The 53,532-nt window shown below is 65.0% G+C and carries 51 protein-coding genes; 25 read left to right on the top strand and 26 right to left on the bottom strand.

Annotated features, from left to right (window positions below; translation table 11 throughout):
- Nucleotides 1-228 precede the first annotated feature (228 nt).
- The 6 genes from ACU8YE_RS16425 to ACU8YE_RS16450 all read left to right on the top strand — a co-directional run bounded on the left by ACU8YE_RS16425 (nucleotide 229) and on the right by ACU8YE_RS16450 (nucleotide 7,191).
- Nucleotides 229-1,011: a DUF4397 domain-containing protein gene (locus tag ACU8YE_RS16425; protein WP_260801110.1), complete on the top strand. Its 783-nt coding sequence runs from the start codon at nucleotides 229-231 to the stop codon at nucleotides 1,009-1,011.
- Nucleotides 1,012-1,101: 90 nt separating this feature from the next.
- A complete protein-coding gene (locus tag ACU8YE_RS16430; RefSeq protein ID WP_446929180.1) occupies nucleotides 1,102-3,519 on the top strand; it encodes a PAS domain-containing protein in 2,418 nt (805 codons plus the stop codon).
- Nucleotides 3,520-3,613: 94 nt separating this feature from the next.
- Nucleotides 3,614-4,840 carry an AI-2E family transporter gene (locus tag ACU8YE_RS16435; protein ID WP_232038821.1) on the top strand — a complete coding sequence of 409 codons (1,227 nt, stop codon included), beginning with the start codon at nucleotides 3,614-3,616 and terminating at the stop codon, nucleotides 4,838-4,840.
- A 225-nt stretch (nucleotides 4,841-5,065) separates the two neighbouring features.
- Nucleotides 5,066-5,497 (top strand): hypothetical protein, encoded by a 432-nt coding sequence (locus ACU8YE_RS16440; RefSeq protein ID WP_446929181.1) that lies wholly within the window; start codon nucleotides 5,066-5,068, stop codon nucleotides 5,495-5,497.
- A 7-nt stretch (nucleotides 5,498-5,504) separates the two neighbouring features.
- Nucleotides 5,505-6,677 (top strand): glycosyltransferase family 4 protein, encoded by a 1,173-nt coding sequence (locus ACU8YE_RS16445; protein WP_446929202.1) that lies wholly within the window; start codon nucleotides 5,505-5,507, stop codon nucleotides 6,675-6,677.
- Nucleotides 6,655-7,191, top strand: coding sequence for a phosphatase PAP2 family protein (locus tag ACU8YE_RS16450; protein WP_260801105.1), 537 nt, complete (start codon nucleotides 6,655-6,657; stop codon nucleotides 7,189-7,191). The genes ACU8YE_RS16445 and ACU8YE_RS16450 overlap by 23 nt, the downstream gene beginning before the upstream one ends.
- 9 nt (nucleotides 7,192-7,200) lie before the next feature.
- Here the strand turns inward: ACU8YE_RS16450 and ACU8YE_RS16455 are convergent, their stop codons facing one another.
- From ACU8YE_RS16455 to ACU8YE_RS16465, 3 genes are read right to left on the bottom strand one after another with little or no spacing between them, the layout of a single operon-like run.
- Entirely contained in the window at nucleotides 7,201-7,995 is a 795-nt protein-coding gene (locus ACU8YE_RS16455) for a DUF2334 domain-containing protein (protein WP_316879711.1), read from the bottom strand.
- Nucleotides 7,996-8,016: 21 nt separating this feature from the next.
- Entirely contained in the window at nucleotides 8,017-9,234 is a 1,218-nt protein-coding gene (locus tag ACU8YE_RS16460) for a glycosyltransferase (RefSeq protein WP_446929182.1), read from the bottom strand.
- Between the two features lie 25 nt (nucleotides 9,235-9,259).
- A complete protein-coding gene (locus ACU8YE_RS16465) occupies nucleotides 9,260-10,762 on the bottom strand; it encodes an RNA polymerase factor sigma-54 (RefSeq protein ID WP_232038826.1) in 1,503 nt (500 codons plus the stop codon).
- A gap of 323 nt (nucleotides 10,763-11,085) precedes the next feature.
- Between ACU8YE_RS16465 and ACU8YE_RS16470 the strand changes: the two genes are divergently transcribed.
- Nucleotides 11,086-11,493: a hypothetical protein gene (locus tag ACU8YE_RS16470; protein ID WP_446929183.1), complete on the top strand. Its 408-nt coding sequence runs from the start codon at nucleotides 11,086-11,088 to the stop codon at nucleotides 11,491-11,493.
- A gap of 233 nt (nucleotides 11,494-11,726) precedes the next feature.
- Here the strand turns inward: ACU8YE_RS16470 and ACU8YE_RS16475 are convergent, their stop codons facing one another.
- Nucleotides 11,727-12,830, bottom strand: coding sequence for a sigma-54 interaction domain-containing protein (locus ACU8YE_RS16475; RefSeq protein ID WP_446929184.1), 1,104 nt, complete (start codon nucleotides 12,828-12,830; stop codon nucleotides 11,727-11,729).
- A gap of 539 nt (nucleotides 12,831-13,369) precedes the next feature.
- Here ACU8YE_RS16475 and ACU8YE_RS16480 point away from each other — a divergent pair.
- The 4 genes from ACU8YE_RS16480 (at nucleotide 13,370) to ACU8YE_RS16495 (ending at nucleotide 16,537) form a co-directional block, all read left to right on the top strand.
- Nucleotides 13,370-14,776: a sigma-54-dependent transcriptional regulator gene (locus tag ACU8YE_RS16480; protein WP_045205627.1), complete on the top strand. Its 1,407-nt coding sequence runs from the start codon at nucleotides 13,370-13,372 to the stop codon at nucleotides 14,774-14,776.
- A 90-nt stretch (nucleotides 14,777-14,866) separates the two neighbouring features.
- A complete protein-coding gene (locus ACU8YE_RS16485) occupies nucleotides 14,867-15,034 on the top strand; it encodes a DUF1328 domain-containing protein (RefSeq protein WP_004632450.1) in 168 nt (55 codons plus the stop codon).
- 69 nt (nucleotides 15,035-15,103) lie between these two features.
- Nucleotides 15,104-15,409: a hypothetical protein gene (locus ACU8YE_RS16490; RefSeq protein ID WP_045205628.1), complete on the top strand. Its 306-nt coding sequence runs from the start codon at nucleotides 15,104-15,106 to the stop codon at nucleotides 15,407-15,409.
- Nucleotides 15,410-15,529: 120 nt separating this feature from the next.
- On the top strand, nucleotides 15,530-16,537 hold the full coding sequence (locus ACU8YE_RS16495; RefSeq protein ID WP_446929185.1) for a YihY/virulence factor BrkB family protein: 1,008 nt from the start codon (nucleotides 15,530-15,532) through the stop codon (nucleotides 16,535-16,537).
- Between the two features lie 16 nt (nucleotides 16,538-16,553).
- On the opposite strand, the gene ACU8YE_RS16500 is transcribed toward ACU8YE_RS16495, so the two are convergent.
- A complete protein-coding gene (locus tag ACU8YE_RS16500; protein ID WP_232038830.1) occupies nucleotides 16,554-16,880 on the bottom strand; it encodes a hypothetical protein in 327 nt (108 codons plus the stop codon).
- Between the two features lie 137 nt (nucleotides 16,881-17,017).
- The gene (locus ACU8YE_RS16505) at nucleotides 17,018-17,245 is read right to left on the bottom strand and encodes a hypothetical protein (protein ID WP_232038831.1); all 228 of its coding nucleotides are present in this window, start codon (nucleotides 17,243-17,245) and stop codon (nucleotides 17,018-17,020) included.
- A gap of 361 nt (nucleotides 17,246-17,606) precedes the next feature.
- On the opposite strand from ACU8YE_RS16505, the gene ACU8YE_RS16510 reads away from it, so the two are divergent.
- A complete protein-coding gene (locus ACU8YE_RS16510) occupies nucleotides 17,607-19,202 on the top strand; it encodes a peptide chain release factor 3 (protein ID WP_232038832.1) in 1,596 nt (531 codons plus the stop codon).
- 51 nt (nucleotides 19,203-19,253) lie between these two features.
- Here the strand turns inward: ACU8YE_RS16510 and mdcH are convergent, their stop codons facing one another.
- From mdcH to mdcA, 9 genes are all read right to left on the bottom strand, one after another.
- Nucleotides 19,254-20,189: a malonate decarboxylase subunit epsilon gene (mdcH, locus tag ACU8YE_RS16515; RefSeq protein WP_446929186.1), complete on the bottom strand. Its 936-nt coding sequence runs from the start codon at nucleotides 20,187-20,189 to the stop codon at nucleotides 19,254-19,256.
- Nucleotides 20,186-20,821, bottom strand: coding sequence for a malonate decarboxylase holo-ACP synthase (locus tag ACU8YE_RS16520; RefSeq protein ID WP_446929187.1), 636 nt, complete (start codon nucleotides 20,819-20,821; stop codon nucleotides 20,186-20,188). Before ACU8YE_RS16520 ends, mdcH begins: the two co-directional genes overlap by 4 nt.
- On the bottom strand, nucleotides 20,818-21,582 hold the full coding sequence (gene madM / locus ACU8YE_RS16525) for a malonate transporter subunit MadM (protein WP_012430902.1): 765 nt from the start codon (nucleotides 21,580-21,582) through the stop codon (nucleotides 20,818-20,820). The genes ACU8YE_RS16520 and madM overlap by 4 nt, the downstream gene beginning before the upstream one ends.
- A gap of 11 nt (nucleotides 21,583-21,593) precedes the next feature.
- Nucleotides 21,594-22,001 carry a malonate transporter subunit MadL gene (gene madL, locus ACU8YE_RS16530; RefSeq protein ID WP_433868398.1) on the bottom strand — a complete coding sequence of 136 codons (408 nt, stop codon included), beginning with the start codon at nucleotides 21,999-22,001 and terminating at the stop codon, nucleotides 21,594-21,596.
- 350 nt (nucleotides 22,002-22,351) lie between these two features.
- Entirely contained in the window at nucleotides 22,352-23,182 is an 831-nt protein-coding gene (mdcE, locus tag ACU8YE_RS16535; protein WP_446929188.1) for a biotin-independent malonate decarboxylase subunit gamma, read from the bottom strand.
- A complete protein-coding gene (locus ACU8YE_RS16540; protein WP_446929189.1) occupies nucleotides 23,179-24,024 on the bottom strand; it encodes a biotin-independent malonate decarboxylase subunit beta in 846 nt (281 codons plus the stop codon). Before ACU8YE_RS16540 ends, mdcE begins: the two co-directional genes overlap by 4 nt.
- Nucleotides 24,025-24,033: 9 nt before the next feature.
- On the bottom strand, nucleotides 24,034-24,339 hold the full coding sequence (locus tag ACU8YE_RS16545) for a malonate decarboxylase subunit delta (RefSeq protein ID WP_260801093.1): 306 nt from the start codon (nucleotides 24,337-24,339) through the stop codon (nucleotides 24,034-24,036).
- Nucleotides 24,326-25,255 carry a triphosphoribosyl-dephospho-CoA synthase gene (locus tag ACU8YE_RS16550; RefSeq protein ID WP_446929190.1) on the bottom strand — a complete coding sequence of 310 codons (930 nt, stop codon included), beginning with the start codon at nucleotides 25,253-25,255 and terminating at the stop codon, nucleotides 24,326-24,328. The genes ACU8YE_RS16545 and ACU8YE_RS16550 overlap by 14 nt, the downstream gene beginning before the upstream one ends.
- The gene (gene mdcA, locus ACU8YE_RS16555; RefSeq protein WP_446929191.1) at nucleotides 25,255-26,943 is read right to left on the bottom strand and encodes a malonate decarboxylase subunit alpha; all 1,689 of its coding nucleotides are present in this window, start codon (nucleotides 26,941-26,943) and stop codon (nucleotides 25,255-25,257) included. Before mdcA ends, ACU8YE_RS16550 begins: the two co-directional genes overlap by 1 nt.
- A gap of 165 nt (nucleotides 26,944-27,108) precedes the next feature.
- Here mdcA and ACU8YE_RS16560 point away from each other — a divergent pair, with 165 nt between their 5' ends.
- Nucleotides 27,109-28,014 (top strand): LysR substrate-binding domain-containing protein, encoded by a 906-nt coding sequence (locus ACU8YE_RS16560; protein ID WP_316869261.1) that lies wholly within the window; start codon nucleotides 27,109-27,111, stop codon nucleotides 28,012-28,014.
- Between the two features lie 557 nt (nucleotides 28,015-28,571).
- On the opposite strand, the gene ACU8YE_RS16565 is transcribed toward ACU8YE_RS16560, so the two are convergent.
- A complete protein-coding gene (locus ACU8YE_RS16565; protein ID WP_446929192.1) occupies nucleotides 28,572-29,450 on the bottom strand; it encodes a PhzF family phenazine biosynthesis protein in 879 nt (292 codons plus the stop codon).
- Nucleotides 29,451-29,621: 171 nt separating this feature from the next.
- Nucleotides 29,622-30,203, bottom strand: a complete 582-nt coding sequence (locus ACU8YE_RS16570; protein ID WP_446929203.1) for a J domain-containing protein — start codon at nucleotides 30,201-30,203, stop codon at nucleotides 29,622-29,624.
- Nucleotides 30,204-30,339: 136 nt separating this feature from the next.
- On the opposite strand from ACU8YE_RS16570, the gene ACU8YE_RS16575 reads away from it, so the two are divergent.
- Together ACU8YE_RS16575 and ACU8YE_RS16580 are read left to right on the top strand one after the other, a co-directional pair.
- A complete protein-coding gene (locus ACU8YE_RS16575; RefSeq protein ID WP_232038846.1) occupies nucleotides 30,340-30,684 on the top strand; it encodes an ArsR/SmtB family transcription factor in 345 nt (114 codons plus the stop codon).
- On the top strand, nucleotides 30,674-31,192 hold the full coding sequence (locus ACU8YE_RS16580) for an SRPBCC family protein (RefSeq protein ID WP_446929193.1): 519 nt from the start codon (nucleotides 30,674-30,676) through the stop codon (nucleotides 31,190-31,192). Before ACU8YE_RS16575 ends, ACU8YE_RS16580 begins: the two co-directional genes overlap by 11 nt.
- A gap of 67 nt (nucleotides 31,193-31,259) precedes the next feature.
- Here the strand turns inward: ACU8YE_RS16580 and ACU8YE_RS16585 are convergent, their stop codons facing one another.
- Entirely contained in the window at nucleotides 31,260-31,637 is a 378-nt protein-coding gene (locus tag ACU8YE_RS16585) for a cytochrome c oxidase subunit II (RefSeq protein ID WP_322017939.1), read from the bottom strand.
- Nucleotide 31,638: 1 nt separating this feature from the next.
- Complete coding sequence (locus ACU8YE_RS16590) at nucleotides 31,639-32,601, bottom strand: metallophosphoesterase family protein (protein WP_446929194.1); 963 nt, start codon at nucleotides 32,599-32,601, stop codon at nucleotides 31,639-31,641.
- Between the two features lie 197 nt (nucleotides 32,602-32,798).
- Between ACU8YE_RS16590 and ACU8YE_RS16595 the strand changes: the two genes are divergently transcribed.
- The 9 genes from ACU8YE_RS16595 (at nucleotide 32,799) to ACU8YE_RS16635 (ending at nucleotide 43,264) form a co-directional block, all read left to right on the top strand.
- Nucleotides 32,799-33,434 (top strand): RNA polymerase sigma factor, encoded by a 636-nt coding sequence (locus ACU8YE_RS16595; protein WP_232038851.1) that lies wholly within the window; start codon nucleotides 32,799-32,801, stop codon nucleotides 33,432-33,434.
- On the top strand, nucleotides 33,424-34,245 hold the full coding sequence (locus ACU8YE_RS16600) for a zf-HC2 domain-containing protein (RefSeq protein ID WP_440818768.1): 822 nt from the start codon (nucleotides 33,424-33,426) through the stop codon (nucleotides 34,243-34,245). The genes ACU8YE_RS16595 and ACU8YE_RS16600 overlap by 11 nt, the downstream gene beginning before the upstream one ends.
- A 229-nt stretch (nucleotides 34,246-34,474) precedes the next feature.
- Nucleotides 34,475-36,151, top strand: a complete 1,677-nt coding sequence (locus ACU8YE_RS16605; RefSeq protein ID WP_440475939.1) for a methyl-accepting chemotaxis protein — start codon at nucleotides 34,475-34,477, stop codon at nucleotides 36,149-36,151.
- Nucleotides 36,152-36,199: 48 nt separating this feature from the next.
- Nucleotides 36,200-36,664 carry a chemotaxis protein CheW gene (locus tag ACU8YE_RS16610; protein WP_446929195.1) on the top strand — a complete coding sequence of 155 codons (465 nt, stop codon included), beginning with the start codon at nucleotides 36,200-36,202 and terminating at the stop codon, nucleotides 36,662-36,664.
- Nucleotides 36,665-36,669: 5 nt separating this feature from the next.
- Entirely contained in the window at nucleotides 36,670-38,085 is a 1,416-nt protein-coding gene (locus tag ACU8YE_RS16615; protein WP_440475938.1) for a CheR family methyltransferase, read from the top strand.
- The gene (locus ACU8YE_RS16620; protein ID WP_316879745.1) at nucleotides 38,066-38,767 is read left to right on the top strand and encodes a chemotaxis protein CheW; all 702 of its coding nucleotides are present in this window, start codon (nucleotides 38,066-38,068) and stop codon (nucleotides 38,765-38,767) included. The genes ACU8YE_RS16615 and ACU8YE_RS16620 overlap by 20 nt, the downstream gene beginning before the upstream one ends.
- Entirely contained in the window at nucleotides 38,764-41,094 is a 2,331-nt protein-coding gene (locus ACU8YE_RS16625) for a response regulator (protein ID WP_446929196.1), read from the top strand. The genes ACU8YE_RS16620 and ACU8YE_RS16625 overlap by 4 nt, the downstream gene beginning before the upstream one ends.
- Complete coding sequence (cheB, locus tag ACU8YE_RS16630) at nucleotides 41,091-42,098, top strand: chemotaxis-specific protein-glutamate methyltransferase CheB (RefSeq protein ID WP_446929197.1); 1,008 nt, start codon at nucleotides 41,091-41,093, stop codon at nucleotides 42,096-42,098. Before ACU8YE_RS16625 ends, cheB begins: the two co-directional genes overlap by 4 nt.
- A 110-nt stretch (nucleotides 42,099-42,208) precedes the next feature.
- Nucleotides 42,209-43,264, top strand: coding sequence for a diguanylate cyclase domain-containing protein (locus tag ACU8YE_RS16635; RefSeq protein WP_446929204.1), 1,056 nt, complete (start codon nucleotides 42,209-42,211; stop codon nucleotides 43,262-43,264).
- Between the two features lie 51 nt (nucleotides 43,265-43,315).
- Here the strand turns inward: ACU8YE_RS16635 and ACU8YE_RS16640 are convergent, their stop codons facing one another.
- From ACU8YE_RS16640 to ACU8YE_RS16655, 4 genes are all read right to left on the bottom strand, one after another.
- Nucleotides 43,316-45,985, bottom strand: a complete 2,670-nt coding sequence (locus ACU8YE_RS16640; RefSeq protein WP_446929198.1) for a bifunctional diguanylate cyclase/phosphodiesterase — start codon at nucleotides 45,983-45,985, stop codon at nucleotides 43,316-43,318.
- Nucleotides 45,986-46,240: 255 nt separating this feature from the next.
- On the bottom strand, nucleotides 46,241-48,367 hold the full coding sequence (locus ACU8YE_RS16645) for a 3-hydroxyacyl-CoA dehydrogenase NAD-binding domain-containing protein (protein ID WP_446929199.1): 2,127 nt from the start codon (nucleotides 48,365-48,367) through the stop codon (nucleotides 46,241-46,243).
- A gap of 13 nt (nucleotides 48,368-48,380) precedes the next feature.
- Nucleotides 48,381-49,586 carry an acetyl-CoA C-acetyltransferase gene (locus ACU8YE_RS16650; RefSeq protein WP_260801071.1) on the bottom strand — a complete coding sequence of 402 codons (1,206 nt, stop codon included), beginning with the start codon at nucleotides 49,584-49,586 and terminating at the stop codon, nucleotides 48,381-48,383.
- A gap of 27 nt (nucleotides 49,587-49,613) precedes the next feature.
- A complete protein-coding gene (locus ACU8YE_RS16655; RefSeq protein ID WP_232038862.1) occupies nucleotides 49,614-50,756 on the bottom strand; it encodes an acyl-CoA dehydrogenase family protein in 1,143 nt (380 codons plus the stop codon).
- 87 nt (nucleotides 50,757-50,843) lie between these two features.
- On the opposite strand from ACU8YE_RS16655, the gene ACU8YE_RS16660 reads away from it, so the two are divergent.
- A complete protein-coding gene (locus ACU8YE_RS16660; protein WP_446929205.1) occupies nucleotides 50,844-51,863 on the top strand; it encodes a GlxA family transcriptional regulator in 1,020 nt (339 codons plus the stop codon).
- A 4-nt stretch (nucleotides 51,864-51,867) separates the two neighbouring features.
- Here ACU8YE_RS16660 and ACU8YE_RS16665 read toward each other — a convergent pair whose 3' ends face one another.
- From ACU8YE_RS16665 to ACU8YE_RS16675, 3 genes are read right to left on the bottom strand one after another with little or no spacing between them, the layout of a single operon-like run.
- Entirely contained in the window at nucleotides 51,868-52,002 is a 135-nt protein-coding gene (locus ACU8YE_RS16665) for a hypothetical protein (protein ID WP_004632518.1), read from the bottom strand.
- 48 nt (nucleotides 52,003-52,050) lie between these two features.
- Nucleotides 52,051-52,443, bottom strand: coding sequence for a tautomerase family protein (locus ACU8YE_RS16670; protein ID WP_322017947.1), 393 nt, complete (start codon nucleotides 52,441-52,443; stop codon nucleotides 52,051-52,053).
- Between the two features lie 55 nt (nucleotides 52,444-52,498).
- Complete coding sequence (locus ACU8YE_RS16675) at nucleotides 52,499-52,915, bottom strand: MarR family winged helix-turn-helix transcriptional regulator (RefSeq protein WP_232038865.1); 417 nt, start codon at nucleotides 52,913-52,915, stop codon at nucleotides 52,499-52,501.
- Between the last annotated feature and the right edge of the window lie 617 nt (nucleotides 52,916-53,532).

The raw sequence follows: 53,532 nt of genomic DNA on the forward strand, positions 1-53,532 counted from the left end.
CGCGAGACCTGATTGGAGTGGTCATTCAACTGCGATGGGCACGCGCCGTGCTCAATGCGGGAACGTCGCTTCGTATGTCGGACGCATCCGACAAAACGATCGGAACCGGTTCGATAGGCGCGCGGAATGTGCGCGTTTATCTTCGGCTCCACAAGTTGACAACAACGGACATGGGCGTGCGATGTATGCGGCCCGATTCATGAAAGGACTCTCCCTCCGAGGTGCAAGATGAAGATACAGATCAGGAAGATCGTCGCCGTGCTGGCGCTGGGTTCGTTGGGCGTGCTTGCCGGATGCGGCGGCGGTGACGACGACATCGGGCAGATCATCGGCACCAGTTCGCCGCAATACCGCACGGTGCACGCCAACCCGTTTATCGGCAACGTTGACTTTGGGGTGAACGGCACCACGAAGATCACCAATGTCGGCTTCAAGAACGTCAGCAACTATTTCGGCATCGACGCGACGGCCAGCACGGGCACGGTGTCGAACACGGGCAGCAGCACGCCGCTGGCCTCGACCGGCTTCACGCCCGCAAACGGCCACCGCTATACGGCGCTGGCCATCGTGGCCGCCAACGGTTCGGCGACGAGCCTGGCACTGATCGATGATCCGTACAACAAGTCGATCCTGTCGGACAAGGCGCGCGTGCGCACCTTCAACGCTTCGTACAACGCCCCCAATGTGGACGTGTACGTGACCGCGCCGAATGTGGATCTTTCCGCCATTGCGCCGACGATGAGCGGTGCCGCGTATGGCGGCGCTGCGCCGGCCAGCACGCAGGATTCGATCTACGTCGATGGCGGCACGTACCAGGTGCGCGTGGCGACGGCGGGAACGAAAAACATCATCTTCACCTCGCAGCCGTTCAGCCTGGCCAACAACGCCGACTGGCTGATCACCACGCTGCCGGCAGGGGGTGTTGGCGCGGTTACCCCGAACGCGATTCGTGTGCTGGTGGCTCAGGCTAACGGCGCTTCGCAGACGGCCTCTGAATTGCCCTCGCAGTAACGTCGTTCCACGCCCTATGATGCGGTGCTGCGGCACCGCATTTTTTTGGGCGGCGCCTGTCGGGAATGAAAACTGCTAACGAAGGGCGCAATGAGTGAATCCGTAACGGGCTGGTCGGCACCCGTGCGCGCAGCGCGCGAGACGCGTGCTGCACTGGCCGCCAGGAAGCAGGTTGATGTGTTCTGGGTAGACGATCCGTTGACGGGTACGCGTCTGCACGTGAGCGCCGGGGCGCAGACGTGGGGCGTGCAACCCGATTCGTTGTGCGGTATCCGCGACCGCTGGCTCGTCCATGTGCATCCGGATGACCATATCGCCCTGCGTGCCGCCTGGGAGGGCTTGGCGCGGGGGCAGGAGTTCGTCCTCGAATACCGCTGGCTCGGTCCCGACGACGGGCAAACGCGCGAATACCGCGTTCGGGAACGCGGCTACCTCATGCCAAGCCTCGACGGTGCATCCGCTCATGCCGTCGGCGTGGTCGAAGACGTGACGCAGGGCCAGCAGACCTTGGCGGTGCTCGCCGAGTCGGAATTCCAGCTGCAATGGCTGACCGAAAGCGTGCCGTTTCCGCTTGTGCAGATCGACCCCGAGCACCGCGTGCGCTTTGCCAACCGCGCCTATGCAGAGCGCTTTGGCGCTCGGCACGAAGACGTGCTGGGGCGCCATCTGCGCGAACTGATGGGCGAGGCGGCATATGCGCGCGTCCTGCCATACCTGAGCGATGCATTCGCTGGGCAGCGCGTCGAATTCGAAATGGAGCTGTCGTACCCGGCCGATGTTGGCCGCCGCTTCGTGCATGCCGCGTATTCGCCGCAGCATGGTCCGGACGGCAGCGTGCAGGCGCTCGTTTGCGTGGTGGAAGACATCACCGAGCGCAAGGAGGCCGAGCACGAGCGCTTTCGCCATCAGCGCGAGTTCGTCACGCTGGTCGAGAACGCGCCCGACGTGATTGCGCGGCTCGATCGCGAACTGCGCTGCGTGTATGTCAACCGCGCCGTCACCGAAGCCTTTGGTGTGACGCCTGCCGGGCTGATCGGAAAGACGCTGGCTGCATCGCCCCTTTCCGCCGAGGTCACGTGCCCGCTGGAGGACGCCGCGCGCCGCGCCTTCGCCTTGGGCGCTGAACAGACGCTTGCATTGCATCTGGACGTGCGGGACGGACGCCCGCGCATTGCGCACTACAACGCGCGTGTCATTCCGGAAGCCGACCGGAATGGTGCGATGGAATCGGCGCTGCTCATCATTTACGACGTGACCGAACGTACCGAGGCCGAGCGCGAGCGGGATGCCTTGTTGTTGCGTGAACAAGCCGCGCGTGCACAAGCGGAGGCCGCAGCGCTGGCGCGGGATCAGTTCCTGGCGGTGGTGTCGCACGAACTGCGCTCGCCGCTCAATGGCATCCAGAACTGGGCGTATGTGCTGGAGAGCCAGATCGCAGGCGGTGCGCCGCTCATGCAGCGCGCGCTCGCCGGTATCAAGACCGGCGTCGAGCAGCAGGTGCGCTTGATCGAAGACCTGCTGGACGCCACGCGCGTGATGAGCGGCAAGCTGCGCCTGACACGCGAGCCATTCGTGCTGCGCGCGGCGCTGGAGAGCGCGCTCAACAGCGTGCACACGCTGGCAGCCGAACGCCATATCACCCTGCACACCACCATCGAACTGAACGATCACGAGATTGACGGCGATGCCGATCGGGTCGAGCAGATTGTGTGGAACCTGCTGACCAACGCCATCAAGTTCACGCAGGAAGGTGGCGAGGTCTGGCTGTCAGCCGATCTGCTGGGCGAGGTGGCGCGCATTGTCGTGCGCGATAACGGCCGCGGGATTGCGCCGGCGTTCCTGCCGTACCTGTTTGATCCATTTCGCCAGGCTGACGGCGCGCACACGCGGCGCACGGGCGGCCTCGGACTGGGTCTGGCGTTGGTCAAGCGCCTGACCGAACTGCATGGCGGACGCGTTTATGCGCGCAGTGAGGGTGAACAGCAAGGCACCACCTTCACCGTATATCTGCCGCTGCATGCTGGCGCCGATCTGATCACGCCGCTGGCTGACGACCCCGATCGCACCGGGCCATTGCCCTCACTGGCGGGCCTGCGCGTGCTGCTGGTCGACGATCAGCACGATGCCCGCGACGCGCTGGCCACACTGCTCACGCAAGTCGGTGCGGAAGTCGGCAGCGTGGGCTCCGGCCACGAAACGATGGCGCTGCTCGACGCCTGGAGCGCGCGGGGCGAAGCAGGCCGCCCGCAGGCGGTGGTGTGCGACATCGCGCTGCCCGATGAAGACGGCTACGCGATCCTGCAGAGAATTCGAGCGTGGGAACACGAGCATCTGCCGGCAGGTACTGCGCCGATGGCCGCCATTGCGCTGACTGCATTTGCACAACCGCACGATCGTGCGCAGGCGTTGGCCACGGGTTTTCAGGAACACCTGATCAAGCCCGTGTCGCCGTACGATTTGGTGCGCACGTTGCGCATGCTTGCCATGCCTGCTTCCACGCCTTCATAGGCGCACCAAGGCACAACTTTTGCGCAGAGAACGGTGAACCACTTTCTCTGCCATGCCAGCTGAACTCACACCGCCTCCCCCGCAGCCGGAACCCTTGCACGGCAGCCTTCTCGACGGGCTGCGGCAGCCGGCTTGGCGCGTGGCGATGGTGCTGGTGGCCATTGGTGGCACCCTGGTATTTCTGCAATGGGCACGGGCGTTTCTGGTGCCGTTCACCCTTGGCGTGGTGCTCGCGTTTGCGCTGAACCCGGTGGTCGTGTGGTTGCGGCGTTGCTATGTGCCGCGCCCCATTGCAGCGGCCATCGTGGTGCTCGGTCTGTGGATTGCCGGTGCAGTGCTGGTTTTCGGAATGCAAGACGGCGTCTCTGCCATGGCGGCCCGGCTGCCGTTGGCCGCGGAGCGCATGGCAGAAGCCGTCGATGGTATGCGCGGGCACATGGGCGGCGCATTCGACAAGATGCGCGAGGTGACCGTCGCGCTCGAGCACGCCGCCGAAGGCGTGCAGGGCAAGCCGGCACCGGTGCCTGCCAAGCGCTCGCCTGCAGCTGCTGCTCCTGCTGATCAGGCGGCCGCACAGCCCGTCCTGCCTTTGCGCGAGTTCCTGTGGACGGGCTCAGCCAACCTCTTCGCGCTGGCGGGCCAACTCGTCGTGGTCTCGTTTCTCGTCTACTTCTTGCTTGCGTCTGGCCAGGCGCTCAAGCGCAAATGGGTGCGCGCGGTGGGCAACACGCTGAGCGAGAAAAAGCGCGCGGTACGCATGATGGCGGTCATCGGCACACAGATCCAGTATTCGCTACTGGTGCTGTTTGCCACCAACATCGTGCTGGGGGTACTGACCACCGTGGCCTTTGTGCTGCTCGGTATGGAAGACGCGGCGGTCTGGGGGCTCGCGACCGCCGTGCTCCATTTCGTGCCGTATCTCGGTTCGGTGGTGATTGCCGTGGCCAGCGGCATTGGCGCATACCTGCAGATGGGCGCGTGGTCAGATGCGCTTGTCGTGGCAGGCGTCACGCTGCTGCTGGCCACGCTGGTCGGCACGCTGCTCGTGACGTGGCTGCAGAGCCGGGCGTCCAAGCTCGATCCGTGCGTGGTCTACATCGGCCTGCTGCTGTGGGGCTGGCTGTGGGGCCTATGGGGGTTGCTGCTGGGGACGTCGATCACGGCGATGATCAAGGTGGTATGTGATCACGTCGATCGGCTGCGTCCGCTCGGTACGCTGCTCGGCACCACCGATGCGCCCGCCGGCGTGTCGCAGCGGTTGCTGGACCGACTGCGCGGCCGCCCGACACGTCGCTCGGAGCGCGTGCGGCTTCTCCGCTGATTGCACAAGCGTCACCTTGCGCAGCAAGCGTTACAAGCGTGCATGTAACGCTTACGCAACGATCACGCCGCGACGCCAGCGCATGCATCGGCAGGTTGTATCGTTGACGTCGCGTTGTTGTGCAGTAGTGGTGCGGGTCTTGTCGATTGCACGTGGTATGCGTGCGCTGTGGGCACGTCGGTTGCGGTGCGCAAGGCAATCAGATCACGTCCGCAGGAGGGCGCCATGAACCGACTACGCCCCACCTTACGTGGCCCGCATCAGCGCAGCGAACGGCCGGCAGGTACGACACCACCGCGTGCGCCAGGGGCGGGCCGAAACGCTGAAAACATCGACAAGATGCTCGGCAAGCCCGAGCAAGGCAAGCCGCAGTCGGGCTCGGAAGATCGGCTGCCGCACGAGCGCGACCAGCAACTTGAAGAGCAACGTTCCGCCCCGCGCAGCGATGTCGAGCAGGCCGCGCGCGACATCGAAAGCGGCCAGCTCGACACCGATCTGCACAACACCCCGGGCGTAGAACGCGTCGTGCGAGAACGCCATGCGGCCAACCGCAACGACAGCGATCGCCAAGTCGCCAACCGCAGCGCAGACGACCTTGCTGACAAGCGGGGCCAGGCAGGCGGCCCTTCGCGCAGCCGCGACGAGCACAATGGTTGATCGGCCTATGCGCATTGCCTATGTGACCGAAACCTGGCCGCCGGAACTCAACGGCGTGTCGCTCACTGCCGCGCGCACCGTGGGATTTTTGCAGGCGCGCGGGCATGACGTGATGGTCGTGCGCCCGCGCCAGGGCGCCATCGACGCCGGCCAGCCAGCGTTGGCGGACGACACGTTGCGTGTTCCTGGCGTGCCAATTCCGCTGTATCCGGATTTGCGCATGGGCTTGCCCGCACGGCGGCGCCTGCTTCGCGCGTGGGGCGTCTATCGACCCGACCTTGTGCATATCGCCACGGAAGGGCCGCTGGGCTGGTCGGCCATTCGGGCTGCGCGGCAACTTGGCGTGCCCGTGACTTCGGATTTCAGAACGCGCTTTGACGAGTACGGCCGCCACTACGCGTGGGATGGTGCCGTAACGCTGGTGCGCGCCTATCTGCGCACGTTTCACAATCGCACCGATCGCACCTTTGTTCCCACGCGCGAACTGCAGCGGCAGTTAAGCGACCTCGATTTTGAGCGCCTGACCGTCAGTACGCGGGGCGTGGACGCACACAGGTTCACGCCGCAAGACCGCAGTCACGCATTGCGTGCGCAATGGGGCGCCAGTGCCGACACACCGGTCGTGCTCACGGTGGGGCGTCTTGCGTTGGAAAAGAACCTGGGTGTCGCGCTGGATGCATTTGATGCCGTGCGCGAGCGCGTGCCCGAGGCCCGCCTCGTCATGGTGGGCGACGGTCCACAACGCAACGCACTGCGCCGTCGTTGCCCCGATGCCATCTTTGCAGGCACGCAGCACGGCGAGGCATTGGCCGCGCACTATGCATCGGCGGACGTGTTTCTCTTCCCAAGCGTGACCGAGACCTTCGGCAACGTGGTGGTCGAGGCCATGGCCAGCGGCTTGCCCGTGGTGGCGTTCGATACTGCCGCGGCCGGCATGCACGTGCGCAGCCACGAGAACGGCTGGCTCGCGCCTGTCGGCGATGCCGCGTCGTTCACGCAGGCGGCCGTCGCACTCGCCACCAATGCCGGCTTGCGGCAGCGCCTGGGCCAAGCGGCGCGGTTGACTGCGCAGGCGCTGGATTGGCCGCGCGTGCTCGAGCGCTTTGAAGCCGCGCTCATCGCCGTGCACGACGCTGCCACCAGCGGGGAGGCCTACCATGGCGACCCACGCCTGGCCTGACTGGAAGCGCTGGCGCGAGCGCGATCGGCAACTCGCCGTGGCGCTCAACCACGTGGCGGGCGATGCGTCGGCCATGCGCTTCTATCGTGGTGTCAGTCGCCTTGGCGACGGCATGCTTTGGTATGCGTTGATGGCGGCGTTGCCCGTGGTGGGCGGTGACACCGGCTGGGAATGCGCCAAGCAGATGGGCCTGACGGGGCTGCTCTCGCTGGTCATCTACATCCTGCTCAAGCGCGGCGTGTGCCGGCCTCGGCCCTACCTCTCGTGCGAAGAGATCCACCTGTGCGGGCGCGTGCTCGACCAGTTCAGCTTTCCATCGGGCCACACGCTGCATGCGGTGTCGTTCAGCATCGTGATGGCGGCGTATTACCCGCGCATGGCACTGGCGCTCGTGCCGTTCACGCTCACGGTCGCCGTCTCTCGCGTCGTGCTCGGTCTGCACTATCCGAGCGACGTGCTGGCGGGTGCAGGCCTCGGAATGTTGATCGGCGGATTGTCGGTGTGGTTGTTCTAGCGCCCGCGCTCAATACGATGTTTGTGCGTGCCCGGCGACGGCGGTTTCCGGGCCGCCCATCCACGCCTGGGCCAGCACCTGCGCAAAGCCGTTCTTCGTGACGGGCGTGCGCGTCTCCAGGCACGCGGCGAGCAGCTCTTGCCAATGACGAATGACGTCCGGGTGCGCCGCGTCGGCCGGATGCAAGCCAAGGCGCACCAGTGGTGCCTCTGCGTGTTGCTGCGCCAGCCAGCGCAGGTAATACCGCGACACCAGCCGGCGCGCCGGCGAACGCACGCTGTATGTCAGACACGGTGCCTTCAGCGGGCGCCGGGGGTGCAGCAAAAAGAAACGCTGCAGCGTGGTCGTATAGCGCAGCGGCAGTCCGTCGAGCGCCTCCCAGGTGGCGGGGTTCATCAGCCACGCCGGGGCGACGAAGCCATGTAGCGGCCAACCGTTGGCGGCAAACCATGCGGCGCCGGCTTCAATGCGCGCACGCGCCGCTGCCAGCGGGATCGCAGAGAATTCGCCTTCGCCGGCGGTATAGCGCGTGCGGATCAATTGGTCGATCACGCCGCCGGGGGGCTGGTCGTCCAGGTGCGCATAGCCGTGCAGGACAAGCTCATCGCCCTCGGCCAGGCATTCGCTCATGACGCGGCAGAAGCGCTCGCTGCTGCGTGCGGTGGGGCCGCGATAAAAGTTCGGAATGACCAGCAGAGACTTTGGTACGCGCGCCACCTCATCCAACGCAGAGAGCAACACCTTGCACGCAGGCCAGGTGGCCGGCGTGACATCGTGCATGGCAAGAATGAGATGGCGCGACATGATGAACAGGATCGGTCGGGGCTACCGGCCGCGCGATGCACGCACGCGCTCGCGAGCCGGTTGTGGGGTGGTGGTTTCCGCAGTGGTGCCGGTTTGTCGGCCCAGCAGCATCAGATAGCGTTGCATCAGTTGCGGCAGCACGGCCCGCCAGTCGTATCGCATGGCGTGGCGTCGCGCCGCGTGCGCCAGTTCCACCGGATCGCGTTGGCGCAGCGCCTGAAGCGCCTGGGCGAAATCGTCGGCGCGGCAACGCGGCACGGCATAGCCCACGCGCTCGTTCACCAGCTCGCTCAAGCCGCCGGCCGCGCAGGTGACGACCGGGACGCCGCTGGCCATCGCTTCCAGCGCGACGAGGCCAAATGTTTCCTGATCGCCCGCGTGCACAAACGCATCGGCACTCGCCATGGCCGCGGCCAGGTGCTGCGGATCGCCTTCATAAGCGAGCGCGCGCACGTGTTTGCCACGTGGCGGTGTCGGACCCGAACCGATGGTGACGAGCACGCTGCCGTCGTCGAGCTTGTCCACTGCATCACACAGCACGTGCAGATTTTTCTCGGGTGCATAGCGGCCGACGTACAGCAGCACGCGAGCATCGCGCGGCAGGTCAAGCTGTTCGCGCCAGCGCAGCGAGCGCCGCGCTGGGTGGAACAGGCGCGTGTCCACGCCCAGCGGTTGCAGTTCAATGCGTTGGACGCCCAGGTCAGCCACTTTTTGCGCGATGTAGCGGCTGGGCACGAACACCGTATCGAAGTGCGGATACAGCTTGCGGGCGTACGCCGCTGCGGCCAGCTCTGCGGGCGGTCCGCCCAGCCGGCGGAAGAACGCGGGCAGATCGGAGTGATAGAACGCCGCCACCGGCACCTGCAGTTGCGCGCCAGCCTGCACCGCCGCCCACGAGAGCCGATAAGGATCGCCGGCTTCGATCAGGTCCGGCGACAGCGCACACAGCGCCCGCATGGCCGGCCCGGTCCGCAAGGGAATGCGATAACCATGCGACAGCGGCAGCGGCACGCCGGGTACCACGGCGATCTCGTTGCTCGCGTCGTCCGCCGTACCCGGCACGACCAGCGTGTGCCGCCAGTGCGTGGAGCGCAGGAAGTCGTGCTTGGCGCGCAGGTAGCGTTTGACGCCACCGCTTTCCGCCGCCCAGAACATCGTCACGTCGGCCAGATGCAATGACGCGGTCATCGCATCGTCGACGCGGTGTGGCGAGTCGTGATTGGTGGGAAGCTTGCGCACGGGGCTCCTGTCGGTGGCGGGCGCGTCAGACCTGGCGCCGCATTTCGGCCGGCGCAATGCGCATCAGCCCGCGATACTTGGCCACGGTGCGGCGCGCAACGATCACGCCCTGCTCGGCCAGCATCTTGGCGAGCGACACATCGGAGAGCGGCGCGTCCGAATCTTCGGCTTCGATCATCTCCTTGAGCAATGCCCGCACCGAAGCGGCCGAGCAGGCGCCGCCGGTGTCGGTGGCCAGTTGGCGCGAGAAGAAGTACTTGAACTCGAAGATGCCGCGCGGCGTGGCCATGTACTTGTTGCCCGTGGCGCGCGAGATGGTCGATTCGTGCAGTCCCAGCTCTTCAGCCACGTCACGCAGCACCAGCGGCTTCATGGCCACCTCCCCGTATTCCAGGAAGTGCTTCTGGTGCGCGACGATCGCCTCGGCCACGCGCTGGATCGTGGCAAAGCGTTGTTGCGCATTGCGGATCAGCCAGCGTGCTTCCTGCAGTTGGTGCGCCAGCGGCGTGCGATTGTGGCCCCGTGTCTGGGCAAACAGCTCTGCGTAGACCTTGTTGACGCGCGCGCACGGCGCCACCGCCGGGTTCGTCAGGGCAACCCACTTGCCCTTGATCTTGGTGACGATCACGTCCGGCACGATGTAGCCCGCATGGGCCTGCGAAAAGCGCAGCCCAGGGCGCGGGTCCAGCATGCGGATCAGTGCGCAGGCGTCGCGCAACTCCTCTTCGGTACAGGCGAGCGCGCGACGCATCTGCGTGAATTCGCGCTTGGCCAATCGGGGCAGGTGGCTGCGCACGATGTCTTGCGCGATCTCCTGGATGCGTTCTTCGGCTTCGGTGTCGGCGGGGCGGGCTTCGATCTGCAGGCGCAGGCACTCCGCCAGATCACGCGCAGCCACGCCCGGCGGGTCCAGGCTCTGCACGAGCGCCAGCGCAATCTGCATCTCCTTCTCGGTGGGCGGCGGCTCCACCGGCGCGAGTGGAATCAGCTCGGAGAGCAACTGGCGCAGGTAACCGTCGTCGTCCAGCGCTTCAATCAGCGTCTGTGCGAGGAGGCAGTCGCGCTCGGACAGGCGATAGCTGCGCAACTCCTGATGCAGGTGCTCGCGCAAGCTCGGCGTGGAGTGGACCCATTCGCCGATGTCGCTGTCTTCACCGTCGCCATGGTGGGCGCCGCCGTGGCTGTAGTAGGTGCTGAAGTCGGTCGGGAAATCTTCCGATGCGGCCAGCGTCGCGTCGGTTTCAATGGCGCTGGTGGTGGTTTCCAGCGGGGCATCGTCTACAGGCGTGTGGTCAGCCGCGGCGCCGTCGAGATCGGGCGCAATGGCAATGTCGCCGGTGCGTGCCGCATCGGGCTGCGCCCCCGCTTCTTGCTCGACCTCTTCCAGGAACGGATTGCTTGCGAGCGCTTCTTGCATTTCCTGCGCAAATTCGGTTGCAGACAACTGCAGCAGCTTGACGGATTGCTGCAGTCGCGGCGTGAGCGCGAGATGCTGCTTCGCACGCATTTCCAGAGCGGCCTTGACCATTCGCCTTGCCTCCTTTGGTGAGTGGGCGTCGACATTTCCGTCGACCGGTCACCGCTTCGATGCAAAGGGTATGCCATGTCAACAAAGCCAGTCGCCACAAGGCTTTACGGGCGGCTGGCACGCCGTTTCTACATGGTCATGTCGTTTTTATATGCGCATTGTTGCCGGCACATGACAGCACAGGAGGTGGTTGCAGAGTGGGCCGGCAGACGCAGAGGGGTGGCACCGCAGGTACATGCGTTGCTGCGCTGGAGGGCGGGAGACGCGCCGCAGTGCGCTTCCGTCTGCCTTCTTACCGCACATCACATCCCAGGAGAAACCACATGCGAACACGTTTCCTGACCGCTGCCCTCGCCAGCGCCATCTTCGGGCTTGGCATCGGCACGGCCGTCGCCCAGACGACGACCGCACCGGTCGACAACCAGGAATCCAGCAACCCCACCAAGGCGCCGGGCAAGCGCACCGACCCGCCGTCTTCGACTGCCGACCGCACGGCCAATACAGCGATGCCCGGCAACGACGCGGCCCCCGCCGCGGGTAGTGGCAGTGACACCAGCAAGCCGATGCACAAGAAGCATCGCCATCACAAGAAATCGAAATCGAATTCGACCATGCCGGGCGGTACCAACAGCGCGGGCGACATGTCGCACTCGGGCGTGCAGGCCGGGGGCAATGAGGCCGCAACGACCACCGGGAATTCCTACCCCGGTAGCTCGAAGCAAGGTCAGTAACGTTGAAAGGGAAGGGCTCGCCATGCCGATGACACTCACCACCGCCGTCCGCACGGGCCCGCGCGCCCGCGCGGAGACCGAACCCACTCCGCGCCGGCCTACGCCGGAACCGCAGGAGCGCCGCCGCCACGAGCATCCGGGCGAACGCGCGCACGCGCATCCGCGCTAGAACGTCAGCGCGGATGCGGTGGGTGCGTCAGAGCCGGGGGGCGGTTGAGCTTGAAAGCGCGCGGTCAAGCCGCCATGGCGGCGGCCGCGGTGCTTTGGTAGAGGTCGAGGCGGTTGTACAGCGTCTTCAGGCTGACACCGAGCGTCTTGGCGGCTTGGCGCTTGTCGCCATGAAAATGCTCCAGCGTGGCCAGGATCATTGCGCGCTGCGCATCGGCCAGCGTCACGCCCACCGACAGGCTGAGCACACCTTCCTTGACGGTCGGACGCGCGGGGCCGCGTGCGGGCGCCAGTGGCGCAGCCAGTTCGACGGTTTTCTCGCCGAGGATGTAGCCGCGTTGCACAGCGTTGCGCAACTCACGCACATTGCCGGGCCACGGTTGGCCACGCAGCGACGCCAGAGCTTGGCGGGAAAACACCTTGTCGGTCTGGTGCGCAGCGTTGAACTGGGCAAGGAAGTGCAAGGCCAGCTCTTCGATATCGTCTTCGCGATCGCGCAGCGGCGGTACCTGCAGCGGCACCACGGCCAAGCGATACATCAGATCTTCGCGAAAGGCACCGTCACTCACCGCTTCCAGCAGGTTGCGGTTGGTGGCCGCGATGATGCGCGCACGCGTCTGGATCGGCTCGGTGCCGCCCACCCGCATGAACACGCCGGTCTCCAGCACGCGCAGCAGCTTGACCTGCATCTCGACCGGCATCTCGGTAATTTCATCGAGGAAGATCGTGCCGCCGCAGGCATGTTCGAAATAGCCGATATGACGTTGGGCCGCGCCAGTAAAGCTGCCCTTCTCGTGGCCGAACAGTTCCGACTCGATCAGGTTGGGCGAGATGGCGCCGCAGTTCACCGCAATAAAGGCCTGGTCTGCGCGCGGGCTCATGTCGTGCACCGTGCGCGCGATCAATTCCTTGCCCGTACCCGATTCGCCCATGATGAGCACCGTGGCCAGCGTGCCTGACACCTTCCCAATCTGGTCGTACAGCGCGCGCATCACCGACGAGCGGCCGTAGAGGTGGCCGAAATCCGGCTCGGCAATCGGTTGGGCGGGGGATGTTTCGGCGTCCGACGGCACGCGCTCGGTGTCGTCAAAGTCGGCCAGGGCAGGGGGATAGCTCAGGCGCCCAACGGTCACTGCACGTTCGTCGGCGAAGGCTTCGCTCAAGGACATGGCTCCCTCGTGGTTGGTTGCGACGGGGACGTCCTGGCGAGTGGCTGCATCGTCAGCGATGCAGTCTTCGGAAGGCAGGGTACGTCGTCATCCCGTCACATTGTGTTGAAAAGTTGAGCCATTATCAGGTCCGCCCAAGCGCGTTGTATGTCGGGCATGCGCTGACGTTTCTTCCATCCTGTCGGCCAAACGCTGACAAGAAACGGGCCTGAGACGCAGATGCCGCGCGGGTTTCACATTTCAAAGCGGCGTAAGGTATCCATTTCAACCCGCAGGTGGCGAAGCGCCGACCATCTCAACTATGCTGACTCGTGCGTGATACCAACGGCTCGCCGTGGTGTGATGCATTCGTTCCATTTCTTGCATGCGTGCGTGTAAAAATTACCGACGCCAACATTGCCAACGCGGGTTTTCGCACGCAATCGCCGAGGTTGTATTGGATGGAATACTTTTTGCACCTGCCGCCGGTTCTGCCGCCCAGCGCACCGTTGCGCCATGCATGATTGCCGGCACATACCGGTTCATCCAACCAAATCGAGATGCCACATATCCTGATTGTCGAAGACGATGCCAACGCACGTGCCGCTCTAGGTGAGCTGGTGGGCGCCGAAGGCTTCACCACCGCGCTGGCCGGGTCGCTGCGCGATGCGCGCATTCAGATGTCGCGTCATAGCCCCGATGCCGTGCTGATCGATCTTGTGCTGCCCGACGGCAATGGCATGGATCTGATGGAAGACATCGCGCCGCACTCCGGCACCGAGATCATCGTCATGACGGGCCACGCCAGCGTGGAAACCGCCGTCGAGGCGCTGCGCATGGGCGCGGCCGACTACCTGGTCAAGCCCGTCAATTTCCAGCGCTTGAAATCCGTACTGGCGCGCATCCCGCGCCCCGGCGATCTGAAAGCCGAAATCGGCAACCTGCGCGGCGAGCTGCGCCGCTTGGGCCTCTTCGGGCAGATGCTCGGCAATTCCACGGTGATGCAGACGCTGTATGACCAGGTCAGCCGCGTGGCGCCCACCGAGGCGACCGTGCTGTTGATTGGCGAGTCGGGTACCGGCAAGGAACTGGCCGCGCAGACCATCCACGACCTCAGCCTGCGTCGCAAGCAGCCGTTCCTGCCAGTCAACTGCGGCGCCATTTCGCCCAACCTGATCGAGTCGGAAATGTTCGGCCACGAGCGCGGCAGCTTTACCGGCGCAGACCGTCAGCACAAAGGCTATTTCGAGCGCGCGAACGGCGGCACGCTGTTCCTCGATGAAATTACCGAGATGCCGATCGAGCTGCAGGTGAAACTGCTGCGTGTGCTGGAAACCGGCGTGTTCATGCGCGTGGGCACCAATCGCGAAATCGACTCCGACGTGCGCGTGATTGCCGCCACCAACCGCGACCCCGAAGAGGCCGTGGCCGATGGCAAGCTGCGCGCCGACTTGTATCACCGCCTGAACGTGTTTCCGTTGCAATTGCCGCCGCTGCGCGAGCGCGGCAAGGATGTCGAGCTGCTGGCCCAGCATTTCCTGGATCAGCTCAACGCGCAGAGCAATACCAAGAAGGCATTCCTGCCGCCGGCCATGGACACGCTGCGCGGTTATCACTGGCCGGGCAACGTGCGCGAACTGCGCAATTACGTGCAACGCGCGTACATCCTGTCGGACGACGCCGGCATCGATACGGCCAACGTGCCGCTGCAGGTGTCGAGCACGCAGGTTTCGTCCGGTTCCACGCTGACGATTTCAGTCGGCACCTCACTCGCGAGCGCCGACAAGAAGATCATCCTCGCCACGCTGGAACAGTGCGGCGGCGTGAAAAAGCGCGCGGCTGAACTGCTCGGTATCAGCCTCAAGACGCTCTACAACCGGCTGGAGGAATACGGCAACAGCAACGCCGACGACGGCGGCGACGGCAACAGCGCGGGCTCCGGCCGCGCGCATGCCACCGAGGCATAACCCGACATCCTGGCGCGGTACGCGGCTTGCTGAACCAGTGGGGTATCCGCCCCATGGCGGCAAGCTCACTCAACTGCACAGGAGGTCACCATGCTGCGTTATGCAGTCGTCTTTTTCATCATCGCCCTGATTGCGGCCGTGCTCGGGTTTGGCGGCATCGCTGCCGGCGCAGCGAGCATTGCCAAGATTCTCTTCATGATTTTCGTGGTGCTGTTTGTGGTCAGCCTGATCTGGGGCTTGGTCGCGGGCAGAGGATGACGCCGGGATGAAGCGTACAGCTTTCAACCCGGCTCTCACGATGCCATGCAACCCCAGGAGCACCGACTGATGGAACCGTCTCAAACCAATCCTTTTCCCAAATCGGATGCCAATGGCAACCTCATCCGCGGCGACGTGGCGCAAGCCGCCGAGCGTGTGAAGGCGACCACGGCACAGGCCATCGACCGCACTGCCGACGCTGCGGCCACCGCACTTGACGAGGCCGCGGCCAAGCGCGATCAGTGGCGCGCCTCGCAGCAGCGCTTGATGAGCGACGCGGCGGACTGCATGCGTTCGCATCCGCTTGCGACGATCGGCCTGGCTTTCGGCGCAGGCTTTCTGATCAGCCGGTTGCTGGGCAGCGGTAACGACTGAGGGCGTCAGCCCTCAAGACTCCTCGCAGCCACGGTCGCGCTTGCGCGCGTGCCGTGCGCTGACTAGGCTCAAGGTCGAGGCCGGCACAGCGCTGGCCGCGTCGCTTTGCAAGGATCCCCCATGCGCCTGGCTGCCTTCTTCGACCGCGACCTGCTCAAGCGCTCTGCCCAAGTGCTGATGGGGGCGCTGCGGCAGTGGTCTGCGCACCGCGCCGCGAGCAAGGGCGCGGCGTTGTCGTTCTACACGTTGTTCTCGATGGCACCGGTGCTGGTGCTGGTCATCTCCATTGCCGGCTTGTTTTTTGGCGAACAGGCGGCGCGTGGCGAAATCTTCGGGCAGATCCAGGGGCTGGTGGGCGCGCAGGGTGCCTCTGCGGTGGAGGCCGTGCTCGCAGCCACGCGGCGCTCGGGCAGTGGCCTCTTCGCGGCGGTCACGGCCGTCGCGCTATTGCTGGTGGGCGCCACTACGGCCTTCTCCGAACTCAAGGACAGCCTGGATGAACTCTGGGAGGTGCCGCCGCGCCAACAGGCAGGGCTCTGGGGCTTGTTGCGTTCGCGCCTGCTGTCGTTCAGCCTGATCCTCGTGCTGGCGTTTCTGCTGCTGGTGTCGCTCACCATCAATGCGGCGCTGGCCGTGGTGGAGCGCTTTTGGGGCGCGTTGTGGGCGGGCTCCACTTCGGGTATTGCGCTGCTGGTGGCGCAGGTGCTGTCGTCGGCGTTCTCGTTTGCCGTCGTTGCGCTGCTGTTCGGCACCATTTTCAAAATGCTGCCCGAAACGCGCGTGGCTTGGCGCGACGTAGCCCTGGGCGCCGTCGTCACGGCGCTGCTCTTCACGCTGGGCAAACATCTCATCGGCCTGTATCTCGGCAACAGCGCTGTGGCGTCGTCTTACGGGGCAGCGGGTTCGGTGGTGGCGCTGATGCTGTGGATCTACTACTCCGCCCAGATCTTCTTCTTTGGGGCGCTGGTCACGCGGCAATACGCGCTGCGATTCGGCAGCCGCCAGTACGAAGCGTCAGGTCAGACCGGTGCGGCCGCGCAGGCGGCCTTGCTCAACCCAACGCTGGCGGCAAATCTGTCCAGTGGCGGGACGGGGGCAACCCGAACCGCCGCGCGCAACAGCGGCTAAGCCCTGAGACGCCAACTCAATCCCGCGTCAACTGCTCCAGCAGCATTCCGGCCACGAACGCCAAGCCGATCGTAATGACCGGATGCTGGCGCACGGAGCCGCTCGCCTGTTCCGAGACATTCGCGTGCAGGTTCTTCAACTGTTCGGTGCGTTTGTCGAATTGCGTGAGCGCCGTGGAAAGAACGCTCGCCAGCCGGTCGATGCCCTCTGCCGTGGCATCTTTGACGCGCTGCGCGGTGTGGTCGATCTGCGGATGCAGCGTGGTGATGGTCGCACCGTTGGCGCCATGTGTGCCGTTGGTGCCATTGCTGCTGGTGGGCGGCTTGGGGGTCAGTTCTGTCATGTCGGCCTCCTGAGCTGAGTCATGTCAGCCAATCACAAGCAACCGCCATGCCCCCTCTCATGCGACCCCGCGGCCGTATGACGCCCAAAAGAAAAGGGCCACGACTGTGGCCCTCGACACGGTGAGGAACTGCGCGGCTAGCCGACCGTCACCACGGTCTTGCGCACGGCCCAGATTTCAGCTTGCAGGGCCAGTGCGGCGAGTGCCTGCAGGCTGTCCTGCGGCAGGGCTTTGATCCGTTTGCGGCGATTGGCGGCACGCTGCTGACGCGCCGCGCGCACGCTTTGTTCGTCGAGTTGCCACGCCTTGCGGGTGGTCTCGATGATGCGTTGCACTGCCGGATCGACAGGGGTTCGACTACGCACGATGTTGGACTCCTTGCTTCTTTGCTTCTTTCGACGTCGCGGCGTACCCAAAGGCGGGTTTCGCGACGGCCTCCACAATACGGGAGCTTCATGACAACTTCGATAACATCGACTCCGAAAGGGTTGTCAGCGCATTCCCACAACGGGTTGGTCTCCTCCGTCCGGGGGACGGTTCCTAGGGGGTTTCCCCTGTTTGGGGCTCGGATCAGTCGATCTTAAGCAAGGGCGCCGATCGCGTACAATCTCGGCTGCCCCGGATTGACAACTCCGTTCGGGCAGTCCATCGGCCGCCGGGATGACCCCGCCAGCCAGCGCCCACGCCATGGGCGCATTCATCACTTCTCCCTTTCGGTTTTTGCCCGTGAGTACGCTGCAGCAGGAGATCCGGCGCCGCCGGACGTTCGCCATCATTGCCCACCCGGATGCGGGTAAAACCACGCTGACCGAGAAACTGCTGTGGTTCGGCGGCGCCATCCAGATGGCCGGCGCCGTGCGCGCGCGCAAGGCCAACCGCCACGCCACCTCCGACTGGATGGAGATGGAAAAGCAGCGCGGTATCTCGGTGACGTCGTCGGTGATGCAGTTCCCGTATCGGAACGAAGGTGGCGACTACATCGTCAACCTGCTCGACACCCCGGGCCACGAAGACTTCTCGGAAGACACGTACCGCACGCTCACGGCCGTCGACTCCGCCGTGATGGTGATCGACTCCGTCAACGGTGTGGAAGCGCAGACCATCAAGCTGCTCAACGTCTGCCGCCTGCGCAGCACGCCCATCCTCACGTTCATCAACAAGCTCGACCGCGAAGGCCGCGCGCCCATCGAATTGCTCGATGAAATCGAAAGCGTGCTGCAGATCCAGTGCGCGCCGATGACGTGGCCGATCGGCATGGGCAAGTCGTTCAAGGGCGTGTATCACCTTGTGAACGATACGGTCCAGCTGTTCGATCCGAATGCCGACAGCGAGAAGGGCGCCACCGCCGGCCTGATTCAAGGCCTGGACAACCCGGAGCTGGATCGCGTGCTGGGCTCGCAGGCCGAAGAACTGCGCATCGACATCGAACTCGTGCGCGGCGCATCGCATACGTTCGACAAAGAGGCGTTCCTGGCCGGCAAGCAGTGCCCGGTGTACTTCGGCTCGGCGGTGAACAACTTCGGTGTGCAGTCGTTGCTGGATGCGCTGGTCGACCAGTCGCCCGAGCCACTGGCGCGCCCCACCGAAACGCGCGAAGTCAAGCCGATGGAAGAGAAGTTCACCGGCTTCGTCTTCAAGATCCAGGCCAACATGGACCCGAAGCACCGTGACCGCATCGCCTTTGTGCGCGTGTGCTCGGGGCGCTTCGAGCGCGGCATGAAGCTGCTGCAGGTGTCGACCGGCAAGACGGTCGCCATCAACAACGCCATCACGTTCATGGCGCAGGACCGCAACACCACGGAAGAGGCGTTCGCCGGCGACATCATCGGCGTGCCCAACCACGGCACGATCCGGCTGGGCGACGCATTCACGGAGGGCGAGACGCTCAAGTTCACGGGCATCCCGTCGTTTGCGCCGGAGTTCTTCCGTCGCGCGCGCTTGAACAACCCGCTGCGCCTCAAACAGTTGCAGAAGGGTTTGCAGCAACTGGCCGAAGAAGGCGCCACGCAGATGTTCCGCCCGCTGGCCTCGAACGACCTGGTGCTGGGCGCCGTCGGTATCCTGCAGTTCGACGTGGTGGCGCACCGCCTGGAGCACGAGTACGGCGTCGATGCCATCTTCGAGCCGCATGAGTGCTCCACGGCCCGCTGGCTGCGCGGCAAGCAGGAAGATATCGACAAGCTGATCGACAAGGCCGGCCACAACGTGGCGCTGGACGGTGCGGGCGACTACGTGTACCTGGCGCCGAGCCAAGTGAACCTGCGCCTGACGCAGGAGCGGTTTCCGGACATCCAGTTCATGGAAACGCGGGAAATCGTTTAAGCGGCGAGGGGCAAAAGGAAACGGGGCGCGAAGCTCCGTTTCTTTTATCCGCTATCGGCTGTCCAAACGCCGCTGGCGTTGTATTCGCACCCGCACCGCATCGAGCCCACTGCTCGCATCCAGCACCGCGTCATTTGCAAAGACGGGCTGTGCGAGGCGCATCAGCGCACCGTTGCCCGCAATCTCCACGGCCATCCGTGCGCCACGCTCAAACGCGTGGCGCACCGTGTCATGCCACAGCACCGGCCGCGCCATGTTCCAGGCCAGGTCTTCAACGATGAGGTTTGCGCGGAATAGCGCTCGCGCGCGGCTGCTGCTGACGTAGGTGAGTTGCGGCGTGTGGGCCGTGACCTTTGCGGCGGCGGTAGCCAGCTCGGCAGCCTGTGCGTCAAGTAGAGGACAGTGCGACGGCACTGCCATGCACAGCCGCGTTGCCGTCGATGCGCCCGCCGCATGCGCGCGCGTCATGACTTGCGTGAGCGCCGCATCGCTGCCCGCCACGACAATCTGCCGTTCCGCATTCAGGTTGGCGACATAGGCTGGCGTTGCGGCCGAGTTGACCTGCGCCACGATGGCGGCGACCTCGGGTTCAGTCAGTCCGGCCGTGACGGCCATGCCGTAGCCGCTGGGGTACGCGTCTTCCATGAGTTGCCCGCGCAGGCGTACAAGACACAGCGCATCGCTGAATTCCAGCACGCCTGCAATGACGGCTGCAGGCCACGCGCCAATCGACAGGCCCGCCACCATGTCCGGCCCCGCATCCTGCCGAACCAACGTGCGTGCCACAGCCACACCGGCAATCAACAGGCAGAGCTGCACGGCCACGGTCGAACGCAGCGCCTCTGCGGTGTCGAGGGTGAGCGGATCGACGCTCAGCACGTCGCCCGCCTCGCTCAATGTTTGCGCCACGGCCGGGTCGTCAGGCAGCGTATGCAGCATGCCCACGCGTTGGCTCCCCTGGCCAGGAAACATGAAGAGCACGCTCATACGCATTCGCTCCACGGATCTGCAACGAGGTGTGGGCCGTGATCGGTCTTGAGCAACGTTTGACGCGGCGACGCCAGCCAATCGCGTAACGCGAATCCACCGCGCCCGGTGTCGATCTGCAGGTCGACGCGGCATTCGGTTTCGGCCAGCACGTGCACGAGCTGATTGCGCTGCGCGGCCGACGGTGCATGCGGCATGCGCAGCACGAGATCGAGATCGCTATCCGCATGCAGCACCGGCAAGCCACTGGCGAGCGCGAAGCCCGCACCGCCGGTCGGGCCCCACGCCCAGCCCAGCGGGTCGAGTTTTGGCGCAAGCGCACGCAAGGTGCGCAGTGCCGCAAACGGCGCGTCGGGTGCGATGGAGGCCGTTGTGGCGGCCAGCGCCTCGGGCGAGACCACACGCGTGATGCTGCTGGCAGACACCGTCGCTGCGCAGCGTTCATGCCGCGCACCGCCGCGCAGGCCGACGGGCACTGCACCATCGCTGCCGCGCGGGGCCCGGCGCACAACGACTGGCGCGCCTTGCCGGCATGCCGTGATGGCCCAGTCCGGCAGGGGAGTGCCATCCGTCGCTGTGGGCATCTCCGACACCCACAGCAGATCGTGCGCGCGCAGCGGCGTGGGTGTCATCGCAGCAATGCCTGCGTAGCCAGGAACAGGATCGACGGCCCGAGCAGGCAGCCGATACCCGTATGGAACGTCGCCACCAGCGAGCCGTAAGGCACCAGGCGCCGATCCGTGGCCGCCAGACCCGCCGACACCCCGCTGACCGTACCCGCCAATCCGCCGAACACCATGGCCGCGCGCGGGTTGTTCAAGCCCAGTGCCTTGGCAGCGAATGGCGTGCCGACCATCACCAGGATCGCCTTGACGAGCCCCGTGGCAATCGACAGCGCCATCACATCGGAGGTGGCACCCAGCGCTGCACCGGTCACCGGCCCGACGATGTACGTGACGGCACCTGCGCCGATGGTGGTGACGCTCACCGGATCGGTGTAACCGAAGGCATAGGCAACACACGCGCCGACGATGAACGGCAGCACCGTGCCGAGCAGCAGCGAGACGGCGCCGATCATGCCGGCCTTGCGTGCCTCAGTCACCTGCACTTCAAAGGCCGTGGCCACGATGGCGAAATCGCGCAGCATGGCCCCGCCCATCAGGCCGATCCCGCCGAACAGCTTCAGGTCAGCCAGGCCGCGTTCGCCACCGGTCTGCATGCCGCCCCAATAGGCGAGCACCAGCCCGATCATGATGGCGATGGCCGAGCCATGCACGCGCCCGAACGTCAGCTTCTTGGACACCCACATCGACAGGCCCATGACGATGCCGACCAGCGCGAACGCCGCGACCAGCCCGTTGTGCTGCAGAACTTTCTCTAGCATTGACAGCATGGTGCGGCTCCTTAAGCGCGGACTTGTTCGGTTTCAGGCAGCGGGGGCAGGGGGCGCCGGTCTTCCGCGTTGCCTGTGCGGTTGATGACCGCGATGCACACACCGCACACGATCACCGCGCCGATGGCACCGAGCAACGCAACGGGGCCGCCGCGCAGTGCCGTCACCACGTTCTGCGTGGCCGCCATGGCCACTACCACCGGGATGTACATCGCGCCCCAGAACGAGACGCCCGCCTCGGTGGCGGCGGGCATGAGCCCGTGCCTGTGCAGGTAGAGTCGCGCGAAGATGAGCAGCAGCATGGCAATGCCCACGCCGCCGACATTGGCCTTCACGCCGATGGCCTGGCCGAGCAGATCGCCCAGGAAGAGGCCGGCGAGATGACATAGCGCCAGCAGGGTTGTACCGTAAATGATCACGTCTTTGTCTCCTGAAGGAACGGCGATGGGTCGCCTGTTGTGTGGTGTTTTGGTGATCGAGGGTTGAGGACTTTGTTTTGCTTTGCTGGTGCATCCTTTGTTTCATCCCCTGCCGGGGCTGACTCACTTTCTTTGTCTTGCCAAAGAAAGTAAGCAAAGAAAGGCGCGCCCGAGATGGCGAAAGACTCCTTCAATTTTCGTAACCGGGCGGAGGCGGGGAAAACTCGCTGCGCTCAGACAGTTCCCCGCCTTTTTTCCGCCCGCTTACAAAAATTGAAGGCGCCATCTAGGGCAGGTACGGCCAAACCGTCGGGGCGTATGTGTTCACGCCGCGATGTGTCTCCTGTTCGTTATGCGCCTTCTGACTGCGTGTTCCATTGCTCGCGCAGGCGTTTGCGGACTTCTGACGATGCGCTGCGCAGCGGTGCGCCCAGGCGGCTTTCCAGGCCGCGCGATGGATCAGCCGCGATATTGGCCAGTGCTGCGGCGAGTGCGGTCTGCACGGTGTCGACGTCTCCGGCGTCGGGTGCGTCGGCGGATTTGACCTTCAGCAGTTTCCACAGCAAGCCGAGCGACGCGAAGCTGGCGATGTCGTACGCCATCGGCGGAATCTCTTGCGCGAGGCGTTCCAGGTCGGCGACCGAGCGCAGCGTCACGCGCGCCGCTGCGGCCTTGCCCATCGCGTGCACCATCACGTCGGCGTGGTCCAGTGCGAGCAGCCGATTGGCCTGGTAGCCGTGCGCCAGCAAGGCGCCCGACATGGCGCGACCGACGATGAGGCCGATGACGGGGTGACCGGCCAGGCGGGCGGCAGCGTAGGCATCCGCCGCTGCAGCCAGGGCGAGGTGGATGCCGTAGGCCTCCTCGCGGCGCCCGTAGGCTTGGCTTGCCACATCGATGACGGCGACGATGGCGCGCTTCTTTTCCTGCGCGGCATCTGCTGTCATCACATCGCGCACGGCACGCGCAAGCTGCCAGCCTTCGATGAGGCCAACTTCACCGTTGCGTGCGCGAGGAAAGCGGTTCTCGGCATCGGGCACGACGGCGATGTAGCGCGCGGGCTGACCTGCGAGCGCCGCATCGACGACTTGCAGCGTGCTGCCGTAACCCGGCACCGGTGTGCCGTCGGCAAGCGCACGCATCCAGGTTGCGCCGCGCGTGGAAAGTTCGTTCTGGCTCATGCGACGTCCTTTGCGTAGTGCATGCGCACATCTTCTGCCGTGGCTTGGCGTGATGTGTCGACGGCGGCAAGTTGTGCGAGGTAGTGGTCGATCTGCTCGCTGCTCTGGTGCTTGGGCGCGCCGGCGCGCAGCCACTCGATCACCTGCGCGCGGATGGCGACGGAATCGTCTTCGATGCAGACATCGGCCAGGCCGGTGGCGGCGCGCTGCTCTCCGCCGGTCAGGCTCCAGATGAAGGGGCGATCGCGCGAGTCGTATTCTTCAATGCCGGCTTCCTGCTCTATCACCTGCGGGCCGTTCAGGCCGAGGCGTGCCTCACGCGTCATCAGCAGGTAGCTGCACAGGCCCGCGGCGATGCTCATGCCGCCAAAGCACCCGACCACGCCCGCGGTGATGCCGATCACCGGTCCGTACTCGCGCAGCGCACGGATGCCTGCGTGGATCTCGGCAATGGCGGCAAGGCCCAGGTTGGCTTCCTGCAGTCGCACGCCGCCGGTTTCGAAGACGATGACGGCGCGTGTGGGAATGCCGTTGCGGTTGTCTTCTGCCGCCAGCTCCAGCGCGCCGGCAATCTTGGCGCCGGACACCTCGCCCATGCTGCCGCCCTGGAAGGCGCCTTCAATGGCGAGCACCACCGCAGGTTGCCCGCCCAGCGTCCCGCGGGCCACCACCACGCCATCATCGGCCTGCGTGACGATGCCCTGGCGCGGCAGCCACGGCGAGGTCAATTGCTCGAATGGGTCGAGCAGCTCGCGGAAGGTGCCGGGGTCGAGCAGGGCAATGGCGCGTCGGCGCGCATCGCGCTCGATAAAGCTGTCGCGTTCAATCGGGTTGCGTGACATGGCTTCTCCTTATGACCCGATCGCCTGAAGCGATTCAAGCGCCTGCTCAAGCCGCAACCGCACCACGGCCGGTGTCGCGCCGAAGTCGTTGATGATGATCTTGGCCGCCGGCCACGCGTGCGAGCCGAACACACGCGCAAGTTGCGCCTGCCACGTCGCGCTCATGCCATTGACGGACGTGGTGATGGCCACGTCGATCTGGCCGGCGTTGCCCGGCGTCAGCAACACTTCAAGGTCGCCCGAGCCGACCACGCCGGCATATGCACGGCGCGCGGCGGGTGCGCCGCCGGTGAACTGAAAATCAAGCTGCTCCATGTTCGATTTCCTGATGAGCGGATTCGGTGTCGGACGCTGCGCGCGCGCTTGCGGGCAGGCGGTCGAGGAAGAGTGCGGCAGCCAGCAGGTCGGCCGCGCCGCCGGGCGACACGTGCAGCGCCAGCATGTCTTGTTCAAGCGTGCGGAAAGCGCGACGGCCTTGCGCTGTGGCCAAGCCGCCTTCTGCGCGCACGGTGGCTGCGCCGGTCTGCACGATGTGCAGTGCCTTGGCGCCGCCGCGTGCGAGCACGCAGGTGTCGTCCAGCGCAGCCATGACGGCAAGCAATGCATCCACGCGCGCATGGTCTTCGCGAATGCCTGCAGCGCGCGCATGGCGCAACGCCGGCAGCGCGACCTTGATCACGTGCGGAAAGCCGGCACAGGCCTGACCCTTCGCACCGCCCACGCCGTAGTCATTGCAGGCGCGCTCGCCCTTGTGGCCAGTGGAGACAGGCGCAAAGCGATCCGGGATGTTGGCCAGTTGCGCCGCGCGCCCCGCAACTGCTGCTGCGCTCAATGCATGCGGCGCTTGGCTTGCAGCCGTGACCAGCAGGCCGAGCGCCCAGATGGCACCGCGATGCGTGTTGATGCCGCCGGTGGCATCGAACATGGCCGCTTCGCCTTCGCGGCCGAGGCGGCCGATGCGCTCGCGCAGCGCGAGTTGTGCACCGGCCTGCATTTCGATCTGCGCGCCAGCCAATGCCATGGCTTCAAACGCCGGGCGCAGGGTCTGGGCGGAATGCACCATCAGCGTCCAGTCCAGATCGTGATGTGCGCCGTTGCCACGCACATCCACCAGACCGGGTTTGGGCGACAGCGTCACCTCGTCGATGAGGGCAGACACGACCAGCGCGGCCAATCGCTTCGCACGTGCTCTCGGGCTGGCCGGCAGGGGCCGTTGCAATGTCTTCTCCATTACCAGCTCCGGAAGCGTGCAGGCGGATCGTACAGGCCGCCCGACCATTCGACCAGGTCGGCGATGCTCTTGGCGGCGAGCAATTCACGGCTGGCATCGCTGCGGCGCACGTCAAGGTCTTCCGGCAGGGCGATCAGGCCGTCACGGCGCATCTGTTCGGTCTTGGATGGGTCATGCCGCAGGCCGATCGACGTGACGCCCGCCACTGCCGCAATCATCGCGCGCCGCTCTTCCAGCGAACGTGCCTTGTAGAGATAGGCGATACCGTCTTCGGTCAGCAGGTGGGTGACGTCGTCGCCGTAGATCATGATGGGCGCCAGCGGCATGCCGCTTTGCTTGGCCACGGCCACCGCATCCAGCGTGTCGACAAAGGTCGGCTTGCCGCCTTCCTGGAACGTTTCGACCATCTGCACGACGAGCTTCTTGCCGCGCTCCAGCAGCGTCACGGGTTCGGTCATATCCAGCCACGCAGGCGTGGCGTGGCGGCGGCCGCGCGGGTCGTGGCCCATATTGGGCGCGCCGCCAAAACCGGCCAGCCGACCGCGCGTGACGGTGGACGAATGCCCGTCGCCATCCACCTGCAGCGTCGCGCCAATGAAGAGGTCCACCGCATATTGGCCGGCGAGCTGGCAGAGCATGCGGTTCGAGCGCAGCGAGCCGTCGCGGCCGGTGAAGAAAACATCGGGGCGCGCGGCCACGTAGCGCTCCATGCCCAGCTCGGTGCCGAAGCAGTGCACGCTTTCCACCCAGCCGGATTCAATTGCGGGAATCAACGTCGGATGCGGGTTCAGCGTCCAGTTGCGACAGATCTTGCCCTTGAGGCCCAGGCGTTCGCCGTACGTCGGCAGGATCAGCTCGATGGCAGCGGTGTTGAAGCCGATGCCGTGGTTGAGCGACTGCACGTTGTGCCGCTGGTAGATGCCGCGAATGGCCATCATCGCCATCAGCACGTGCACGGGCTTGATGAGGCGCGGGTCGCGCGTGAACAGCGGCTCGATGTAGAACGGCTTGTCGGCCTGCACGATGAAGTCGACCCACGAGCCGGGAATGTCGACGCGCGGCAGGTCGGCCGGGTCATCGACGATCTCGTTGACCTGCACGATGACGATGCCATCGGAAAACGCAGTGGGCTCGACCAGCGCGGGCGTGTCTTCGGTGCTCGGGCCGGTGTAGATGTTGCCGTCGCGGTCGGCCTTGAAACCGGCCACCAGCGACACGTCGGGAATCAGGTCCACCACCAGCCGTGCATACAGCTCGATGTAGGTGTGGATGGCGCCGACTTCCAGCAGCCCGTCGGCCAGCAACTGGCTGATGCGCAGGCTTTGCGGCCCGGCAAACGAGAAGTCGAGCTTGTGCGCGATGCCGGCTTCAAAAATGTCGAGATGCTCGGCGCGGCTCACGCTGGGCATGATCATGTGCAGATCGTGCAGGCGCTCGGGGTTCACCTTGGCCAGCGAGCGAGAGAGGAAATCCGCCTGCTTCTGGTTGTTGCCTTCCAGCACGACGCGGTCGCGCGGGGCGAGCAGCGCTTCGAGCGCGGCGACGATGTCGCCAGTGGGAATGACCTTGCCGTGGGCAATGCGGCGCGCTGCGGTCAGGCGGCGTTCTTTCTCGTCGCGTCGGCGGCGCCATTGTGGCGGGATGGGTGCGTTGGCCCCGTTTGCCGATTGGGCGGGCATCGGTTGCATTGGGTGGCGTCTCCAGCCTTGATGGATTTGATGCCCTGTACCGTAGGCTGTAAAAAGGTGCACTTCAATCAACCTAGGCGCGGTTTCATTAACTTGAAGTTAATGAAACAATGGCCGATTCTGATAGCAGCGCGCAGACAGAACGCGCCCGGAGGAGCCCCTGCCATGGCAATCGATGAAGACATCACCCTGAAGAAGCTCGAGGTCTTCCAGTCGTTCATGACGCTGGGCAACATGGCGCGCGTGTCGGAAGCGCTCGGGCAGAGCACGGTGAGCGTGCATCGCGCGCTGCATTCGCTGGAAGAAGGCTTGCGCTGCCCGCTGTTCAAGCGCGATGGCCGCAAGCTGATTCCGCTCTCGACCGCCTACGTGTTTGCCGAACACGTGGAACGCATCCTGGCCGAGTGCGAAGCCGGCGTGCGCCGCACGCGCGAAGCGGCGGGGTTCTCGTCAACCACGTTGAAGATCGGCGGCCTCTATTCGATGACGGTCGGCACGCTGCCGCGCATCTTTGCGGGGCTCAAGACGCGGCGCTCCGCACTCGACATCGAACTCACGCTGGGCTCGAATCGCAGCTTGCTGGCCAAGCTGGAAGACGGCCAGCTCGACGCCATCGTCATCGCGCTGGGCGAGCCGTTGCGCAATCCAGACCTGCTGACCGTGCCGATGTTCGACGACGAGATTCTGTTTGCCGCGCCGCTCGGCTCGCCGTATGCGTCGTCAGCGGAGATCGACTTGCAAGCTGTACGCGGCGAGAAGTTCGTTGCGCTCGGCGACGATTTTGCGACGTACCACGACTTCATGGCTGCCTTTGACAAGGCCGGCTTCGCGCCGCAGATTGCCCTGCGCGTGGGCGACATCTTCTCGCTCATGAACCTCGTGAGCGGGGGCATCGGCTACGCGTTGCTGCCGCGCCGCGTGGCGGATTTCAGCCCCAAAGTGCAACTGATTCCGCTGGCCGCACGCTATGCGATCAGTCAGCACATTGTGCTGGTGATGCAGCGCAATCGGGAGCGCGATCCGAACCTGCTGGCGTTGTCGGCGGAGTGTCGGTTGTTGGGGGCGAGATAGCGCCGGTGTAAGGGCGGGCGAGCCCAGGCAAGCCCCGGCACCGATGCTGCAACATCGGCACCAGTAGACCTCATGCGCCTGGGTCGCCCATGAAGTCAGCGTTGTTGCTGGAGGTGTTCCGGCGTATAGGCCGCGCTTGTTGCGCATGCGTTGCCGGCAGCGTTGCGGTTGAACACCGCGTGTGAGCTGGCGGCGTGGGAGATCGAGCGGGTCACGGCATTCCTCTTCATGTGATGAACGGAACCGCGCCCAACCCTTGGGGGGGGTGGGCGAGCACAGGCAGGTTTGGAACACCGAGACATAACGATCGGCACGGCCGAAGCCGTACAAGCCTGGCTCGCCCAATGAGGGAGACGAAGCCAAGCCATAGCGAATGAGGACAAGAACCTATGCTCGGTTCCTGCCCGGTATGTACAAGGTTTCCACACCTCGATCGCTTTCCCTATGGCACGGAAAACGATGGCGCAGAGTGTACCGATAGCTGCTTCGTCTGAGCAGGGGCGAAACTATAAATCAGAATTGGCGTATGTCGGGCAGTCCGTCACCGACCCCGTCAGTCAGACATCTACCCTCACAGACTGCTCCAATGTCGCGGTCCCTCCGGCCACCAATCCAGCGATCGTGCCTTCCTGAATATCGAGAATCACTTTGATCGCACTCGGAGATGGCGGCAGCATCAGTTGTCCTTGTTCTATTGTCATCACCCGGTGCTTGACGCCCATTTTCTCGTATAGAAAGCAAGCCAAAGGGCCTGCTGCTGTGCCGGTTGCCGACTCTTCATGAATCCCGAATCTTGGTGCGAACATGCGCGCTCCTGCTTGACGATCAGCAGTCCGCGTTGATGTCGAAAAGAGGTAATAGCCGATCAGGTCGAGTTCCTCGCTAATCGCTTCGATCGCCCGCTGATCCGGACGGATTGCAGCGACGGAGTATTCGTCGGGCAACGCAACGATAAGAAAGCTGTTGCCCGTGTTGACCACGGTCGGTTCTGCCATGCCATAGATGTCCTCCAGCTTCATCCCAATCGATCTTGCAATTCGCGCAGCGAGATCGGATTCCTGCTTGATTGGGTGATACACGGGAGGCTGCTGTTGCATCAAGATAACGTCACCGTCAACGAGAACGGTCCTGCAGCCATCGATCGTCTCTTTTGACAGACTTCCATCGGCGACCCTACCGAGCTTCCTCAGCAGCGAGAAGGTCGCAATCGTCGCGTGTCCGCAGTGAGCAATCTGGCGCGTTGGCGTGAAGAACTCGAGTTTGATCGTCGCTATGCCCGACTTCGACACGAAGGCTGTTTCTGATAACCCGACTTGCCTGGCAACTTCCCGCTTCTGGTCAACGTCGAGCGCATCAGCGTCAATCACAACCCCCGCGGGGTTTCCCCCGCTCTCTCCGTCAGTCAACGACCTGACGATCTGTACATCGATTCGCATTGATTCTCCACATGCCAACGGCACGCAATAGCAGCCGAAATATCGCCCGGATTCTCAACGATATGGCCGGGGCCGTCGAGTGCCCGACATGCTTGATCGCCGCCACCATTTGCATGTGAGCGGTGCCCGCGCATTCGATTGCTTTCTCTACGCGGCGTCTGGCATCTGCAACTATTGCCGCAGACCAAACAACCCTTGCCAGAACGACTCGAACGCGCTCGCGTGTCGCTGGGGCGAAGTCGCCTCATCGGGTTGGGGCGTCGCCTCGCTGTCGGGTGTGTCTGTGGTGGCCGCGGTGTCGCGCCGTGCTTCCTGCAAAGCCCACACGCTGTCGGCAATGCGCGCGGCAAGTTCTGCATCGCAGTCCCTGCCGAGCAGCACGCCGAACAGGACGTCGCGATTGTGGCCGTCGTTGGCAAAGCGCATCGCGATGGCGACCATCTTTTCGTAATGTTCCTGCGCAAGGCGTTCGCGCTCGCGTTGCGCTTCCCGCTCCTGTGCTTCCTGTGCCTCTTGCTCGGCTTGCCAGCGCTGCATTTCCTGCGCGAATACCTCGTCGTAGACCCGGCGCTGTTCAGCATCGGAGAGGATGGCGTAGGCTTCGCGAATTTCCTGGAACGCCGCATAGGCCTCGGCTTCGCGGCCGGGGTTGCGGTCTGGGTGCCACTTCATTGCGGCGCGGCGGTAAGCGCGCTTGATTTCGTCCAGGGTCGCGTTCGGCTGCACGCCGAGGGTCGCGTAGATGGTCGTCATGTGCGGTGTGGCGGCTGCCGGGGGGAAGGTCATCCTAGCATGGGAGTGTGTTCATGCTGACGGGTCGATCACCCACGTCACAACACGCTCTCGAGCCCTGTTGCATCAAAGCATTCTCACGTATATAGTTAGCCAAATGGATAACAATGGAATTGCGCTAGACGCGGTATTTCACGCGCTTTCGGACCCAACGCGCAGGGCGGTTATTCAGCGGCTCGGCGAAGGGCCCGCGACGGTGAGTGAACTGGCAGAGCCATTCGACATGGCGCTGCCGTCATTCATGAAGCACATGCGGGTGCTGGAAGGCGTCGGGCTGGTCAGCTCGCAGAAGAGCGGCCGCATCCGGACGTGCACGCTCGAGCGCAAGAAGCTGGCCGCAGCCGAGCGCTGGTTTGAGAAGCAGCACGCGATCTGGGCGAGCAGGTACAGCAATCTGGACAACCTCTTAGAGAAACTCCAAGGAGAAAGCAATGAAGGCTGATCTTCGGTTTGATTTCGTCGTCGACATGCAAAAGAGCAGCCTCACCGTGAGGCGGGAATTCGCGGCGAAGCGCCAGCTTGTGTGGGATTGCCATACGAAGCGCGAACTGCTCGATCAGTGGTTTGCGCCCAAGCCGCTCGCCACCAAGACCAAGCATATGGAATTCAAGGAGGGCGGCTACTGGCACTACGCCATGATCACCCCCGATGGACAGTCGTTCTGGAGCCGCCTGGACTATCAGAAGATCAACCCGATCGACGGCTATTCGGCCCTTGACGCCTTTTCTGATGAAGACGGCGCCGTGAATCCAGATCTGCCCCGCGCCCGCTGGGATGTCACCTTTACCGATGCGAACGCACGCACCCTTGTGACCACTGTGGTGCTGTACAACTCGCCGGAGGATGTGCAGAAGGTCATCGACATGGGGATGAAAGAGGGCATGACCTCCACCCTGGAGCGCCTCGACGAGCTGCTGCTGACCCTGACCGAGCGGGGTGCGCTGGCCTAAGACCGCGCTCGCAGATGAAAACGCCCCGACCTGTTCGGGGCGTTTTACGTTGGGTATGCGGCGCGCTTCAGGTGACGGTCAACGTTCCATTCATCGTCTCGTGGCCCGAGCCGCAGAAGATGTCGCACAGGAAATCAAACGTGCCGGTCTTGTCGGGCGTGAGCGCCAGCCGCACGGTCTGCCCCGGCACAACATCGGCGCGCACGTTGAAATCCGGGATCGAAAAGCCCATCAGGATGTCCTGTCCGGTCAGCTCGAACACCACGGGCACGCCGCGCTTGAGCGTGATCTTGTCGGGCGTAAAGGTGAACTTGCGCGCGTGCACGCGGATGACCGTCGGGCCCTCGCCGTGCGCAACACAGGCGAGCGCCGCACCCGCTGCGAGCACGGTGAACTGGCGCAGCGCCAGCCGGCGCTTGGGGTTGTGTGCAATGAGAGGGCGCATGTCAGGTGGTCTCCGGCGTCTTGGTGATGGTGTTGGCTTTGCTGTTCGCCCGGATTGGCTGTTCGGCGAGCGCCCAGGTGGCGGCGTCCTGCTTGCCGTGCTCGGTGATGCTGCGCCAGCCCAGGCCGCGGTAGGGCGCGGCGGCATCCCACGGGATCGGGTTGCGTTTGGCCTGCGAGCCCGGCGCGGGTGGCGCGGGTAGCGGGAACATCAGCGAGCGCGCCGAGTGGTGCGCAATGTGTCCGGTCATGTGGTGATGCTCCTGATGGATGTGGCCGTAGAACACCGTCACGTTCGGGTGCGGCATCAACAGGTCGATGACCTGCTGGCCGTCGCGTGTGGCCCAGTCCCATTGCGGGTACAGATCGAACAGCGGCCGGTGCGTGAACACGACGATGGGTGTGTGCTCCGGCACGGAGCGCACATCCGCCGCCAGCCACGCGAGCTGTGCTTCGCCCACGCGCGCCGATGGGTCGGACACGTTGTCGATGGCGATGAAGTGCACGCCCTTGTGATCGAACGAATAGTGCGTGCGGCCGAAGAATTCGATATAGGCCTCGCCGTTGTCGAGCGAGGCGTCGTGCTCGCCCGGCATGTAGTGCACCACCGGCACCTTGATCTGCGCGGCAATGTCGCGAAACTCGGCCAGGCGTTTGCGGCGCTCGGCGGGGTCGTCGCTGATGTGGCTGAGGTCGCCCGTGAAGATGACAAAGTCCGGCGCGGGCGACAGCGCATTCACCGCCGCAATCGCCTTGGGCAGCGTGCCTTGCGAATCCGGGTTGGGCGCGCCCTTGAAACCCCAGTGCGTGTCGGATAACTGCACGAAGTAGAAATCGTCTGGCTTGGCGCCGGCGGTGCGCGCGGTGGCGGCCATCGCCTGCCAGCCGGGCAGGCCCGATGCGTACACCAGACCGCCGACCGCGGCCAGTTGCAGGAACTGGCGTCGTCCGGGTTGCTTGCTCATGGGTGTCCCCTGCAATAGATGACTGAGTTGGGTAGCAGTCCAGCGCGAGGGCAATGACGGAAGCGCCGGTCCTGTCTGTCATACCGGCCGGGGTGCCCGCGTATTCCACAAGATTGGCGTTTCCACAAAATTTCTTCGGGGCGGGAATAAACTGGATTGCGCCCCGGTATACGGAGGTCAACTGCCTCCAGGCCGTTATGCCCGACCTGTCAGACCCCACGCTCGATCTGCCCACCGACGCCCAGCGCTTTGCGCAGGCGGTGTTGCCGCATGTCGATGCCGCCTACAACCTGGCGCGCTGGCTCTCGGGCGACGCGCAAGACGCCGACGACATCGTCCAGGAAGCCTGCCTGCGCGCATTCCGGCTGTTTGGCGGGTTTCGCGGCGGCGATGGCCGCCCGTGGCTGCTGGCCATCGTGCGCAACACGTGGTTCTCGGAATGTGCCCGCCGCAAACAGGCCCCGGCCCAGCCGTGGGATGACGACGCGGCCGCCTGCCAGAGCAACGACGACAGCACCAGCTACGGCGTCGACCCGGCCGCGCTGCTTGCCCGCATCGACGACGTGCGCCGCGTGCATGCCGCGCTGGCGCAGTTGCCGGTGCCGTATCGCGAGGTGCTCGTGCTGCGCGAACTGGAGGACCTGCCGTACCGCGACATTGCCGCCGTGGTCGACGCGCCCATCGGCACGGTGATGTCACGGCTGGCGCGTGCTCGGCAGCAACTCGCCCGCCTGCTCACGGAAGACAACGCGCCGCTGCGCACCAATGTGACGCCCATCCGCGCATCGGGCGGCCTGGGAAACAGCACCAAGGAGTTCCGCCATGAACTGTGACGACATCCGCGCGCTGCTGGCTGCCCGCGCCGATGGCGAACTCGGTGCGGCCGACAGCCTGCGCATCGAGGCGCATCTGGCCACATGCGCCGCTTGCACCGACATCGCCGCGCGTCACGATGGCGTGGTGCGTGCACTGCGCCAGGGGCTGCGCGCGCCGGCGTTGTACACGAAGGCGCCCGCAGGTTTGAGCCAGCGTGTATTGCAGGCCGTGCGAGCGGAGGCTGGCGTGCAGGCCGAATCGACTCGCGCGCGCGCGCCGCGCCGCATGGAATCACCATGGCAGCGCATGGCCAACTGGTTGGTCACGCCATCTCGCGGGCTCGGCTTGGGACTGGGCGCAGGCGCGCTCGCAGCGGTAGCACTTGGTGTGGGCGTGCTGGTTGGCCGGCCCGATGCGGCGGCGCTCACAGCGCACGACATCACCGCCAGCCATGTGCGGGCGCTCCTGGGGGCGCGGGAGACCGATGTCCTGTCGTCCGATCGCCACACGGTCAAGCCGTGGTTCAACGGCCGTATTGACTATGCGCCGCCGGTCGTCGACCTCGCCGCTCGGGGTTTCCCGCTGATCGGCGGCCGGTTGGACTACATCGACGGGCGTCCGGTGGCGGTGCTGGTCTACCGCTCCGCGAAGCATCCCGTCGACCTGTATGTACGCCCCGAGGCCGGCAGCGACACCGAGCCCACGCTGCGCACCGAACGCGGCTACCAGTTGATGATCTGGCGCACTGCCGGCATGGGCTACTGGGCCATCACCGACGCCTCTGCCGACGTGGTGCAAGCGTTTGCGCAGGCCCTGCGGGGCGGTTGAGACCACCGCGCAGACACCGCCCATGTGCGCGCCTGTGCTCAATGGGGCGGTGCGTCAATCTTGTCCCGGCACGGGCTTCCCCTTGTATTGACGCGGAATCACAAAGGTTTCGGTTCCGGTGACCGATACGTTCCTTTACCATTCCAAACAGTCCTGTGTGGCGCGCTCCGTGCCGCTGTCACGTCTTTTTCGCCACGGCTTTCTTGTCGGTTTCTTCTAGGTTTCAAACATGGTCTCTGCGACGCCCCGCATCAGCAACGCAACCCTGTCAGGCATGCTTCGCGGCGGCCGCTTCTCACTCGGCAACCGCATCGTCTTGAGCTTCGGTGCGCTGTTCGTTTTGATGGTCATCATGGCGGCGGTGTCGTACACGCGGCTTCGCGCGATTGACGAAGAGGCGATGAGCCTGGAGCGCGACTCGGTACCGGGTTTGTATTTGTCGACATCGCTGCGCGCGGCCACGCGCAACAGCCAGGCGATGCTCGAACGTGCATTGTTTGTGGATACCGATGCAGATGCCGTGCGGCGCGACCTGGACCGTGCGGCCAAAAGCGTGCGGGAGCTGGATCAATACGCGACCGCCTACGAGGCCACCATCTTCCGCGAGGATGACCGCCAGCGGTTTGGCGTGTATCGCGCCGCCATCGACAAATACCTGGCCATGTTCAACGACGCTGTGCAACAGGCCGCCAAATCCAGGCCAGCTGCACAGGTTGTGGCGCAACGTGCCATTCCTGCCTGGGAAGAGGCCGTGAAGGTTGCCGAGCAGCTTGTGACGGACAACCGTGCGGCGGCCGACCAATCGGCGCAGCAGATTCGCAGCTCCGTACAGAGCACCGAGGTGACGCTGGCCGTGGCGCTTGGCGTGGTGTTGCTCGCCGCGCTGGTGTTGGGCTATGCGCTGTTCAAGGCGATTACGGTGCCGATGGCCCGTGTGGTGGATGCGCACGATGACATGCGCACCGGTAACCTGTCTGGCCGGCTCGATCTGCGCCGCAACGATGAATTCGGCACACTGGAAGAAGGCTTCAACCGCATGGCCGAAGAGCTGGCGAGCCTGGTGTCGCAGGCCCAGAAATCTTCCCTGCAGGTGACGACGTCCGTGGCCGAGATTGCCGCCACGTCCAAGGAGCAGCAGGCCACAGCCGCCGAGACTGCCGCCACCACCACCGAGATCGGCGCCACGTCGCGCGAGATCTTTGCCACCTCGCGCGACCTGCTGCGCACGATGAACGAGGTATCGAGCGTGGCCGAGCAATCCGCCACGCTGGCCGGCGCCAGCCAGAGCGGCCTCACGCGCATGGAAGACACCATGCGCGGCGTGATGGAAGCTGCAGGTTCGGTCAACGCCAAGCTGGCGATCCTCAATGAAAAGGCGACCAACATCAACCAGGTGGTCTCGACCATCACCAAGGTGGCTGACCAGACGAACCTGCTGTCGTTGAATGCTGCGATCGAGGCGGAGAAGGCCGGCGAATACGGCCGCGGCTTTGCGGTGGTGGCCACGGAAATCCGCCGACTGGCCGACCAGACAGCAGTCGCCACCTACGACATCGAGCAGACGGTCAAGGAAATCCAGTCGGCCGTCTCCGCCGGCGTGATGGGTATGGACAAGTTCTCGGAAGAGGTGCGGCGCGGCATGCGTGATGTGCAGCAGGTCGGCACGCAGCTTTCGCAGATCATTACCGAAGTGCAGACGCTCGCGCCGCGCTTCCAGATGGTGAACGAAGGCATGCAGACGCAGGCCACTGGCGCCGAGCAGATTACGCAGGCGCTGTCGCAGTTGTCCGAAGCCGCGCAGCAGACGGCGGAGTCGCTGCGCCAATCGTCGCAGGCGATTGATGACCTGACGTTGGTGGCCAACCAGCTTCGTACCGGCGTGTCGCGTTTCAAGATCGAAGCCTGATCTGAAACGCATCCGCATTGAGGTGTTTTTGCTGTAGCGAGAATCGCCATGCTTTATCTCCTGTTCCAGCTCGATGGCGACCGCTATGCGCTCAACGTGGCGCAGATTGCCGAAGTGCTGCCCTTGGCGGCCACCAAGTCGATTCCGGGTGCGCCAGATTGGGTGGCGGGCGTGATCGAACGGCATGGCGCGCCCGTGCCGGTGATCGACGTGCCTCAGCTTGCCTTGGGCCGCCCCGCGCGGCCATTGCGCTCCACGCGGCTGGTGCTGGTGCGCTATGAATCCGGCATCCGTGGCGACGAGGCGCCGCTGCTGGGCCTGATGCTTGAGCACGCAACGCACACGCGACGTATCGACGAAGTGCACTTTGCCGACAGCGGTGTCGCCACGCCCAATGCGCGCTGGCTCGGTCCCGTGGCACGCCTGGACGACGGCCTGGTGCAGCGGGTCGATATCGAGGCGATGCTCGACGCGCACGTGCGTGCGTTGCTGTTTCCGGCAGCCGTTGGCTGAGCATCATGGTGGCCGTTGATCCCCGCTTTGAAGCCTGGCTTTCGCACGAGACGGGCATTGACGCGCCGTCGCTCGGTGCGAACACGCTGGAGCGCGCGGTGCTGGACCGCACGCGCGCAATGCTGGCCACGCGCGGCATGCCGAACACCGTGGACGCAGCGGCGCTGGACGCATACTGGCTGCGCCTGAACACTGTGCCCGAAGAACGGCAGGCCCTGATCGAAGCGCTGGTGGTGCCCGAGACGTGGTTCTTCCGAGACCGCGAGGCCTTTGTCACGCTTGCCCGCGTGGTGGGCGAAAAACTTGCGCGCGAGCCGATGCGCGTACTGCGCATCCTGAGTGCGCCGTGCTCGACGGGGGAAGAGCCGTACTCTGCAGCGATGGCGCTGCTCGATGCAGGCATCGACCCCGCACGCTTCACCATTGAGGCGATCGACATCAGCGTGCGCGCCATTGAACAGGCACGGCGTGGGGTGTACGGGCGCAATGCATTCCGAGGCCATCCGCTGACCTTTCGCGACCGGCATTTCACTGAAGCCGCCGGCGGCTGGCAGTTGAGCGATACCGTGCGCGGGCTGGTGCGTTTTGCACAAGCCAACCTGTCGGACGCACCGGCCGATGACACGCGCTACGACTTCATCTTCTGCCGCAACGTGCTGATCTACTTTCACCGCGATGCGCAGGATCAGGCGATTCGCCGGCTCGATTCACAACTGGCGGAAGACGGCATGATCTTCGTCGGCCCGGCGGAAACGGGCCTGATGATGCGTCATGCGATGAGCTCTGCGCGCATTCCGCTGGCGTTTGCGTTTCAACGCATGGCAGCCGGTGAAACTGGCGTGCGGACGCCGTTGCCGTTTCGCTTGCCACTGCCGCCCGAACATGCGGTTCCGGTGGTGGGATTGCCCGGCGTGGCATTGCCATCCGTACCGGTGCGTCCCGTGGCGGCGCGCGTGTCTGCGCCACCCAGACCGAACCCGGCGCCGAGCCTCGCCGCACGCCCGTTACTGCCCGCCATTCCAGAGATTGAGGCCGTGCTGCGCGAGCCGCCCACCGTGGCTGACGCACGGCGGCTGGCCGACGCTGGCAATCTTGATGAAGCCGAACGTGTGGCGCTGGAGATCGCCAACCTGCGTGCCCCCGAGGCCGATACGTTCTACCTGCTCGGCCTGATTGCCGATGCGCGCGGGCGCCAGGCGGATGCAGGGGATTTCTACCGCAAGGCGCTGTACCTGGAACCCGCGCATTACGAGGCGCTGACCCACCTGGCCGCGCTGCTCGACGTTGCCGGCGATACGGTGGGCGCACGCCAGCTCATGCTGCGTGCGGAGCGCGCCCTGGCGCGCCAGGACAAGACCCCATCTGCACTCTCCGGAGCCCCGGAGCACTCACGAGGAAGACATGGCGCACGCCGTCCATGACCACGCGGGCGTTACCACGCTCGTAGATGACTGCTGGAACCGCATCGGCACGCGTGGCGATCAATCCTGCCCGCGCCTGCCTGAGTACGCGCGCTGCCTGAACTGCCCCGTCTTTGAAGAGGGGGCCGCCGCGCTGCTGGATCGCGCGCTGAGCGATGCCGACCTGGAAGCCGCGGCGCTGGCGCATCGCACGGCCGCGCCGCTGCGTACGCTGGAGCAGGCGGGCGCGGAGTTGGCCGTACTCGTATTCCGTATCGCCGATGAATGGCTCGCGCTGCCGGCCACCGCACTGCGGCAGATCGATACGCCGCGCGCCATCCACACGTTGCCGCATCGGCGCAACCGGGTGGTGCTGGGGCTGGTCAACATTCGCGGGGCACTGACGGTGGCGGTGTCGCTGGGTGAGCTGCTGGGGCTGGATCAAGCGGGCAGCAAGCACGCCGGGCGCAATTGTTATGCGCGGCTCTTGGTGGCTGCGCACCGGGATGAACCGGCCGTCTTCCCGGTGGATGAAGTGGAAGGCGTGCTGCGCTTTCCGGCCACCGCGCTGCTGCCGGTGCCGTCCACCCTCACGCACGCGACCACGGCCCACGCACGCGGCGTACTGGCGTGGCGCGATGCCACCATTGGCTTGCTTGATACCGACCGCGTGTTCGACTCGATTGCCCGGAGCCTGCGATGAGCATGGATGACGATCTGGGCCGCCAATCGTTGCTGGCGCTGTTCCATGAAGAAGCGCAGACGCAGACACGTGTGCTGTCCACCGGACTGCTGACGCTGGAGCGTACGCCCGCCGATGCCGCCGCGCTCGAAGCCTGCATGCGTGCGGCACATTCGCTCAAGGGCGCGGCGCGCATCGTCGGCCTGCAGGACGGTGTAGACGTGGCACACCGCATGGAAGAGTGGTTCGTGGCAGCGCAGAACGGCACGCTGGTACTAAGCGCTGCCCATATCGACGTGCTGCTGCGTGGCACCGATCTGCTGCTGCGTGTCGGCCTGCCTGCTACGGGCGGGCAGGTGCCGCGAGCGGAGGTCGATGCCGTTCTGGCTGCGTTTTCCGCGCCGGAGGGCGCCGCCGTCGCACGCGCAGCTACAACGTTTGCCGAACCGGAGCCCGCCACCGAAGACGCCACGCTGCAGGCCGCGATGGCGCTGCTCAATGCCGAGGTGGCGGCGCTCTCCACGCCTGCGGTGCCGCCGCCCGAGCCCGCTGCACCCGCACCGCAACGTGCGCCCATCGGCAGCACAAGCGATCCGCATCGCATGCTGCGCGTGCGCGCCGACAACCTTGACCGTCTGCTGAGCCTGTCGGGTGAATCGCTGGTGGAGTCTCGTTGGCTCAAGCCGTTTGGCGAATCGATGTTGCGCGTCAAACGCACGCACCGGGCGGCAGCGCTGGCGCTCGACACGCTTTACGAAACGCTGGTCGAGCGGCTCGACCGGCATGCCGACGCCGACATGCACGCTGCGCTGAACGACGTGCGCCAGATGCTCAGCCACATGCAGCAGACGCTGGGCGAGCACATCGACGATCTCGACCGCTTCGATCGTCGCAGCACACACCTTGCTCAGCAGCTGTACGACGAGGCATTGCAATGCCGCATGCGGCCGTTCGGCGACGCGACGCATGCCTATCCGCGCGTGGTGCGCGACCTGGCGCGCTCACTGGGCAAGCAGGTGCGCTTCAGCATTGTCGGTGAGGCCACGCAGGTCGATCGAGACATTCTCGACATGCTTGACGCACCGCTTGGCCACCTCCTGCGCAATGCCGTCGACCATGGCGTGGAAACGCCCGCAACCCGCGAGGCACAAGGCAAGCCAGCGGAAGCCGGCATCACGCTGGAAGCGCGCCACAGCGCCGGCAAACTGCTGATTACCGTGGCCGATGATGGTGCCGGTATCGACCTGGAGGCGGTGCGCGCAGCAGTGGTGCGGCGCGGGCTGTCCGATGCCGACACCGCCAGCCGCCTGTCGGATCACGAGTTGCTCGACTTCCTGCTGCTGCCGGGTTTCTCGATGCGCGAGCAGGTGACGGATGTGTCCGGACGTGGTGTCGGGCTCGATGCCGTGCACGAGATGGTCAAGGCGGTGCGCGGCACCGTCCGCATCCACAACGAGCCGGGGCGCGGCACGCGCTTCATGCTGCAGTTGCCGCTCACGCTGTCCGTCATCCGCAGCCTGCTGGTGGACGTGGGCGGCGAGGCGTATGCGTTTCCGCTGGCCTACGTTCGGCGCACGCTTGAGCTGGCCCGCACCGAGATCGACATGCTCGAAGGCCAGCAGCATTTCCGCTTTGAGGGCCGCCCGACAGGATTGGTGACGGCGCACCAGTTACTCGGTACGCAACCCCCGGGCGAAGCGCGCGAGAGCGTGCCGGTGGTCGTGATTGGCGAGGGCGCTGAGACATACGGCATTGCTGTCGACCGCTTCCTGGGTGAGCGCATGCTGGTGGTCCAGCCACTGGATGCTCGGCTTGGCAAGGTGCGTGATATTGCCGCCGGTGCGCTGATGGAAAACGGCGATGCGGTGCTGATCGTCGATGTCGACGACCTGCTGCGTTCAGTCGACAAGCTCGTGCGCGGCGGCCAGCTCGACAAGGTCCAGCGCGGGCAGGGCGTGACCGTGCAGCAGCGCAAGCATGTGCTGGTGGTGGACGATTCGCTCACGGTGCGCGAGCTGGAACGCAAGCTGTTGGAAAAACGCGGCTACGCCGTCACCGTGGCCGTAGACGGCATGGACGGTTGGAACGCCTTGCGCGGCGCAGACTTCGACCTTGTCGTTACCGACATCGACATGCCGCGCATGGATGGCATCGAACTGGTCACGCTCATCAAGCGCGACGCCGCGCTCAAGGCGCTGCCCGTGATGGTGGTGTCCTACAAGGACCGCGAGGAAGACCGCCGCCGCGGCCTGGATGCCGGAGCGGATTACTACCTCGCCAAAGGCAGTTTCCACGATGAAGCGCTGCTCGACGCAGTGCGCGACCTGATTGGAGAAGCGCGGACATGAATATCGGTATCGTCAACGATATGCCGCTGGCTGTTGAAGCCATGCGCCGCACGATCGCACGCCGGCCCGAGCACCGCGTGCTGTGGGTGGCGACCGATGGGGCGCAGGCCGTTGAATTTTGTGCAGCGCAGCCGCCCGACGTGGTGCTGATGGATCTGATCATGCCCCGCTTTGATGGCGTGGAAGCCACCCGACGGATCATGGCGTCGCGCAACCCATGCGCGATCCTGGTGGTGACCAGCAGCGTGGGTGCCAACGCGTGGCGCGTGTACGAGGCGATGGGCGCCGGCGCGCTGGACGCCGTGGATACGCCCACGCTTGGCGGCGGCGCGGATGCCGAGGCCAAACACCCGTTGCTCACCAAGATCGACCAGATCGGCCGCCTCCTGGATAAACCCGTGGCGCCGAGGCCGTGTGTGGGCACCCCCGCGCGTGACGGCGCGGTGCCTTTGGTGGCCATCGGCGCCTCTGCCGGAGGGCCCACCGCGCTGGCTGCCGTGCTCGGCAAACTGCCAGCGGAGTTTGCCGCGGGCATTGCGGTGGTTCAGCACGTTGACCAGGCCTTCGCAGCCGGGATGGCCGAATGGCTGAACGGCCAGACCGCCCTGAAGGTGCGCGTGGCCGTGGAAGGCGATCGCCCGCATGCAGGCGAGGTGCTGCTCGCGGCCACCAATGACCACATGCATGTGCTGCCCGGCGGTACCTTCGGCTACACGCATGAGCCGGCCAGCACGCCCTATCGGCCGTCGGTCGACGTGTTCTTCCACAGCGTGGTCGAGCACTGGCGGGGCAGCGCCATCGGTGTGCTGCTTACGGGCATGGGCCGGGACGGCGCCATCGGCTTGAAGGCAATGCGCGCCAAGGGTTACCACACCATCGCGCAGGACGCTGCCACCAGCGCGGTGTATGGCATGCCCAAGGCTGCGGCTGCGCTGGATGCGGCGCGCGCCATCCTGCCGCTTGACCGCATCGCCGACGAACTCATCGCGCTCGTGCGCGCCTGAAGCACGCACGAGCCATCGCCATGACACACATAACCAGAAACGGGGAGCATCACATGACCAACCAACCTGAGATTCCGGATCATCCGGATGGAGCTGACCAGAATAAGCCCATGCCTGCAGCGGAAGCCGCATTGGAGGCCGCACGCGCGCTGTTGCGTACGCCGGCAGCTGCCGATGTACCGGTGATGGTGCTGCTGGTGGACGATCAGGCCATCGTGGCCGAGGCCATCCGTCAGGCGCTGAGCAGTGAAGATCGTATTGATTTCCACTACTGCGCGCGCTCCGACGAGGCGATGATCGCCGCCATCCAGACGCGCCCCACGGTCATCCTGCAGGACCTGGTGATGCCGGGCACCGACGGTCTGACGCTGGTGCGCGACTATCGCGCCAACCCGGTGCTGCGCGACGTGCCGATCATCGTGCTGTCGACCAAGGAGGAGCCGGTCATCAAGAGCGCTGCCTTTGCAGCGGGCGCCAACGATTACCTTGTCAAATTGCCCGACCGCATCGAATTGCTGGCGCGCATCCGTTACCACTCGCGCTCGTACGTCAACCTGCTGCAGCGTGACGAGGCGTACCGCGCGCTGCGCCAGTCGCAGCAGCAGTTGCTCGAAGCCAATCTGGAACTGCGCCGCCTGACCAACTCCGATGGCCTGACGGGGCTGGCCAACCGCCGCTATCTCGACGAATACCTGAGCGCGGAATGGCGGCGCGGCGCGCGCGAGGGCACGACGCTGTCGTTCCTGATGATCGATGTCGACAACTTCAAGCTCTACAACGATACCTACGGCCATGTGGCCGGGGACGAGGTGCTCAAGCGCATCGGCAGCACGGTGGAAGCGTGCCTGGGCCGCCCCGGCGATCTGGCAGCGCGTTTTGGCGGTGAGGAGTTTGCTGTCGTGCTCCCCGGCAATAGTGCCGAAGGGTTGAAGCTGCTGGCAGAGAAGATCCGCGGTGCGATCGAGACCCTGCGGGTGCCGCACCTGCATTCGTCCACCGGCGACTACGTAACGGTCAGCATCGGCGGCGCGCTGGTGAATCCGGTGCACGACGTGCCGACCACCACGCTGATCGAAGCCGCCGACCTTGCGCTGTATCAGGCCAAGCACGAAGGCAAGAACCGTACGGTGGTCGGCGCGGGTTCACGTGCGGCCCGGGGCGTCTAGGTGCTGCAAGCCATGCGGGCCGAATGATCGAAGCGGCGCGCGCCGTGTTACCTAGGTTTCGGCAAGCTGGCTTTTGGCCACAAAGGCTTCAAACGCGGCGGGCGGCACCGGCGGGCAGAAGAGGTGGCCCTGGCCGTAGTCACAGCCTGCCGCCACCAGGATCGCCTTCTGCTCCTCGGTCTCAATCCCTTCGGCAATGACCTTGATGCGCAGCGCGTGCGCCATGCTCACGATGGCGCTGCATAGTGCGATGTCTTTTGGGTCGTGCGCGAGGCTGCGCACGAACGACTGGTCGATCTTGATGTAGTCGATATCAAAGCGCTTCAGGTACGAGAGCGACGAATACCCCGTGCCGAAATCGTCGAGTGCGATGTCCACACCCGCGCGCCGGAATTCGTGCAGGTGCTCGATCACCTCCGCGCTGTCGGCCATCAACGAGCCTTCGGTTATTTCAACGACCAGACTGTGCGGCGGGAGCCCCCGGCGCTCCACCACCTTGGGCCACGATTCGGTGCCCGACTGGTGCGCGCGGAACTCCAGCGGCGACTTGTTCACCGACACCTGCATCGTGTTGTCGAGCGTGGCCTGCCAGTGCGTGAGCTGGTCCAGCGCCTTGTTCAGCACCCATTTGCCGATCTCGACGATCAGCCCGGTGTCCTCGGCCACCGGAATGAAATCTCCCGGATCGATCTCGCCCCGCACGGGGTGGGTCCAGCGGATCAGCGCCTCTGCCTTGTGGACCTTGCCCGTGAGCAGATCGACGATGGGCTGGTAGTGCACCGCAAGCTGCCCGTGCGCGAGCGCCACGCGCAAGTCGCTGGTCACGCGCAGGCGTTCCTGTTCGGCACGCTGCAAGGCCGGGGTAAAGACGGCCCATTGATTGCGCCCCGCGCTCTTGGCCGCAAACATGGCTTGGTCGGCGCGCACGAGCAGCGATTCCGCGGTGTCGGCGTCGCGCGGGTACAGCGCCACCCCGATGCTGGCCGACACTTCCACGCTTTCCTGGCCAAGCGGCAGCGGTGCGGCAATGCGCGCAAGCAGGCTGCGAATAATGGGCGTGACCGCCCCGGCATCGGACAGGTCCGGCAGGATGATGGTGAACTCGTCGCCCGCCAGCCGCGCGACCGTATCGGTGCCGCGCACGATGGCCGAGATGCGCCGGGCAATCTCCTTGAGCAGAACGTCGCCCTGGTCATGGCCGAGCGTGTCGTTCACTTCCTTGAAACGGTCCAGATCGATGAACAGCAACGCCAATTGTGTGGACGTCTGACGCGCCCGCGCAATCTCCTGGCGCAGGCGGTTGTAGAACATATGCCGGTTGGGCAGATCGGTGAGCGCATCGAAGTTGGCCTGCCGCCAGATGACCTCTTCGGCGCGCTTCTTCTCCGTCATGTCGTGGATGAGCGCAACCCGGCGCGGCTCACCCAGCGTGCTGTCTGCAAAGGTGTCGATCGTGAGCAGGGCGGGGAACTCGCTGCCGTCCTTGCGGCGGATCAGGTATTCGCCGCTCCACGACCCCTTGGTTGCAACGCCCTCGCGCATGGCTTCGATCACGGCCCGCTCGTTGCATTCGGAACGGATGGTGTCGCTGGACTGGCCCTTGAATTCCTGCGCCGAATAGCCCGTGGTGACGGTAAACGCCGGGTTCACGTCAATCACGCGGCCGTCGAGCGTCATCACCATCATCGCTTCGCTGCTCGATGCATAGACCATGGAGGCCAGGCGCATCTCTTCGATGTGCCGCTTGCGCTCGGCACCTTGGTGGCGCAGCGTGAAATACAGCAGCGCGAGCAGCAGGGTGGAGCCGGCTGCCTCCACCAGCGAAGTGCGCCGATAGCCGTCGTAAGGCGCGAGCACCGAGGCTACCGACTCGCCCACCAGGAAGTACAGTCCGATCTCCGGCACATGGTGATAGCCGATGATGCGCTCCACGCCGTCGGTGCCCGACACCACGCGGTAGTTGCCTGTTCCCAGCGCACCCGGCTTGTTGAACTGCCGGGCGCGCGGCGGCTTTTCGATACCCGCGGTCGGATTGGGCACGCGTGCCAGGACCTGCCCTGACTCGCGGATGATCGTGGCAGCCCCGTCCTTGCCAATCGCAAGCGTATTGGCAAAGCTGGCGAACTGTTCCGGGCTGACCGACACCACCACGACACCGGCAAACTGCCCAGCCCTGAGGATGGGGCGTGTGAACTGGATCGACCACTTTTTCGAGACCTTGCCCTGCACCGGGTCGCTGATGAACAGCACGTCGCGTCCGCCGGATTCCTTGTGCACGCGAAAGTGCTCGCGCTGGCTCAGGTCGAGGCGTTCTGTCGTGGGGCCGATGCTGGAGTAGACCAGCATGCCGTTCTCGTCGATCACGGCCACCTGGAAGGTCAGATCGCGCACGGCTTCCTGCCGCTCGTGGATGACGTGCTCGAACACGTCGCGACCCGACAGCCAGCTCGCGCGCAGATCGAGCAGGAACTCCGACACGCGCCGCACGCTGCCGAGTGAGTACTCACCAAATGCCCGTGCTTCAACCTGCGTGCGCGCCTGCGCATCGCGGATCAGCCTGTCGTGCTCCAGGGTGAGCTGGTGGAATGTGAACGTCCAGATGAACAGCAAGACTACCGCCGCACCAACATTCAGCGGCGACAGCAGCCTCTGCCCCCATCTTTGCCCGGGCGTGTTACCGGTCGTGCCATCAGAAGAAGCCTTCGATTGCTCTGCGGGCATCCCCACTCCAGCGTTTGCGTGTCCAGTTGTCTCCGGCACGCGCGCAGCGTGCCTGACGTCGGCAATTTTATGTGCCTTCCACTCTATATCGGAGCGAAGCACATGTGTCTTAAGCCGAACGGTCAGACCGGCGCATGGATGCGCAATCGTTTGCTTATGGGTGGGCAACCCCGGGCGGCACCCGGGTTGGTGCTTGGGCGCAACGCTTGCCGAGTGAGGCGCCGCGCGAACTTGGCTCGCGCGGCGCTGGAGAGGTCAGCGTTCGTAAAACGCGGTGCCTTTGTCTGCCATGTCACGCAACAGGGCGGGCGGCGCGAAACGGCGGCCGTGCTCTGCAGCCAGCCGGTCGCACAGCTGGACAAAGGCGCCCACCCCCACGCGATGGATGTGCGAAACCGGCCCGCCACGGAATGCAGGGAATCCCCAACCGAGCAGCGCACCCACATCGGCATCGCGCGGGTCGGTCACCACGCCTTCATCCAGGCAGCGTGCGGTTTCCACGGCCTGCACGGTGATGAGGCGGTCGACCAGCGTCAGGACGTCGGGCTGCGTGGCGGCCTTGGGGTATTCGGTCGCCAACCCGGGCCATAGCGCCTTCTTGCCGTTCTCCGGATAGTCGTAAAAACCTTTTCCCGCCTTGCGGCCGATGCGGCCCAGGGCCACCATGCGCTCGGCCACGGCTTCGCCGGGGCGCTCGATGTAGGCGACACCCAGGTCGGCGCGGGTTTGCTGGTTGACCTTGTGGATCAGCTCGCTCGAAACTTCGTCGATCAGCGCGAGCGGCCCGACCGGCATGCCGGCCAGCAGCCCGGCATTCTCGATCAATGCGGGTGCCACGCCTTCGGCGAGCATCGCCAGGCCTTCGAGCACGTAGGTCGAGAACACGCGGCTCGTATAGAACCCTCGGCTGTCATTGACGACGATGGGCGTCATGCCGATGGCCTTCACGTAATCGAGCGCCTGCGCCAGCGTGGCCCGCGTGGTCTGCCGGGCGACGATCACCTCCACCAGCGGCATCTTGTCGACCGGCGAGAAGAAATGCAGCCCGATGAAGTTGCCCGGCCGCTGGCTCGCCTCCGCCAGCCCGGTAATCGGCAGCGTGGACGTGTTGGACGCGAAGATGGCGTCCGGCGAGATCACGGCTTCGGCCATGCGCGTGACGTCGGCCTTGATCTCGCGCTGCTCGAATACGGCCTCGACGATGAGGTCCGCGCCATCCAGGTCGGCGTAGGACGTTGTGGGTTGGATGCGCGCGAGCAGTGCTTCGGCCTGGTCGGCATGCAGGCGACCGCGCTGTACCTGTTTCTCGACCAGCTTGCGCGAATAGTCCTTGCCGCGTTCGGCGGCTTCCTGCGTGGTGTCGAGCAGCACGACGGGCACCCCCGCCTTGGCGGTGACATAGGCAATGCCCGCGCCCATCATGCCGGCACCAAGCACGCCCACCTTGGCGTAGCGCCGCACCGGCACATCGGCCGGGCGCGCGGCCAGCTTGTTGGCGGCGTTCAGGCTGAAGAAAAGGGTACGGATCATCGCGCGGGCCTCCGGAGACAGCACCGCCTGCACGAAGTAGCGCGCCTCGGTCTTGAGGCCCGTATCGAGATCAGTGATAAGCCCTTCATACACGCACGACAGGATGCTGGCCGCGGCCGGATAGTTGCCGTAGGTTTTCTGCCGCAGCATGGCGTTGGCCGCCGTGAATAGCTGCTGCACGGCGGGGCTGGCGATGCCGCCCCCGGGCACCTTGTAGCCCTTGATGTCCCACGGCTGCTGCGCGCGGGTCTGGCCTTCGCCCAGCAGCCACGTGCGCGCGGCATCGGCTTCCTCGCCCGCATTGACGACCGCATCGACAATGCCGAGCTTGAGCGCGTCGGCTGCCTTGATGCGCTTGCCTTCCAGCAGCATCGGCAACGCTTTCTGCACACCAATCAAGCGCGGCAGACGCTGCGTGCCGCCGCCACCCGGCAAGAGGCCCAGCGTGACTTCCGGCAGGCCAAAGCGCGCGCGGGCGTTGTCTGCCGCCACGCGGTAGTGGCAGGCGAGCGCAATCTCCAACCCGCCGCCCAGCGTGGAGCCCGGCAGTGCGGCGGCCACGGGTTTGCCGCAGGTTTCCAGCTTGCGCAGCATGCGGTGCAGCTCGCACGTGCGATCAAACAGCGTGGCCGCGTCGTCGCTGGCCTGCAGCCATTCGAGGTCGCCGCCGGCAATGAAATCCGCCTTGGCCGAGGTGACGAGAATGCCCTTGACGCTGGCATCGGCGCATACGCGGTCGATGGCGGCACAGAAGGCGGCGCAGGTGTCGCCGTTGAGCACGTTCTGCGCGCGGCCCGGCTGGTTCCACGTGAGCGTGGCGATGCCGTCGGTGTCGATGGTGATGTCGATCATGTCAGCACGCTCCTTAAACGCGTTCGATGATGGTGGCGGTGCCCATGCCGGCACCGACGCACAGCGTGGCCAGGCCCGTGCTTGCGCCACGCCGTTCCAGCTCGTCGAGCAGCGTGCCGAGAATCATGCCGCCCGTTGCACCGAGCGGATGGCCCATCGCAATGGCGCCGCCGTTGACGTTGATGCGGTCATGCGGCACGGCCAGCACCTCCATGAAGCGCAGCACGACCGAGGCGAAGGCTTCGTTCAGTTCGTACAGGTCGATGTCGGCCGCCGACATGCCGGCACGCTTGAGCGCCTTCTCGGCTGCACAGGAGGGGCCGGTCAACATGATCGACGGCTCCGAACCGATGCTCGCAAAGCTGCGGATGCGCGCACGCGGTTTGAGGCCCGCGCGCTTGCCGGCCTCGCGGCTGCCGATCAGCACGGCCGCGGCGCCATCGACGATGCCCGAGCTGTTGCCCGCGTGGTGCACGTGTTCGATGCGTTCCAGTTCCGGATAGCGCTGGCGGATCACCGCGTCAAAACCGTATTGCTCGCCCAATTCCGCAAACGAGGGTTTGAGCTGCGCGAGTGTGTCGACGGTGGTCTGCGGGCGGATCATCTCGTCGCGGTCGAGGATGGTCAGGCCGTTCTGGTCGCGCACCGGCACGATGGAACCCGTGAACCAGCCCGCCGTGCTGGCTGCATGCGCGCGGCGGTGGCTCTCGGCGGCATAGGCGTCGACGTCATGGCGGCTGTAGCCCCACTTGGTGGCGATGGTGTCGGCCGACACGCCTTGCGGCACGAAGTACAGCGGGATGGCGGCGGCCGGGTCGACCGGCCATGCGCCACCGCTAGCGCCCATCGGCACGCGCGACATGCTCTCCACACCGCCGCCGATGGCGAAGTCGCTTTGCCCGGCCATCACCTGTGCGGCGGCCATGTTGCAGGCCTCGAGGCCCGAGGCGCAGAAGCGGTTGATCTGCACCCCGGCCGTCGTCTCGGCATAGCCGGCGGACAGCACTGCCACGCGGCCGATGCACGCGCCTTGCTCGCCCACGGGTTCCACACAGCCGAGCACCACGTCGTCCACGAGCGATGTGTCGAGCTGATTGCGATCGCGGATGGCGCGCAGTGCGGTAGCGGCCAGGCGCAGCGGCGTCACGCCGTGCAGGCTGCCGTCCTTCTTGCCCTTGCCGCGCGGGGTGCGCACGGCGTCGTAGATATAGGCTTCCATAGCGTTGCGTCCTGAAGGTCGTGCTCGTTAAAGGGTGCGGGCGATCAGCTCTTTCATGATCTCGTTGGTACCGCCGTAGATCTGCTGCACGCGAGAATCGGCCCACGCGCGGGCGATGGGGTATTCCCACATGTAGCCGTAGCCGCCGTGCAGTTGCACGCAGCGGTCCATCACCTTGAACTGCAGGTCGGTGGTCCAGTACTTGGCCATGGACGCCGTGGCGGCATCGAGCTTGCCGGCCAGCTTGAGCGCGATGCACTGGTCGACAAACACGCGGCCGATCTGCACTTCGGTTTTCAGTTCAGCCAGTGCGTGCCGCGCGGTCTGGAAATCGAGGATGGATTTGCCGAAGGCCTGGCGTTCGCGCACGTAGCGCAGGGTCCATTCAAGCGCGCCTTCGGCCGAAGCGATGGCGCCGATGGCGATCTGCAGGCGCTCCCACGGCAGCTCCTGCATCAGGTAGGCAAAGCCGCGATGCTCTTCGCCGAGCAGGTTGGCGGCCGGCACCCGCACGTTGTCGAAGAACAGCTCTGCGGTGTCCTGCGCTTTCATGCCGACCTTCTTCAGGCGTTTGCCCTTGCTGAAGCCCTCCATGCTCGTGTCGACCACGAAGAGGCTCGTGCCCTTGGCGCCGCCTTCCGGCGTGGTGCGCGCCACGACGATCACCACATCGGCGTGCCAGCCGTTGGTGATGAAGATCTTCGAGCCGTTGAGCACGTAGTGGCTGCCGTCGCTGCTGCGCGTGGCGGTGGTGCGCACGCCTTGCAGGTCGGAGCCCGCGCCGGGTTCTGTCATGGCAATCGCGCCGATCATCTCTGCGCTCGCCAGCTTGGGCAGGTAGGACTGTTTCAGCGCCTCGCTGCCGTAGTGCAGCAGATACGGCGCGACGATTTCGGAGTGCAGGCCGAAGCCCAGGCCCGTTGCGCCTGCCCGCGCGATCTCTTCCATCAGAACGGTGCTGTAGCGGATGTCGGCACCTGCGCCGCCATACGCTTCGGGCATGCTGGCGCAGTGGTAGCCGGCGGCGGCCGCCTTTTCCCAGATGGCGCGGTCGACGTAGCCCTGGTCTTCCCAGCGCTCGTGGTGGGGCAGGACTTCGGCCTCGATGAAGCGGCGGACGGAGTCTCGGAAGGTGTCGTGTTCAGCGTCGAACAGCGTGCGGGCAATCATGGCGGCTCGGGATCGGTGGCAGAGGGGTTGCCGTATTTCAACAAGGCCGCGACAATTCCGGTTGATCTGGATCGCCACTTTATTGACATGAAGCGCCAGCCGAAGGCAGCCTCCAAACGCCACGATGTGCACGCGCGGGCGCGCATCGCGATCCTGCTGCCGCCTCGCTTGTTTGCCGGGTACGTGTTTCTCACTCAAGAGATGCTGCTCATTGCCGGCACCATGCAGGCGCGCAGCGTGGATGTGATGGGCAGCCGGCTTTTCGACATCGATCTGCTGTCCACCGACGGTGGCGCCGTATCGAGCTTTGGTGATATGCCCGTGCCTGCCACCGCCGCGTTGATCGAGGCGGCCTACGACGTCGTGATCGTGCCCGCGCAGTTCGCCCCGGAGGCGGCATTGGATGCGGAAGAGGCGCGTATCGCCGATTGGCTGCGCAGGCGCTATGAGGCTGGCGCCCTGGTCGTTGGCATGAACGCGGCGCCGCTGTTCGCCAAGGCGGGGCTGCTTGATGGCTGCTGGGCGACGGGGCTGGCGAGCGAGCGCGCCTGGTTTGCCCGGCATTTTCCCGGCGTGCGTTACACGCCCGACCAGCCGCTGGCGGTGGACGGCCGCATCATCACCGTCAGCGGTATCAACCCCGCCGTGGACGCTTGCGCGTACGTCATCGATCACTGCTGCGGGGCGGGTGCATCGCGGCGGATGCTGCGCACGGCGCTCACGCAATCGCTGCCGTCATACGAACACATGGCCGTGTGGACCGCGCAGTTCAAGCGCCACGGCGATGCGGCCATCCTGGCCATCCAGGACATCGTGGAGCGGGAACTGGCAGCGCCCCCAGCACTTGCAGAACTGGCCGCCCAGGCAGCGATGAGCGAGCGGACCTTGACGCGCCGTTTTGCCGCCGCCACCGGCAGCAACCTGAGGCGTTACGTGGCGGCGCTCCGTGGGGAGCTCGCGGCGTTTTTGCTGCGCACCGGCCGCCAGCCGCTCGATCACATTGCCGATGAATGCGGCTACGGCAGCGTCAGCGCACTGAGCCGCGCGTTCTTCGCGGGCCACGGCTGCAGCCCCTTGCAATACCGGGCGCAGCACCGCACCCACTGAAGTTTCACGGACGCAGCAGATCGAAGCCAGCGAGCAACACCACACCCGACAGCGCGGTCAACGGCAACGAATGTTGGCCAAAGTACAGCAACGCGGCGGCCAGCCAACTGGCCGCGAAGAATGCGCTCATGCGGTTCATGCTTTCACCTGATCGTTGTTGGGGTGGGGAGCGACGCGGCCGGCATATTTACGCGTGCTGGTAGCGGTATTCCTGCGTCTTGCCGCCGTAGCCGTAAGCTGCGGCGCGAACGTCCTGCACATAGATATAGCTCTCTTCATGCAGATTGCCGAGTAGCTCAGCAAACGCCGCGAACGCCTCGGCGATGTACTGCGCCTTCTCCGCCTTGGTATTCGTTTCGTCCGTTACCTTGATGTCGAAATAGACGCTGTTCTTACCTTGCGCGGCCAGCGTCTGCCCGCCGACGATCCAGTCTTCCGGGTCGACATAGTCGATGGCAATGGCCGTGACCTTCGGGTCCTTGCCCAGGATGCGGGAGGTAAGGTCCAGTAAGGTGCTGGCGATTTTCTGCGTCATTTCTGCAGAACGTTGGGCGCTGACTTTGACGTTGAGGATAGGCATGATGGTTTCTCCTGTTAGTTAGCAATACAACTACTTGGTCAAAAAAAATGGACGCTTATGTCAGCGTGGAGCGCACACCGCGGATCTTCGTCACCGTATCGGTGAATTCGGTACTGCCCAGCACGCGCTTCAACCTTGCGGTGACGGCGCCGCTTGCCTCGTTCAACGCGGCGCCGATCTTGACCGCTTCCCGCGTCGGGAAGATGGCGGTCTCGCGGCCGTCGGCTTCCGTTTTGCGGCGTTCGATCAAGCCCTTGGCCTCCAGGCCATCCAGCGCGCGCGTTGCCGTGGGGCGCGTGACGGACATCGCTTCCGACAACTCGCTTTGCAGCATGCCAGGGCGGTCGACGATTGCGCGGAGCATGAAGCCTTGCGGCGGCGTGAGGTCGAACGGCGCGAAGGCGTCTGCCCAGACTCGGTCGAGCTTGCGGGCCAGGGCGGTGGTGTTGAAGTAGAGGCAGTGGTCGAACATGGTGAGGTGGATGGTAGGGGATGATGGTTAGATATGCAACTTATTTTTTATGCTGGTGGTCCACCCCTGTTTCGTTCCCTGCCGGGCACGACCTACTTTTCTTTGTCTTGCCAAAGAAAAGTAGGCAAAAGAAATGCGCGCCCGAGATGGCGACCCCCTCCTTGAATTTGTGTCGCGGGAAGGGAGGGGAGGCCAACTCGCTGCGCTCAGACAGGCCTCCCCTCTTTATCCTTCCCGCAACAAAAATCCAAGGCGCCATCAAGGGCCTAACGTCAAAAGAAAAAGGCTAACCCGTCGTGAGGTTGGCCTTGTCGTTTGGGCCTGCGCTTAGATGGTTTGGCCTTTGACTTCCCTGCCCTAGATGGCGCCTTGAATTTCTGTAAGCGGGCGGAAAAAGGAAGGAGGCTTGTCTGAGCGCAGCGAGTTTGCCTCCTTCCCCGCACGGTTACAGAAATTCAAGGAATGGGTCGCCATCTCGGGCGCGCATTTCTTTGCTTGGCAGTTTCAAGTAGCAAGTGCAACGCGTTATCTAGGATGTGTTGCATGGGACGAAGCTACGAACACCTGAGCGCCGAGGAGCGAGGCGCGATCTTTGCGATGAAGCTGGAGGAGCGGAG

Source organism: Ralstonia sp. VS2407, assembly GCF_052950655.1.

Coding starts and splice junctions, on each gene's coding strand:
- ACU8YE_RS16425 (WP_260801110.1), top strand. CDS start 229: ATGAAGATACAGATCAGGAAGATCGTCGCCGTGCTGGCGCTGGGTTCG.
- ACU8YE_RS16430 (WP_446929180.1), top strand. CDS start 1,102: ATGAGTGAATCCGTAACGGGCTGGTCGGCACCCGTGCGCGCAGCGCGC.
- ACU8YE_RS16440 (WP_446929181.1), top strand. CDS start 5,066: ATGAACCGACTACGCCCCACCTTACGTGGCCCGCATCAGCGCAGCGAA.
- ACU8YE_RS16445 (WP_446929202.1), top strand. CDS start 5,505: ATGCGCATTGCCTATGTGACCGAAACCTGGCCGCCGGAACTCAACGGC.
- ACU8YE_RS16450 (WP_260801105.1), top strand. CDS start 6,655: ATGGCGACCCACGCCTGGCCTGACTGGAAGCGCTGGCGCGAGCGCGAT.
- ACU8YE_RS16455 (WP_316879711.1), bottom strand. CDS start 7,995: ATGTCGCGCCATCTCATTCTTGCCATGCACGATGTCACGCCGGCCACC.
- ACU8YE_RS16465 (WP_232038826.1), bottom strand. CDS start 10,762: ATGGTCAAGGCCGCTCTGGAAATGCGTGCGAAGCAGCATCTCGCGCTC.
- ACU8YE_RS16470 (WP_446929183.1), top strand. CDS start 11,086: ATGCGAACACGTTTCCTGACCGCTGCCCTCGCCAGCGCCATCTTCGGG.
- ACU8YE_RS16475 (WP_446929184.1), bottom strand. CDS start 12,830: ATGTCCTTGAGCGAAGCCTTCGCCGACGAACGTGCAGTGACCGTTGGG.
- ACU8YE_RS16480 (WP_045205627.1), top strand. CDS start 13,370: ATGCCACATATCCTGATTGTCGAAGACGATGCCAACGCACGTGCCGCT.
- ACU8YE_RS16485 (WP_004632450.1), top strand. CDS start 14,867: ATGCTGCGTTATGCAGTCGTCTTTTTCATCATCGCCCTGATTGCGGCC.
- ACU8YE_RS16490 (WP_045205628.1), top strand. CDS start 15,104: ATGGAACCGTCTCAAACCAATCCTTTTCCCAAATCGGATGCCAATGGC.
- ACU8YE_RS16495 (WP_446929185.1), top strand. CDS start 15,530: ATGCGCCTGGCTGCCTTCTTCGACCGCGACCTGCTCAAGCGCTCTGCC.
- ACU8YE_RS16500 (WP_232038830.1), bottom strand. CDS start 16,880: ATGACAGAACTGACCCCCAAGCCGCCCACCAGCAGCAATGGCACCAAC.
- mdcH (WP_446929186.1), bottom strand. CDS start 20,189: ATGAGCGTGCTCTTCATGTTTCCTGGCCAGGGGAGCCAACGCGTGGGC.
- ACU8YE_RS16520 (WP_446929187.1), bottom strand. CDS start 20,821: ATGACACCCACGCCGCTGCGCGCGCACGATCTGCTGTGGGTGTCGGAG.
- madM (WP_012430902.1), bottom strand. CDS start 21,582: ATGCTGTCAATGCTAGAGAAAGTTCTGCAGCACAACGGGCTGGTCGCG.
- mdcE (WP_446929188.1), bottom strand. CDS start 23,182: ATGAGCCAGAACGAACTTTCCACGCGCGGCGCAACCTGGATGCGTGCG.
- ACU8YE_RS16540 (WP_446929189.1), bottom strand. CDS start 24,024: ATGTCACGCAACCCGATTGAACGCGACAGCTTTATCGAGCGCGATGCG.
- ACU8YE_RS16545 (WP_260801093.1), bottom strand. CDS start 24,339: ATGGAGCAGCTTGATTTTCAGTTCACCGGCGGCGCACCCGCCGCGCGC.
- ACU8YE_RS16550 (WP_446929190.1), bottom strand. CDS start 25,255: ATGGAGAAGACATTGCAACGGCCCCTGCCGGCCAGCCCGAGAGCACGT.
- mdcA (WP_446929191.1), bottom strand. CDS start 26,943: ATGCAACCGATGCCCGCCCAATCGGCAAACGGGGCCAACGCACCCATC.
- ACU8YE_RS16560 (WP_316869261.1), top strand. CDS start 27,109: ATGGCAATCGATGAAGACATCACCCTGAAGAAGCTCGAGGTCTTCCAG.
- ACU8YE_RS16565 (WP_446929192.1), bottom strand. CDS start 29,450: ATGCGAATCGATGTACAGATCGTCAGGTCGTTGACTGACGGAGAGAGC.
- ACU8YE_RS16570 (WP_446929203.1), bottom strand. CDS start 30,203: ATGACGACCATCTACGCGACCCTCGGCGTGCAGCCGAACGCGACCCTG.
- ACU8YE_RS16575 (WP_232038846.1), top strand. CDS start 30,340: ATGGATAACAATGGAATTGCGCTAGACGCGGTATTTCACGCGCTTTCG.
- ACU8YE_RS16580 (WP_446929193.1), top strand. CDS start 30,674: ATGAAGGCTGATCTTCGGTTTGATTTCGTCGTCGACATGCAAAAGAGC.
- ACU8YE_RS16585 (WP_322017939.1), bottom strand. CDS start 31,637: ATGCGCCCTCTCATTGCACACAACCCCAAGCGCCGGCTGGCGCTGCGC.
- ACU8YE_RS16590 (WP_446929194.1), bottom strand. CDS start 32,601: ATGAGCAAGCAACCCGGACGACGCCAGTTCCTGCAACTGGCCGCGGTC.
- ACU8YE_RS16595 (WP_232038851.1), top strand. CDS start 32,799: ATGCCCGACCTGTCAGACCCCACGCTCGATCTGCCCACCGACGCCCAG.
- ACU8YE_RS16600 (WP_440818768.1), top strand. CDS start 33,424: ATGAACTGTGACGACATCCGCGCGCTGCTGGCTGCCCGCGCCGATGGC.
- ACU8YE_RS16605 (WP_440475939.1), top strand. CDS start 34,475: ATGGTCTCTGCGACGCCCCGCATCAGCAACGCAACCCTGTCAGGCATG.
- ACU8YE_RS16610 (WP_446929195.1), top strand. CDS start 36,200: ATGCTTTATCTCCTGTTCCAGCTCGATGGCGACCGCTATGCGCTCAAC.
- ACU8YE_RS16615 (WP_440475938.1), top strand. CDS start 36,670: ATGGTGGCCGTTGATCCCCGCTTTGAAGCCTGGCTTTCGCACGAGACG.
- ACU8YE_RS16620 (WP_316879745.1), top strand. CDS start 38,066: ATGGCGCACGCCGTCCATGACCACGCGGGCGTTACCACGCTCGTAGAT.
- ACU8YE_RS16625 (WP_446929196.1), top strand. CDS start 38,764: ATGAGCATGGATGACGATCTGGGCCGCCAATCGTTGCTGGCGCTGTTC.
- cheB (WP_446929197.1), top strand. CDS start 41,091: ATGAATATCGGTATCGTCAACGATATGCCGCTGGCTGTTGAAGCCATG.
- ACU8YE_RS16635 (WP_446929204.1), top strand. CDS start 42,209: ATGCCTGCAGCGGAAGCCGCATTGGAGGCCGCACGCGCGCTGTTGCGT.
- ACU8YE_RS16640 (WP_446929198.1), bottom strand. CDS start 45,985: ATGCCCGCAGAGCAATCGAAGGCTTCTTCTGATGGCACGACCGGTAAC.
- ACU8YE_RS16645 (WP_446929199.1), bottom strand. CDS start 48,367: ATGATCGACATCACCATCGACACCGACGGCATCGCCACGCTCACGTGG.
- ACU8YE_RS16650 (WP_260801071.1), bottom strand. CDS start 49,586: ATGGAAGCCTATATCTACGACGCCGTGCGCACCCCGCGCGGCAAGGGC.
- ACU8YE_RS16655 (WP_232038862.1), bottom strand. CDS start 50,756: ATGATTGCCCGCACGCTGTTCGACGCTGAACACGACACCTTCCGAGAC.
- ACU8YE_RS16660 (WP_446929205.1), top strand. CDS start 50,844: ATGAAGCGCCAGCCGAAGGCAGCCTCCAAACGCCACGATGTGCACGCG.
- ACU8YE_RS16665 (WP_004632518.1), bottom strand. CDS start 52,002: ATGAACCGCATGAGCGCATTCTTCGCGGCCAGTTGGCTGGCCGCCGCG.
- ACU8YE_RS16670 (WP_322017947.1), bottom strand. CDS start 52,443: ATGCCTATCCTCAACGTCAAAGTCAGCGCCCAACGTTCTGCAGAAATG.
- ACU8YE_RS16675 (WP_232038865.1), bottom strand. CDS start 52,915: ATGTTCGACCACTGCCTCTACTTCAACACCACCGCCCTGGCCCGCAAG.